Source organism: Superficieibacter sp. 1612_C1, assembly GCF_015234305.1.
Lineage (GTDB): Bacteria > Pseudomonadota > Gammaproteobacteria > Enterobacterales > Enterobacteriaceae > Superficieibacter.
Genome location: NZ_JADGMI010000003.1, coordinates 539,555 through 596,039, shown reverse-complemented (window position 1 = coordinate 596,039; position 56,485 = coordinate 539,555). Strand labels below are relative to the sequence as shown.

Sequence of the window (56,485 nt, the reverse complement as noted above, 5' to 3'; positions counted from 1 at the left end):
CGTCGATTTCGTTAACCACAGCAAACGCGTGTTCCCGATTGGCCGTCTGGATAAAGACTCGCAGGGGCTGATTTTCCTCACCAACCACGGCGACCTGGTGAATAAAATTCTGCGCGCCGGTAACGATCACGAGAAAGAGTATCTGGTGACGGTGGATAAGCCAGTTACCGACGAGTTTATTCGTGCAATGGGCGCGGGCGTGCCGATCCTCGGCACGGTGACGAAGAAGTGTAAGGTAAAAAAAGAAGCGCCGTTTGTGTTCCGTATTACCCTGATTCAGGGGCTGAACCGCCAGATCCGCCGCATGTGCGAACACTTTGGCTATGAAGTGACGAAGCTTGAGCGCACACGCATTATGAATGTCGGCCTGTCAGGCTTGCCGCTGGGTGAGTGGCGCGATCTGACCGATGATGAGCTGATCACTCTGTTCAAGTTGATTGAGAACTCATCTTCAGAAGCGAAACCGAAGGCAAAAGCGAAGCCGAAAACGGCGGGCATCAAGCGCCCGGTGGTGAAGATCGAAAAGTCCGCTGAGAAAGAGAAAGCGCGCCCGTCAGCAAACGGTAAACGCTTTACCTCGCCGGGACGCAAGAAGAAGGGACGTTAACGTCTGCCGCGCGTCGGCGTGCTCGCCGACCAGGAAAACGATGCTTCCGTATCGGGTTTATAAGCCTGCTTTTTCTTTGCCTGGCGGGCTTTTTTCGCTTCTGCTTCTCGCTGCACCATTAACTTATCGATGTACTCTTTCTTCACGCTATTGGTCTCTGCGTTGGTCAGCAGGCGGCCGTGCGCAATACGGGCGCGGTCGAGCAGCGTTTTCAGTTCGCGCTGTTCACGCTCAGTCATCTCTTTTTGGGTAATGCGGGGGAGTGCCATGTGGGTGCCCTCATTCAGCTAGAGAGTCCAGTGTACGGCAATAAAGAAAGGGCGGATAGCATTTACTCCGCCAGCCGCACCTTTCCGGCAAAATCCTGCTGAGTATAACCCGTTGTTTTAAAGCCTTTATCCGTGATGATGTTATCAATCTCTTTCAGGGTCGCGATGCACATCACACCGTCCTGGCCAAATTTGGTATGGTCGGCAAGGATCACCGATTTTTTGCTCATGGTAATCATCGCCTTAGCGACATAGGCTTCGTCAAAACTTTTCACCAGTACGCCATGCTGAGGGGAAATACCGCCAGCGCCGATAAAACAGATATCGGCATGGATAGCGTTAATTTGCTGGCAAACCGAAACACCAAGATTGGCACGAAAATGGTAATCATATTCACCGCCTAATACATAAACCCGGGCCTGAAGGTTATGTTCTTTTATTTTATCGGCGATTAAGGCGGAATTAGTAATCACCGAAAAGGCGATTGGTGGTAAGTGTTCGGCGAGAATAAGATTGGTAGTACAGGAATCAATAAACAGCGTATCCCGCTCGCTGACCATGCTGGCGGCCAGTTTAGCAATCGCCATTTTCTCTTCACGATGCGCATCAATGCGGGCGCTGAAAGCATCTTCCTGAACCACCTGCTTTTTGACCGCGCCGCCGTGAATTTTGGTAATTTGGCCTTCGGTCTCCAGCAGGGAGAGATCGCGGCGAATGGTCTCTGACGTGACGTTTAGCGTTTCCGATAATTTAATAACGGTCACTTCACCGAATTTGTTTACTTCATCAAGAATATGTTTTCTTCTTTTTATCGGGTTCATTATTGTCCGCCAGCGTCATGCTTTGCCGCATGGTAACTGGATGCGCAGGTCAACGCAACCACTCCAGCGCCCGGACGATACCCTCGTCATCATTGGTGTTGGTGACATAGTTGGCCTGCTGTTTTACTGACTCCGGCGCGTTACCCATCGCGATACCGATGTCGGCTGCGGCAAACATACTGACATCATTTTGCTGGTCGCCAATCGCCACAACCTGCATCGCAGGGAGTGATATTTGGCGGGTAAGTTGGCTGACCGCATAGCCTTTATTTATTTCCACGCGTTGAATATCAATATAATTACCACCGGTAATCGTGGCATTAAAACCAGACGGAAGATGGTTATTAATGTCGATATTAAGCTGATTTATTTTTGACTGCTCCGCCACAACGGTAATTTTATAAATATCAGAGCGCTCAAAAAGCGCACCGGGCGCGGCGGAGAGAAGCGGGAGCATAAATAATTCGGCCTCATAGGTCGTCCATGGCGCAACGGGCCGATCGTAACGGTGATAAATCGCCTCTGCGCTAAAGAAATGGTGCGCATAGCGGGAAAGGGAAATATGCCGGTCGATATCCCGCAAATCCATGCAGGAGAGCGCGGCCGAATGCGTAATACGTTGTTGTGTCATCTCCAGGATCTTTCCGCCGTTAAATCCGGCGCACCAGCTAAACAGCGCGTCAACATTTTGCTGTTGTAGCAAGCGCACCATTGAGGAGACCGGTCTGGCGGAACAGGCGGCAAGCTGACCGCCGCGCTGGTGAAATTGCACCAGCGCCTGACGTGTACGCGGACTAATTATCTTCTGCGACGTCAGTAACGTTCCGTCCAGATCGGTGACCAGCAACATATTTCCCATCCCTGAAAGACGAATTAATGGGTGATAAACGGTGTAACGGCCTGTTTAGCGGCGTTGCAAACCATATTGTCAATGGCTGTACCGACCACCAGAATATTGACGCCGGTATCTTTAAACGCTTTGGCATTGGCGACGTTAATGCCACCCTCTGCCAGCGTCGGCACGCTTACCGCGCCCACCAGCGCCTTAAGGCGATCTTTAATAGTCTGGGGGATATCACCCGCCGCTACGCCTTCATAGCTCATGCCGGTCATCAGGCCAATCATATCGACGCCAATGTCTTCCATCCGTTTCGCCACGCTGGCCACTTCTTCCGGCGTGCGTGCCGCAATGCCGAAGGTGTGCAGGTCGTCCGGATGACCGATATAGGCATCGACGGTCAGACCGTACTGGTGGGCGAGATCCACGATATCCTGCAAATCATCCCAGTCCGATTTATGGGTATGTAACCCATCGGCCCCGGCGCGGGCAATCTCCAGGATCTCCGTTTCGTTAAGCGGGACGGGCAGGGTTTCAGTAAAACCGCCTGCAATGCCGACGGTGATGAAGATATCGTCCGGGACGACATTACGCACGCCCTGTACCGCCTCGGCCATTTGACCGTTGGTGATTTCATGGCGGATCTGCTCCGCTGCATGCATATTGCTGACGCCTTTATGGCCGCGCGCCAGCGCCAGTGCCGGATGGTTCGGCTCCAGCAGCTTAACGCCTGCTTCGCAGACCGCCTTCGCCAGGCGAGCATCGTCGCCGGTGATCCCCGTACTGAGGATGGTTTGCCCGCCGTGCAGCGCGATGGCATCTTTCACTTTCTGTAACGCTTTGGCGCGTTTTTTATTCATATCGCCTTTAAACATGGTGTACCTCTGGTGTTGGTGCATGAACTTAGTGAGTTGCCGTAACGGATTCTTTCTGTACGACAGCCTTAAAACGGTTGGCAATAATGGTGGTGATACAGGTCAGCACCATGATGGTGAACATCACAATCGCCATCTGTAGCGCATTGCTGGACAGGAACGGTGAGGCGAACGCAGGAACATACGCCACGCCTTTGACGTTAAAGAAGCCCAGCATCATGCCGCCGAGGCCCGCCCAGACGATGGCGGAGCCGAAGACGATTTTGTTGGCGAACATGAACGGATAGGCGGATTCGACAAAGGTGCCGAAGCCCAGGTTGATGAGCAGGCCGGGCGTGGCGACCGCTGCTTCGCTTTTTTCACGTGGCGCGATGACGTTGGCAAGATTAATACCGGCAGCGACCATCACCAGGCCGACCATATCCACCGCGCCGAGGAAACTAACGCCGGATTTTTCCATCTCCAGTAGCACCAGCGGCAGGATCACCGCGTGATAGACGCCGCCGAGAATGGCAGGCCAGATAACCAGTCCTGCCAGCAATCCCGCCAGCACCGGGCTGAACGCCAGCGTACTTTCGATCGCCAGTTTGATGTAATTACCCGCACCCAGCGCCAGCGGACTCAGCAGATAGTGCATGATCAATCCGGCGGCAAGGCCCGAGATCCCGCCCGCCACGATGTTGACGGTGGTCATTGGGAAGCGCCAGTTGAGGCACAGTTCAAACAGCCAGCGGACAAAAATACCGGCCAGCAGACCGCCGATGATCCCGCCGATCAGGCCGCCTTCAACGGAGAGCACCCCGGCGACGACCCCGGAAACAATCGAGACTTCATCCAGCTCGGAAATCTGTTTTGCCGCGAGCACGGCGACGAGAACCGGCAGACCTTTCAGCAGGATTTCAAAGATATCGTTGAGTTTTTCCAGCCCCGGAATGTGGCTCAACGCCAGAACGATCGCCATGGCAATAAAGCCCGGCAGGGCAGGGATCATAATGCTGCGGATATTAAAGCGTTTCAGCAGGCTTTTCCCGGAACCACCCTGTGAAGGGGAGGCGCTGCCCAACTGCGGTTTGTACTTGATGCCCCAGTGTTTACACAGCGACGCCACGAAGGAGACGGCGCGGGTACGGCTGGTGGTGCCGGTCGTGCCCGATGTGGCGACCACGTTTGCACCTTTTGCCGCCACCAGCGCCATGGAGGTGCCACCGGTGCCGACAATCGGCGTTTTCATCTCAACGGCGGCGGCAAAGACCGCCTGGTTGGCACTCACCGGATCGGCGCTCATCACCACGATCCCGTCGATCTCGCCGTTGCGGATCATGTCAGCGATCCGCCGATCGCTTTCTACCACCGAGGCGTTCACTTCCGAGAGCTTACCCTGAAAGATTCGCTGTGGTTTTTGTTGGTTCTCTGTGGTTAATGCAAAAACGGACGCTGGCGTCGTCGGTTTTGCGACGTCCATTGATGCTTCCGCTGCAATAAACTGCACGGCGGCGACATTGACGCCTGCGGCTTCACACTGCTGGTAAATTTCCTGGAGCAGCTTTTCTGGCTCTGCGCCACCCAGGTTGTAGAGGTTGCCTCCACTGCTTCCAATAATCGCAATTTTTTTCATAGCGGCCTCGAAGATAGGGTAAGGGTTTTATCTGTGTTGTAGTGAAATCATAATCCCAATTAAAACAAAATAAATCAACATTGTGTAAGCGCTGAAAATCAATTACATAAAATCGTTTATTAATTAATTCATTGAATTTAAATGAATAATATGAATATTTGTTTTATGTGGTAATTTGTGGTTTTGTGACGAAGTTCAAAAGAAATGCGGCAAGAAATGGAGGGAGAACCCCTCCATCGTGGCAGGGTTAATGTTGCCTTACCGCTTTAGGCTTCTCATTAATCGGCTTACCTGACCAGTAGCCAGCCAGCAGCGAACCGGAAAGATTGTGCCAGACAGAGAACAGCGCGCCAGGAAGGGCGGCCAGCGGCGAGAAATAGATTTTACCGAGCGCGGCAGCGAGACCGGAGTTCTGCATCCCGACCTCTATCGCCAGCGTCCGGCAGGTGGATTCATCGAAGCCGAACAGCTTGCCGCCCCAGTACCCGCCAAGCAGACCGATAGCGTTATGCAGGATCACCGCGACAATAACGACCAGCCCGACCGAGGCAATATGGCTGGCGCTACCGGCAACCACGGCGCTAATAATCGCCAGAATACAGAGCATTGAAAAAGCGGGAAGGTAAGGTTCTACCGCCCGTACCACGCGCGGAAACAGGTGATGGACGATCAGACCGAGCGCGATTGGGATCACCACAATCTGTAAAATACTGACCAGCATTCCCATTACGTCTACCTGAATATGCGCGTCCACATACAGGCGGGTCAGCAGCGGCGTTGCCACCACGCCGACCAGCGTCGACACCGAGGAAATCGTGACGGACAGCGCCACGTCGCCTTTTGCCAGATAAATCATCACGTTCGACGCCGTACCGCTGGCGACACTACCCACCAGCACCATCCCGGCAGAAAGATCCGGCGGCATCTTAAACAGCATTGCCAGCAGCCATGCTGCCAGCGGCATCACCAGATAGTGCAAAAAAATGCCCGCCGCGACGGGCGCAGGGCGTGACAGCACCCGCTTAAAATCGGCGATGTTCAGATGCACACCCATGCCAAACATGATCAGCATTAGCAGCGTACTGACCCACGGGCCGATGGGGATGAACGTCGCGGGCGTGTAATACGCGATAACGGAGAGCAGCAGTGCCCATAGCGGGAACAGCCGGGTCAGTATAGAGAGCATCTTGTTTTCCTCAGGGATGTTGTGCGTTGTGTTTTTTTATAAAAAAGCCGGGATCGAGCCCGGCCATAGGTATTGTTTATCGTGTGGGGAGATTTTATTCAAACAAATTATGATGAAGAGGCTTCATGTGGATGAGAGTGTGGCCTGTTGACAGCAGCCAGTGCTTTACACATGAGGCTGAAATCATCCACAATATCGTTAAACGTCGCGCCACAGGAAAGGTCAAAAGACGATGCTTCACATAATTATGTTTTTATTATCGAAAAAAAGTACGGATTTGAAGAAATTCTGGCGTGAAGAAATCACTACTAAAAATAAACTCAGTCTTTTTCGCCTCTGGCTTGCTCATAAAGATCGTAATCGTCATTTTTTATTGTGGTGGCGTCTTGCCAGCCAAATGTATCTTCATGGCAACAAGCCGCAACGGCGCGTGGCCAAAAAAATAAACTGGTCACTACAGTGCCGGTATGCCTCTGACGTGGCATTAAAAGCTACTATCGGCCTTAATCCTAAGTTTGTTCACCTGACCGGGGTGGTTATTTCAGGGAAATCTATTATTGGCGATAACGCGGTTATCTATCAAAACGTGACGATTGGGTTGAGAAAAGAGGGCGATCCGGCTGCGGCGACGATAGGTAATAATGTGAATATTGGCGCGGGGGTATGCATTCTGGGGAAGGTGAATATTGGGCATAATGTGAATATCGGTGCGATGTCGCTGGTACTTTCTGATATTCCGGATAATGCTACTTATATTTGTAAAACAGAGCCAGTGATAATGATCCGAAGTAAAAAAGAGATATAGCCAGTAGAGTACCGGCTATAACTGGATTTACAGAATGAGATCGCTCACCTGTCGCTGCGCACACTTTCCCAGCTCAATCCAAAGCGCGCCAGATATTTACGCAGGCGATCGGCGTCATTCGGATTGCTTTTCTTCTGCCGCGAGACGGCAAACAGCATCCTTCCGGCCTCCGAGAGCGAGTTGCACTGGCGACAAACGCGGATCACCGTTTCCAGCTGGCTCTGCTCAAAAAGGTCGATCTCTTCGCTTATTGCCGGAAGGGAGAGCTGTGATGAGGGCTGCCAGCTTTGTTTCAGGCGTAGGATCTCTTCTTCAACCAGTTCCATGGTGATCCGTCCCTGTTCGGCAAGCGTAGCCATACGGGCGACGGACGAACCCAGTTCGCGGAAATTCCCTCGCCAGGCGGCCTGTGGCGAGCGGGCGAAACGGAGATAATGCTCGCGGGCCTCTTTATCAAAGCGGACCTGCATCTGACGGTCAGCCGCGAAACGTTGCAGTTCATACTCAACGTTGGGCGCAATATCTTCCCGCCGTTCCGCCAGGCCGGGCAGGGCAAAGGTCCACATATTAATACGGGAATAGAGATCTTCCCGGAAGCGGCCCTCAGCCACCCACGTCTGCATATCGCGATGTGTCCCGGCGATAAGCTGGAAGTCGCTATGAACTTCTTTATCTGAGCCGAACGGGAAAAACGTTTTTTCCTCTATCGCTTTCAGCAGCATGGCTTGTTCATCAAGGCCCAGTTCCGCAATCTCATCCAGAAACAGCACGCCGCCATCGGCTTCGCGCAGCAGGCCCGTTCGCGGCTGGAGCGCGCCGGTAAATGTCCCTTTTACATGACCAAACAGCGTCGACATCGCGTTATCACCCCGCAGCGTGGCACAGTTCACTGCCACCAGTTTACCCGCGACCAGATGGCGTGACTGGCGTAGCTGATAAATTCGTTTTGCGAGGAAGGACTTACCCGCACCCGTTGGGCCGGTGAGCAATATCGGCGCATCGGAACGTAAGGCCACTCGCTCAATCTGATCGATCATCCGGTTAAACGTCGCGTTGCGGGTATCAATCCCACTTTTCAGAAACGAGACAGATTGTTGTTGTTCGCGCTGAAAACGGCTGGTCAGCGTGCTGTAACGGCTGAGATCGAGGTCGATAATTGAATACGTTCCCGCCGCGCGATTGTCGTCCTCGCGATTTTTTAGTGGGCCAGTTTGCAGCAGGCTGGCGGGAAGATAGCGCGCTTCCGTCAGCAGGAACCAGCAAATCTGCGCGACGTGCGTGCCGGTAGTAATATGCACCAGATACTCTTCGTGCTCGGTATCAAAAGAGTAATGGCTGGCAAAATCGAGGAACGCCGCGTAAACCTCTTCAAAATCCCACGGATCGTCAATGGCGACGGTATGCGTACGTACCTCAGTTTGCGGGGAGACCTCCTGGATATCTCCCCGAAGCTGTTCCGTCATTCCCCGGTCTTTGGCCTGGTAGAGTAGCTCCAGGCGATCGACAGGCAGGTCGGGCTGCTGACATAGCCCCACCGTTGGCCGCCATTTCACCCAGCGATTAGCCCGTTTACCGCGTTTATCCAGTACCGTACCAATAACGCCAATCACCACCCGCCGCTTTTTCATTCTTATCCTTAAAGATAAATAACACTTCTAAAAGATAAGTTAAGCATAGCATCTGAACTCAGGTACTTAAACCATGTAAAAATAAAATTACTAAATATCAGATACTTAAAAATTTTATTCCACAAAATCGCATTCTGGCACGCTTCTGGCAAAAGTCTATCCGTCAGCACGCCGGGTTACGCAGGGGTTACCGCCCCGCCGGCGCTCCGGGAACGGCACGGGTCGTTATCCAGGGAGCGTTCCGCCAGCGGAAAGACATTTGCGAAAAGTCGGTTAACTCGGGTTCGATTCCCGTATTCGCCCAACAGGTGAACACTGGTTGTTTACATAGGCAGTACCCGGCAGTCCGCAGTCAGGATTGCCTCAGGTTGGGGCCGGTAATGATGCCGGGTCGTCGGCAAAATCGTCAGGTAACGGATGGCGCTTCCCCGTCGGCTTCGCAACTGCACCCGCCTCAGCATTGATAAACGCAGGGAGTATAAAATGAATAAAAAAATGAAAATTCGTAATGGTCAGTTAGGGTTACTGGCAAAAGAGGGTGATTACTATCAGATTCTGGAAGCGGGTGAGCACCGCTTGCCGTGGTTTACCACCCCGGACGTGACGCTGATTGCGCGTGATGGTAGCGAGGTTCCGGCTGATTTGGCGGACACGCTGCGTCGTTTCCATCCGGAGTGGGTAGACAAATATTGCCTGGTTGCAGATACCACAGAGAACGAAGCCGCCGCGCTCTATTCGCACGGCGTGCTGCTGGAGATTATTCCGCCCGCCTCCCGCCGTCTGTTCTGGCAGGATAGCGAGAACCTGCGGCTGGTAAGAATGGATACTCGCGATGTTCACGTCCCGACGGAAATTATGCAGGCGGTATTACAGCCTCGTGCTCGCGATAAGGCGGTGAAAGGACGCGACATTATCCTGACGGTCAACGTGCCTGCGTGGCATGCCGGCGTATTGAAAATCGATGGAGAAACCCAGGCGTTACTGCCGCCGGGCCTCACCGCGTACTGGAAAGTGAACCATCTGGTAGAAGCGGAAATCGTCGATTTGCGTCTTCAGGTACTGGAAGTGGCCGGTCAGGAAATTTTAACGCGGGATAAAGTGAATTTGCGCCTGAATCTGGCAGCGAACTGGAACTATAGCGATGTTTTGCAGGCGTTTAGCCAGTTGACGAAGCCGGTGGATCATCTCTACCGGGAATTACAATTCGCGCTGCGCGAAGCGGTAGGCACCCGCACGCTGGATGAACTGCTGGAAAATAAGCAGATTATCGATGACGTGGTGAGCGCGCAGGTGGCGGAACGCATGGCGTCCTTTGGTATGACCGTGGCCTCGCTGGGCGTGAAAGATATTGTGCTGCCGGGCGATATGAAAACCATTCTGACAAAGCTGGTTGAGGCGGAGAAATCGGCCCAGGCCAACGTTATCCGTCGACGGGAAGAGACGGCGGCGACCCGTTCGCTGTTGAACACGGCTAAAGTGATGGAGAGCAACCCGGTGGCGTTGCGTCTGAAGGAGCTGGAAACGCTGGAACGTGTGGCAGAACGCATCGATAAAATCTCGGTTTTCGGCGGCCTTGACCAGGTGCTGCACGGTCTGGTGAATATAAAAGGAGAGGCCTGATGAACGGTGTCAGTGAGGCAATGCAGGCCCGCGTAAGGCGGGTGCTGAGTGAAGTTGAGCAAAAATACGCGGTAAAAGTGCTGTACGCCTGCGAATCGGGCAGCCGTGGCTGGGGATTCGCCTCCCCGGACAGCGACTACGATGTGCGATTTTTATATGTTCATGCGCCCGAGTGGTATCTGCGCGTGGAGGCTGCGCGCGATGTTATCGAACTGCCGATAGATGATGAGCTGGACGTCTGCGGCTGGGAATGGCGTAAAGCGCTTGGCCTGTTGAAAAATGCTAACCCTACGCTTATCGAGTGGCTGGACTCACCCATCGTTTATCAGCAGGATGAGATGACGATATCGGTACTCAAATCGCTGGTCCCACAATGGTTCTCACCACTGCGCGCACGCTGGCACTATTACTCCATGGCGCGGAAAAATTTTCGCGGCTATTTGCAGGGGAATGAGGTACGGCTAAAAAAATACTTCTACGTGCTGCGTCCCTTGCTGGCGGTACGCTGGGTGGAAGCGGGGAAGGGCGTGCCGCCAATGCGTTTTGCTGAGCTGCTGGCGGGAAGCGATCTGGACGGCGCGTTACGTCAGGAGATTGATGAACTGGTGGAGCGTAAACAGCGCGCCGGGGAAGCCGAATATGGCCCGCGCCGCCCGCGACTGCATGCGTTTATTCGCGCGGAACTGGCCCGGGGAGAGATCCCGCCTGTGCTTCCGGATAGCCGGGAAGGCGATGTCGGAGAACTGGATCGTTTGTTGTTTCAGACGGTAATGCGCCGGGCATAAAGCCCGGCGTTATTTATGGATGGTATTGCCAGCTGCTGACCAGGGCATACAGGTGACTGGGCGAATAGCGCCAGCTTTCTTTTAACTGCAAGAATTCCGCACAAAACTCGCTGCAAAATAGCCGATCCTGACGTTGTGTATTGCAACATAGCAGGCCCAGCGCTCCCCGCCAGTCATAGCGCTTGCCGCAGTGTTGGCGAAAAAACGCCTCTACCTCCTGTAGGCTGACGTTAAGCGGCAGTTTATCCCACTTATCCGCCGGTAATGGCATCAGCTTGCCGCGTACTCCTCTGTCACGCAGAGATGACGAGTAACAAAGGTATTCATTCTCACCGCGAGCCACGGCCAGCTCGCAGTGGGAATAGATGCCGCGCGTTACTTTGCGCGTCACCCAGTCGGCGATTCTGGCGATCCCCCGGTGCTCAGCCCGGCCTTTGTAGCAGGCGAGCCAGACAACGGTTTCACTCATGGCTGCCAGCCTGTTGAATAGTCATACTCCATCACCGCCTGGATATCTTCCAGTGCCTCGACCGCCGCAATATGCTGCTGCGCGTTGGCGAACAGGCGCATATCGTGATCCATCGTGACGGACTCGAACTGCGCGGCAATGTCGTTAGTTAAGGCAATCAGACCGTTATTTTTGGTCTGCCACATTAACCCTTCCGGGATTTGTTTGGCCTGGCCCATCCTGGTCAGCGACAGTTGCTGGATACGGCTGTTGGCGTCACTGTGGAAATGGTTGCCGTCGATGATGATGTAGTCGGCGGTAACTTCATTACGGTGAGTTTTGATTTGCTGGATTTTACTTTTTTTTATTTCGACAAGAGCCAACAACATATGATTCTCATCAAATACCCACTCACCTTTTTCCAACTTGTAAAAATGACCTGGTGGTTGAGCAGTAATAAATGACTTAGTTTCGCTATTAATCCAAACGCATTTGTTGCTGTTTGCGTATTCTTGCCATTGCTGATCATTTAATTCAATTAAAGATCCTCTTTCTGGATAGTTGTAGAGATCGGTATCCATCCAGTCCAGAACAATGAATGATTCTGGATCATAATATGCATATTTTGCCATTTTAATTTACCATGAAATTCTTACAAAACCGGGAGAGCCATTTGTACCACTTGTTTTATCATAACCTTTAACAAAACTCTCATAAATTGATGACGTTATATAAATATAAGAGCCTCCACTACCCCCTGCTCCATAACCTGTTGCATTTGTTTGGGGAGTTAACGTTGCAATTGCACGATCTCCAGAGAGCCATTCAGTAGTGGCAATTGCAGGGCTTCCTCCGTTACCATACTGAGAATCTTCTCCCTCATCACCAGGATATAAACAACCAAAGGCAGCATTTTTTAATGTTCCATCAGGAAGACCATCAGGGAAATTATAAAATTTAACTGTAGGTTGATCTTCATGTACATGATAAATATTTGCACCACCTGAGCCACCTTTTGAAATTATATTTGAAAAAGATGAATCTCCTCCGTCAGCACTGTATTTTACCGTTATTGTTTTATCCATTAATGGATTATAGCTTGGTGTAGTATTTATAAAAGGTCCACCAGCACCTCCTGCACCTATCATAATAGGATATTTTTCACCAGGTTTGACTGTTATATTACGTACTATAATTTTACTTGATTTACCACCGCATGCTTCGTAATAATTAACTTGAGTAGAACCTTCTCCATGACCTCCACCGGCCCCACCTCCACCTCCGCCCATAACTTCAACAAACAATGTGGTGACACCTGCTGGCACTGTAAAAGTCCCATTTGTAGTAAAAAACTGTGTATGAGTATGATTCGCAGGTGCCGCCGCACTCGCCTTATCCATCGCCGCCTTTACCGCGCTCGGCGTGGCGGCCTCAGTGGTGCTGGTACTATCAGTTGAATTATTAAGCTTAACGATCCCTTTCTGCGTCAGCGTACTGTCTGGTACGCCAGTAATTTGACTCCAGGCGTGTGTATGGCTGGCAGGTGCTGCTTCATTCGCTTTATCCATCGCCGCTTTCACCGCACTCGGCGTGGCCGCTTCCGTCGTACTGGTGCTATCAGTGGCGTTATTAAGCTTAACAATCCCTTTCTGCGTCAGCGTACCGTCTGGTACGCCTGTAATCTGGTTCCATGTATGGGTATGGTTACGCGCTTCCACCATCGCCGCTTTTACCGCCTTTGGCGTGGCGGCTTTTGTCTCGTCATCGCTGTCGGTGGCGTTACTGAGCTGCGTAAACCCTTTTTGTGTCAGCGTAGCGTCTGGATGGTTGGTAGAATGCTCGTGTTCATCCAGCAGCGAATCAACATAGTCGCGCGTTGCAAGAACGATGCTGGGATCAACGGTCAGCGTTACTGCTGTAGTATTCGAGACCTCCATAATCAGCCGAATACAGACCTGCTTACCACAGCCGCCGGGTAACAGAGGCTTGTAAGACTCGGGGAATTTACCGATAGCGATCAGTTCACCGTCGGCATCGAATACACCCACTTCGCGTACATACCAGCCGCCGATATCTTCCGGTAACACCAGTTCAGCGATCAGCCAGTTCGGATTATTCGGCGCAACCTTCAGGGTATTCATATCGCCGCGCCAGACTTCGTGACGTAATTTTGTCTGGCTGGAGGTTGGCTCATAATATTGCCCGCCGCTATCGCCAACTGCCATCTTTTGCAGATGCAGTTGTTTTTTATCCGCCAGAGCACTGGCGATTTTCGCCATTCCCCTGTCGGTCAGGAGGGTATAAAACTCATTATCCATAATTACTCCGGGTAAATAGATGTAACTTCAAGGCTCCATTGCCCTGCACCGAAATAGATCGGTTTTGTTTGTTGAACTTCCAGAATCTGAAAAGGTAATACCGTCGTTATTTCACCACCATAAAGCGCGCTGCCTATTACAGGAATGGCACTTTGATTAATTATCCAGACGATTAACGCTTCCAGTTTTGAACGCACGTTTTTATATTCATGGATGAGATTAACAAGGTTATTAAAGAGATTCTCATCCATGCCCTGGTTGATCAGATCAATTTCAACTTTAAAAAAATACGCCTTCCCCCCATACTCAAACCACTCAGCAATAGTGCTTGGCAGCGATAATATTTCCAGTACGCGGCGGACGGCCCAGGGGGTGCCTTTATATTTGTGCAGTTCAATCGCCTGCTTAATCAGTTCGCGCTTTTCCTGCTCATCGCTGGCGAATAGCCAACCTTCCAGCCCCTGCACGTGGAACTGTTCCGCCAGCGACGGCAGGGCAGAGGCATCGACCAGATCCACCAGATAAACCAACAGCGCCGTCAGGTCGAGCCGGGCAAAACGTTCAGCGGCGATATTCGCCAGAATCGAAAAGCGTTCATCGCTGGCCAGCGGTGGCGGCAGGAGTAATTTATCCATCGCTGACTCCGGCAATCGTCACGTCGATAGCGGTACACTCCGCCCACTCATGCGCCTGCAATACCTTTTTGGTCGGCAACTCCAGCGCCACGTCGTAAACGCCATTCACCTGGAGCACTTTGATGATCTGGTTTGGCACGATGTCCTGGCCTAATCGGGTCTGGCGCTGTTGCGTCCACGTGCTGATAGCCTCGCGCGCGGCGGCAAGCGTGGTCTGCTGATCGGCGGTGGTAAACAGCGTCAGCCGGGCGCGGATTTGATAAGCCATACGCGGCGCGCGTTTTGCGCTCACCTTGTCGGTTAGCGGGCGCTTTTTCTCCTTGCTCACTTCCCGCTCGATCTGCTCAAGCAGTTCCGCGCCCGGCAGGCCGTTCAGGGTCAGCGGATAGATCTCCACGCAGCCTTCTTCCAGCCCTTCATCCGGCCCCAGTACCGCCACGTCGATAATCGACTGGCTGACGGAGAGCGTATGAAAGCGGTAGGCACCATAGCTGCCCGCGTTACTGAAACTTTCCGGTGCCAGCTGGATACGCTCGCGCAACGCATCGTCGCGCTCTTCGCCGCAGCCTCCGGTTGACGCGGTCAGGTTGGTGACGCTGATATCGTAGCTGCCGATGTTGTCCACCAGCGCGCTGATTTGCGCAGGCTGCCAGCCGTTGCCTGATTCACCGGTCGCCACGCATGTCGCGGTGACGGCCACGCTCAGGCTGCCGGAGGGGAGCCGCACATCCTCGTCGGTGGCGAACATGACGCTATCCGACGCGCTGGCGCGGGTTCCCTGCGGAATGAGAATGTTGCTTCTGCTGGCCGTCTCGACAGAAAACTGCAATGTCGTTTTTGCGGCCTGAGCGGGCAGACGGTGAACGCCCACCAGCTCGCCCAGATAATCCAGCATGGGCGCGCGGGAATACGCGACCAGGTTTTGCTTCGCCGCCTCCTGAATGGCGATGCGGACAAGGTTTTCTCGATAGGCAAACAGGTCGATGAGCAGTCGCTCCGCCTGCGCCGGGTAGAGTTTTTTACCGCTGGCGTCTTCGTATTGCGCAATCATCTCACGGGTGATTTGCGCCGGATCGCGGTCGATAAAATCGGGTTCGGCTATCGCCATAATACCTCCGTAGCGTTGATTACGCCGTCTGCGGCGCGCCATTGCACATGCAGCGTCAGATGTTCGCCGTTAATCATCGGCGTGACCTTCAGCAGGCGACAGCGGGGTTCCCACAGGCGGATCGCCTCCACCGACTCCCGAACCACGTGCGGAATAGCACGCTCGATGGGGTAATCGATATAGCGCCACAAATTGCTGCCAAAAAGCGGCCTGTGGGGATCGCTGCCACACGGCGTGCGCAGAATGATGTGTATTGCCTGATGAATATCATCCAGCCCACAGACGTATTCTTCAGGACGCTGCAAGGCGGGTTGCCAGTGCAGGGTTGAGGGTCGTGTTTTCGTGTTCATGAGGCTATTTTCGCCCGGCAAGGCGAACGGTGATATTAAAGTGCTTTAGGAAAGGGATTGATTAAAAAAGAAAACCCGCCGTTGCGGCGGGTGAAGGTTAATGGGAGTGATGGTTTGAGTTACCACCGCTATCAATGAGTTTGCCGCTGGCGCTGACGTTGCCCAGAACGTTGACGTTACCGGTGATGATGGCGCTATTTCCGCTGCCGCCGCTGCCTGCCATACCGCCCAGCCAGGTGAGTTTTTTCATTACCGTCACATCGCCGGTAAACGTACTGAGCGGGGCATCGACGGTGACCTCCAGCGCCTTGACGCCGGTGCGAGCCGATTCCACGCTGACATCCATCGCTTTCACGCCCACGGTGCTGGCTTCCACGCTGACGTCCATCGCCTTAACGCCCACGGTACTGGCTTCCACGCTGACATCCGTGGCCTTCACGCTCACCGTGTCAGAGGTCACGCACACCCGCTGCGCATTGACCTCTACCAGAGGTGAGGTCAGGCTGGTGCTGTCCTTCACCTCAATCACGATTTTTTCAATGCCGCCATTGATGGTAAGTTGATGCAGCTTACGGTCGTATTCAAAAGCCGCCCCATCGGAAAACTGTACATAACGTTTGTCGCGCGAGGCCAGCGGCGGCGTGTCGACGGTGGAATAGACCGCACCCAGCACCACGCCGTCCTCGCCGTTACTGTCGAGCAGCACTTCAACCTGCTCGCCTGGATCGGGTAGCCAGTAGTCTTTATTATCCTGCGAGTTGCGGTGCAGGATTGGCAGCCAGTTGCTTTTCAGGTTATCGCATTCCGGCAGAGTCACCCTGACGCGCACGGTCGCCTCATCAATATCGCTGATAATCCCTGTCTGGCGGGTAACGCTTTTCATATTAACTCCTTACTGGCTGGTGGCCGGTCCGCGTGAAATGTCGATTTCTGTGGTGTAGCCGCTGCGGGTAAATTTATGCATCGACTTGTCGATCAGCCACTGACCGGACAGAACGCCGAACCCACTCAGCTCGATTTTATTGCCCGCCGTCAGTTGTGGGCAGCCCATCATGGTGAGTGTGCCGGTCTGCTGATATTCGTTATGGCTGTCCAGTGCCGCCGTCGCTTTGGCCTGCGCTGCGCCAGCATCCGGGGCGCGGCTGTTGAGCTTCAGGGTGTCGGCACTGGTTGACGCACCGCGCGCTGAGGCTTTCTCCTTACTGTCATGGGTATAGATAACCAACTCTTTTTTCTGGCTATTCTGATGTTGCACGGTGGCATTTTTGTAGATACGGTTGATGGTATCTTTAAACGTATAATGCGTGACGTCCGTGCGTTTGAGCGTTCTCAACGGGGCCAGGCAGCGCAGCGTCGGCAGGTGGGCAAAGATCAGCTCCTTTGCCGTCACTTTCACGGTATACCCGTATTCGCTTGCCAGACGCCGGAGAAACGCCACGTCGGTTTCCGCGTACTGCGTCACTCTGTCAATCGTCAGCGGCGCGATTTGACCGACCAGCGTTAAGCCATGCTTTTGCGCGATGCGGCTGGCGATGGCGGAAAGCGTGGTTTTCTCAAATCCCTGACTGTTTTTGGTGCGCAACGCCTTGCTGACGGAGGTGGCGATCCCATCAATGTTGATTGTCGAGGGCGGGGCGGCGATATCAATTTTATCAATGGTATAAATCCCGCAGTTGAGGAGATCTTCGCCCTGATAGCCCAGATGCAGCGCCAGCGTATCGCCTTTTCCGGGATACCATTCGTTCAGCCAGCGGCCGGCGGTATCTTCCAGCGTAATGGCGATCACATCCGATTCGTTTTTGATACTGTCGCTGTAGCTGATGCTGGTGACGTACGGCGCAATGTCCCAGGTAATATCTTTATGCCCGTACCAGAGCGTAAAAATGGGTGTCAGAGTGGCGGTCACGCCGCCGGACACGGTTATCTCAGCCATGGCGGTAGCTCCTGGGTGGTTTGTGTGACGCTAATAACCGGGATGATTAACCGCACGCCTGACGGCAATAGCGGAATAATGGCAACGTGTGGATTGGCCGCAATAATGCGCTCATAGGCCAGCGCATCGCCATAATAGCGCCAGGCGAGATTATCCCAGCGCTCGCCGTCTGTCGTGACATGTTCAAGGTAGCGCATTACAGACTCCTCGTAATATCAGCGGCGGCAAGCTGACTCACGGCAGGCGAGGTTGGCCGTACCGTACTGCGTGCCTGATTCACCAGCGATGTCGCGCTGTCGTAGGTTTCCCCCGCCACGCTGTCGGTGATCGTCTCAAACAGCGATTCGGCGTGTTTGATAAGTGTGGTCGCGTCGCTGGCGCACTGACGGATACCCGGCAGGCTTTTCATCAGCTCCTGGACTTTTGCCGCCAGGGCCTTTGGCAGCGCCGCCAGCGTTTGCCAGTCCAGCGGCTGCTGAAAAAGCGCCTCAATCCCGTCGATGCTTTTCTTTAGCGAGGCGATGATTTTGCTGCATTTTTCCTTCAGCGCTTTGGCTTCTTTCACCAGCTCCTTCACCTTATTGATCGTCTTTTTGATGTCATCAATGGCATCGGCGATATCATCAAGCATCTCTTTGGCTTCGCGCATACCCTCCTCAACCATGCTCATCAGGTCATCGAACCAGCTGTCGTTGAGATTGGGAAAATCATCCAGCATCTCGTCAATATTCGGTTCCTGCGTGGTGATGGCAGGGGGCAACAGCGGGTTTTTTGGATCGCCGGTGTACTCCTGCAATGTCAGATTTCCGCTCTGGGCAATGACGTTGCCGTAAGGGTCGGTATGCTTGTGGGTGGCCGTCAGGTCAGTAATCACAAACCAGCCGCGATACTCACCGTTGCCAAACACCAGCGCCATCGCCTGATGCGCCGTCATCGCGCTGCGCAGGCGGTTCATCTCCGTCGCCGGCTGGCAAAACTGGCTGTGAAAGCTAAATTGCAGGGTGATTTTTTCCAGCTTATCGCCAATAAATTGCACGCCCGGTTTGCCTTCAATACGGGCATGACTGGCGTAGTCCACACCCGTCGAACTTTCAAAATTGTCCCAACAGGCGACGACTTTGAATTCAATGTCTCCTAATACCGCATACATCAGGCGTACTCCCGGCGCTGTTTTTGCACCATTATGTCGTTGACCATTCGCTCCAGTTCCCGTCGGCTCAGCGCCAGCACGTTGTGAACATCCCCAGCGGCATTCGCGCCGTTCCCTTGCACCGTGACCTGCGGAGAAAAATGAACCTGGACATTGCCCGGCGCACGCGGAGGTCGCGGCAAGGATGTCGCAGCTGATTTTTCCGGCATGGCGAGAGAGGTTGCTGGCGTTTTTGTTGCTGGCGGACTGACGGGATGTGACAGCAGCATTCCGGCCACGCCGGGCAGGGGAGCTGCGGCAACCGGTTTTTCTATACTGATGCCCAGCGTGCTTTTCGCCCAGTCAGGGATCTGGTTTTTTATCTGTGCAATCGCATCCTTCAGGAACGGCAGCGCGTTCAAAATACCGTCGATCAGGCTATTGAGCAGGTTGCTGCCGAATTCGCTAAAACTGGCGGGCAATTCAATGCCAAACCAGTCCATTACGCTGGCGAACGCGCGGTAAAAAACGCCCAGCGGCGACCAGTCATAAATCAGCCCTGTGATGCCCGCCAGACCGCCGTCGAACGCCGTTTTGATCCGCGCCCAGACGCCGGAAAAGAAAGCGCAAAGCGGTTCCCAGTAGCGATAAATCAGGTACGCCGCGCCCGCAATGGCGGTGATAGTTAAGCCGATGGGATTCATGAGCAGCGCCCGTCCCAGCCAGATAAATGCCTGGCCGACCCATTTCAACGCGCTGACCAGCTGTCCTCCCAGCAATGTTGCCAGCGTCTTCGCGCCGTTACCCAGCGATTTCAGGAACGTCAGTGCGTTGCTGACACCGCCGCCCAGCGCCAGGCTGGCTTTCACCTTCAGGAAAATATCGATCAGGTTAATGAACGGTGAGGCGATAAGGTTTGCCCCCAGCCTGAGGATATTCAGCGCACCGTTGAACAGCCAGATAGCGCCAGCTATTTTGGCTATTCCCTGTACCAGCGCCGGATTTTCCCGTAGCCAGGCGCTGAACTGGCGAACGAGCGGCGTGAGGGTTTGCGCCAGTTCACCCACGGCGGGCAGTAGTTGCAGGCCGACGGTGAGCCACAGATCGTTTAACGCCAGCTGTAACGCTTTGGTTTGTTCTTTTGATGATGCCATTCTGGCAGTGAAATCATCATCGATCAGGCTCTGACTCGTGGCCTGCATCGCGTCGGCCTTTAACTGGCGATACTCGTCCATACTCGCCAGCATCGGGGTGATAAATTCCAGCGCCTGCGCGTCGTCGAACATGGCATTCAGATTGAATTGCGTCGAGACGGCCTTAACCGCGTCGCCGCGGGCAGCGAGATCCTCAATCTTCATGGTTTGTTTTAACGCATCAAGGATATGCGGGTTCATTTTATCCAGTTGCATCTGCACGATATGCGTCATCGCTTCCGTGACGCCAACGCCGTTCTGCTGATGTTCCAGCAGGGAGCCCCGCAAATCCACGCCCTGACTGGCGAACCAGCTATCGGTCTTTTTCGAGAAGGTCGCTTGCAGAAAATGGTCGTAATGCTCTGCCGCCGCACCCGCGTTCGGCGCATTTTGCATGGCGATTTGCATTGTCGCTGCCAGCCCTGCAAGACCTTCTGTCCCGGTTGCCATCGTTTTAGAGGCAAAGCGAGTGATCCACTGCGTTTGTTCCGCCACAGAAACGCCGCTGTTTTTGCTGACGCTGGACAGCATATTCTGCGCGGATCGGAAGTCAGCAGGATCGATGTTTAGCTGGCTGCGGGTCGCGATGGCCGCCTGCGCCCAGCTCTCTGCGCTATCGCGGGTGGCGGTGGCGGCTTTGGCGATATCAGGCATATAACGGCTAAGATCCTGTAATGAGGTGATACCGCCTTCCATCATTGAGGACGCCGCGTCTTGCAAAGCCTGTTGATCCTGATTGAAATCCATACTCCAGTCGCGAAGACTCAAACTTAAGGTATCCCGCGTCCTGTCATCCATGCCGCCTTTACGCGCCATATCGACCATCTTGTCCTGCAAATCGTAAGGCAAGGCCCAGTCAGGGGCGTCAATAGTCAGGAGTTTGCCGAATTGCCCGGCGAAACGTTGCGATTTTTCCAGCAATTCGACGCGCTGCTTACCGTTCTCTTCCCGGCGAAGGGCGGAGTCGGTAAGTTGTTGCGTCAGTTGGGTCATTTTACGTTGCTCGGTACTGAGCGATTGCAGCGTGTTGGCATTGAGCGAGCCGTAACGGGCTATTGCCTGCGTCAACGTCTCATTACGCGCCTGAAGCTGAGTAATAATATCGTTGGCCAAAATGATTTCTCATATAAGTTGATGGCCCGGTAACAGGCTTGCCGGAAAGAGACAGGAGTAGAGTAAACCGGGCACAGGTCAGGAAACCCGCAGGTATTACTCCTGCGAGTCGTATTCGTGTTTAATTTGTGCGCTGGCTTCATCCAGCCAGCCGGTGAAATCGTCGACCGTCAGCGCGTCTATTTCACTGGGCGGAAAGCGAAACCATCTCGCCAGTAGCGCCATCGCCTGCCACAGCTGCTGCGGATCCTGTAGCCACGCTAAGCATGGCCTGAAATCGTTTCTGCAATGCCTGATAGTCCAGCAGATCCATCTCCGCCAGATCTTCCGGCACCAGCCCGGTCATTGCCGCCATTAACGGCTCATCCCACTCTTCCGGCTTGTCGCTGGTGCGGCGCGCGGCGCGCATATCTTTAACCTTCAGGCGGCGCAGGGTGAGTTTTTCAATACGCTCACCGGCTCCGGAGGTAAACGGGAACTGCAAGGTATATTTTTCTGTCATGATATTTATCCTGAGTTAGTGGAATTCGGGGCCGTAGCCCCGAAATATTAGCCGCCGATGTTATTGCGGTAGGCGCTTAATTGATCCGTGCCATTTACGCGGAAAATATTCGCCAGATAATCCAGTTCAAGAAGCGTTTCACCCTCTATCACCTGTTTAATATACGTGCAGCTAAAACCGCTGCTGATATCCGGATTTTCGTTCTGTTTAAACGTACCCAGGGGGTTCTTTTTAAACATCACCGTCATATGAGTAACCAGCGCCAGCTGATCGGCTTTCCCCTGCGAGTTATAGCAGTCGATACTGGAGCGGCACTGTAATGCCACCGCTTTCCACGGGTTCGCCGTTTTACGCATCACGTCCGGATAAAACGCGTTCCACTTAATTTCACCCTCCAGTTTGTCAAAACCGGCAGGCAGTTCGATTTTGCCAACCATCCCCAGCGCTTTATGCTCCTGCATAATCATGCTGATATCCGGTAATTTAATTTCGCTCGCGCGACCTAAAAGATTATTACCGTCGAGATAAATATTGGCGTTGGTAATACGGTTAATTTGAATTTTTCCGGCCATTAGCTATTGCTCTCCAGAGAGACTAAATATTCAGAGGTAATTTCAGTTTCAAACGTCAGGCGTTCCAGCGGCGGTGGCGGCGTGAATTTGTAGCTCAACAGCAGGTGTCCGGCCGCCAGTTCAGTCTGCGGATTACGTGCCGGGTCGTACCAGCATTCAAAGCCCAGCAGTGCGCCGTCGGCAATCAGCTTGCGGCCCCAGGTATTCACCGATTCGGTGAGCGCGTCGATCAGCGCCTGATTAATGGGCATATCCATATACTGCTGGCTGAAATAACGAATCGATTCGTTAATCACGTCGCCGGTACGGCGCACGTTTTCAAAGTTGCGCATATGGGTGACGGTCGGCCAGGCGGCGGTGCGGTTGCCCCACAGACGCAGGCCGGAGCCATAGCTGTTGAAGACGGTGGTAATACCGTTTTCGTTAAGCTGATTCACTTCGCTTTGCGGATCGTCGATCATCGCCGACAGCGAACGCTCGGTGCCGGTAATGCCCTGAATTTCCTGGTTGGAGTTGCTCCACCAGAAGCCTTTTTCCATATCGATTTTGGCGCGCAGCCCGGCAGCGCGGGAGGAGAGCGGCTCCAGCACGTCGGCATTGGTGGCGCTGTCATACACTTTGACGTGCGGATAACACAGCCGGGCGCGGTCGGAGCTGGTGTTGAAGTTGATAGCGCCTGCCGGACCGCGGCCTGCCAGCACCTGCTGGAAGGTGGTGCCGATAGGTGCATCAATGTAGGTGACGGCACCCAGTTTTTCCGCCTGGGCGATAAGCTCGGCGGAGACCGATTTCTGGGTGCAAAAGACCGGCGCAATCAGGATCTTGGGGTAAAAACCATACTGGTTCCAGGTATCCTGCAACAGTTTCATGCCGGTGCGATCGCCTGCCGTGTTTACCGCGCCAATGATGTCGGCAGCGGTGACTTTAGTCGGATCGGCATAGGTATAATTTACATACGCCTTCGTGCCGGGTTTCAGGTTAACGCCCATGACAGTGATATTACCGGTCAACATATCAACAGTGTAATCCGTGTCTTTGATATAAGGGCTTGCTGCATTGGTAATCCGGCCAATACTCATGGTTTGCAGCGCGCCATGCTTCAACTGAATCCGACCATTATCATCGACCGTGACGGACTCGTTGGTAATAGTCGTTTTATGGGTTTTCGGATCCAGCACGTTAACCACCACTACCGTACCCGCGCCATGATCGTAAATGGCTTTCAGCGCCTGGGGAATGGTGTAATTCGCCAGCGCTGGACCAAACTGCGCCGCATCGCTTTCCGATAAACAGAGCGTCGGCTGGTTGGCAGGGCCGCACGGTGCGGTGCCGATCAGCGCAATCACCGCCGATTTCACCGCTTTAATCGGACGCGGGCCGGTTTCAATTTCAATGGTTTCGACGCCGTGCAGATAATTAGCTGCCATGAACAATTTCCTCTTCGTTTGTTTCTGCTTCTTCCGTGACAACCGGTGCCAGATGACGACGTGCAATCATCGTCATCACCCACTCATTGTCTTCAGGGAGTTCCACTTCGCTCTCGGGCCAAAGTAAGATTTCCTGACCGTCAGCAAGCGTGACGCCGCTTGCCGGGCCGCTGTAGATATATTTCATTGCATTTCCTCGTAGTTAACCTGTGTGAGCACGGGCAAATCTTTGCCTTCCTGACAGGGGATAAAAACCGTTCTGATGGCCAGCTCCAGCGTGTAACGCCAGAATCCGTTTGATGCACCGTCGCACGTCTCGCCAACCAGCCACAGCGGGCATTCGCCCTCCGCAAGCGCAAGTCCGCCCAGCGCCTGTCGCACCCGATCCAGCGGGTTCAGCGGGCTATGCGCCTCTGGCGTAATAACCGTCGCCAGAATGTGCAGCGTTTGTATCTGCACCCCGACATCGGTGGATTGCGGCGGGGTGAAATCCGAACCGGGGTAGCTCAGTACGACCGTGTCTCGCGGCTCGTCCGGCGCAAATGTCGGCGGGCAGAACGGCATAAACTGAGTTGCCAGTTCAGGTAATGCCTGCTGCAATTGCGTAACGATGGCATTAATAACGGCGGGTGTTTCCATCTGTGGTTCTCCTTAATATGCGGATGATATAACCAGGTCAGCCGCCTTAATTCGCAGGTATTATCACGCTGAGGAGAAGTGAATTCTTTTAATGCAGGTTAGGAAAACTATTTAAAGATAATAAAAAATCCCTGCGGTAAAACCGGCAGGGATTTGACGGGTTATAACGGTGCGCTACGCTGTAATAGCTCAATTTTATTATATAGCGCATCCAGCTTGGCTTCGATAACGGCCTGGCCGCGGAGATAATCATCTCTTCTGACATAATGCAGCGGTAATTCTCCCCGAAATTCCAGAAATTCCCTTTCCAGCTTGGCCCAGCCTGTCTCTGACTCGCGCCTCGCTAATTCCAGCGCTTCGAACCGTTCATTCAACCTTTTTTCTATTTGTGAAAGCAACAGTTTTCCGGCACCAAACATCAGCCCGACGAAAGAGAGTAATAGTGAAATGATTTCCCAGAAATCAACGGTGAGTTCCATTTTTCTCCTTCTATAATGGCGTACAACTGGATGTTCCCCACTGCAAATATTGTGGGGCATGTTGATAAAGAATTTTTTTCGGATAATCTCGATTTTCGCGCCAGTTATTTTTACTGCGTCCGGCATTGACGCGTTCCACCTGATCGAACCAGATAAGTGCATTAAGGCCCTTTGTCGTGGCCAGTTTCTTATCGCGATTAACCCAACCCTGGCCGCCGTTATAAGCACTTAACGTGAAGGCCATTCGCTGACAGTCATCCTGCGCGGCGGTGTTTTGCCAAAGATAGCGATCGTACTGAACCAGTGCCCGTATCGCCCAGCCCGGATTCATCGGCGTATTTTCCCGTAACTGGGGGTAACGCTCACTCATCCAGCGTGCGGTGGCCGGCATAAATTGCGCCATCCCCTGAGCGCCGACCGGAGAACGCGCGTCGGGACGCCAGCCTGATTCCTGTTGAAATTGCCCGGCAAAATCGGCAACGGGGGCGTTCAGCCCCCATATCTCCCGTGCGGTGCGGATAAGCTCGCTTCGCCAGGCCTGCGCGGCCCTGGGTGGCTGTGCGGCGCAGGCGGGCAGCACCCATAACGTACATAATACGCACAGCCCTTTACGCCGCATCACTATAGCCCCATAGCGACGGCAAGACACACCGCTGCGACGATGATGGCCCGGCGGATCATGGCGGCGGCGCAGCACAGCGACTCTTCCCACGGGCAGAACGAGTCCGGACGCGCCCACGGGAACAGGCTGCGATCGAGCCAGTAGCCCAGCACTGCCGACAGCGAGACCAGACTGAGTTTATAAATGACCACCGGCATCTGCGGCGCGGATATCCAGCCAATAAGGACAAACAATATAACGGCGGCGATCAGCCAGCCGGACAGACGAGGGAACGTGAGTTTCTGCATAGAGACCTCCTGATAATAGAGGCATGAGTATCGCGTGTTGCCATAGATGAAGAGCGGAAATAACTTTAATAAATAACTTTAAAAAATGTATTAGCGAATAACGTAACCAAAAAACCGGGTGTTAATTAATAAAAAGCCCAGCCGTTGCGCCAGCGGGGCCGCCGATGTGGCCGATCGGGACATCGCCGCCACGGCGCACAAGGCAGAGAGGTGAGCTACGCCTGCCTTTTTCACCTAACCCTTTAATTATGCTGTCTATTTATAGAGGGCACGGAAATGCCTTTGCGAGTTTAAAAAAGTGTGGGCGCGGGTTGCATGGCAAAAAATTTTCAGATAAAAGACTGTATATGCATACAGTATGGTGTAAAATGCCCTTATCGGTGAAGGGCTGTTGCGCAGGTGAATATAAATATTAATTATCAATCAAATGGCAATGTTTATAATTTACCTGAATAGCTCGCGCCGACCACTGAAAATATATATTCATTTTAATGATGTTTTGACCGGTGGCGTAAGGCACCTGTTTCTGTACTGTTCATGCAACAGAAGTAGTGGATTAAACGTGGTGCAAGCAATATGGAGATTAAATATGATGCATAAATCACAAGATATAGGGCGGCTGCCAGAAATTATCAGCGATCTGGCTTTTCATGCCGCGCAGGTGCTTATTGAAAGCATGAATATAGACAGCGCATCGGCAAAAAACGTCGGTCATGCCATTGCGGACAGAATGATGCGCAACTGGGGCGGGCAAAGCATTTACTTCCCGAAAGGGGTTTCTGGCAAAGCGTCCGACAGGGATTACCAAATCTACAGTGAATGCAATGGTCGTAACTATGCGGAACTGGCGAAGAAGTATAATTTGACGTTGCAGTGGATCTACAAAATCGTGAAGCGGGTCCACACGGAAAAGCAGCAGAAGCAGCGTATGCTCTGAACCGGGCATGGCGTATAGCACTTGCTATACGCCAGCGGGCGCTTACTCAAACAAATTATAATGCAGCTTCTGCACCACCTGCTCGGCTTCCGCGCCCGGCACCAGGAAGCACAGATTGTGGCTGGATGCGCCGTAACAAATCATACGGATGTTAAACGGCTCGAGCACGCCAAATACCTCTTTACCGACGCCGCAGGCTTTGGACAGATCGTTGCCAATCAGTGCCACCAGCGCCAGGTTCTCTTCTACTTCCACGCGACACAGCGACGAGAGCTCCGTCAGCAACGCCTGCGTCAGTAGCGTATCGCCAGTCGAGGTGGAGCCGGTGGTATCCAGGGTCAGCGCGACGCTGACTTCTGAGGTGGTGATCAAATCCACCGAAATGTTATGCCGCGCCAGAATGCCAAACAGTTCGGCGAGGAAACCGTGTGAATGCAGCATATTCAGGCTGTGCAGCGTTAACAGCGTCTGTTTACGTCTTAGCGCCAGGGCGCGGAACAGCGGCGGGTTTTGCGTTTGATTGCAGACCAGCGTGCCGCCGGCTTTAGGGTCTTTGCTGGAGCCAACAAAGACCGGAATATCGCTGCGCACGGCGGGCAGCAGCGTCGCCGGATGCAACACTTTTGCGCCGAAGGTCGCCATTTCTGCCGCTTCTTCAAAGGCAATCTCATCAATACGCCTTGCGGCGGGGACCACGCGTGGATCGGTGGTGTAGATGCCCGGCACATCGGTCCAGATATCGACGCGCGTCGCATGCAGCGCCTCGCCCAGCAGGGCAGCGGTATAGTCGCTGCCACCGCGGCCGAGGGTGGTGGTGCGGCCTTTGGTTTCGCTGCCGATAAATCCCTGAGTGATGGTCAGCCCTTCCTGAAGCCGCGGCGCAAGGAGCTGCGCGGTCAGCTCAGCCAGCGTCACGACGTCCGGCTCGGCGCGGCCAAAACGATCGTTAGTGCGCATCACTTTGCGTACGTCAAACCACTGCGCCTGAATGCGACGCTCGCGAAGGATCTCAACGAACAGCAGGGTGGACATCAGTTCACCGTGGCTGACCAGTTCGTCAGTGAGCGCCGGCGAGGTCGCCAGCGATGCCGCCTCCGCCAGGGTGGTAATGTTCTCCAGCAGACGCTCGATCTCTTCGCGAATAATATTCGGCTGCGTCAGACGCTCAAGGATATCAAACTGAATTTTGCGCAGGGCATCGAGTTTAACGAAGCGTTCCCCGGCCTCCAGTCCCTCAGCCAGAGACACCAGCAGATTAGTCACGCCCGCAGAGGCGGAAAGCACCACCAGACGAACGCTGGGATCGGCAAGTACCACATCCGCACTATGGTTCATGGCGTCAAAATTAGCCACGCTGGTGCCGCCGAATTTGGCGACAACGAGCGGGGAAACAGCAGTAGTCATAACAACCTCGCGTCAGGGAATGAAAAAGCGACCTTGGCACAAGGGCAGAACGATCACCGGTCCATGTGCAAATACCTTATTCATAAATAAAAGGTGTGCCGGGTGATGTCAACGCCGGGGTTATGCGGATTTTTCATGCAGCCCCACCCATCAGAAAAATCACTAATAAAGGCTATACTTTCCCTGTCCTTTTTGACCGTTCTTGCCCCTGAGCCTGGGCAATGGCATAAAAACCATCACAATTTTCCGCGACTGGCGCTACAATCGACCGCAGTTACAATTCTCATCTCAGAAGAGTATTGCTCATGAAAAACATTAATCCGACGCAGACTTCTGCCTGGCAGGCATTACAGAAACACTACGATGAAATGAAGGACGTGACGATCGCGGATCTGTTCGCGAAAGACGCCGATCGTTTCAGCAAATTCTCCGCCACGTTCAACGACTTGATGCTGGTGGACTTCTCCAAAAACCGCATCACCGAAGAGACGCTGGCAAAACTTCAGGATCTGGCGAAAGAGACCGATCTGGCCGGTGCCATCAAATCCATGTTCTCCGGCGAGAAAATCAACCGCACCGAAGACCGCGCCGTGCTGCACGTCGCGCTGCGTAACCGCAGCAACACGCCGATTATCGTTGACGGCAAAGATGTGATGCCGGAAGTCAACGCGGTGCTGGAGAAGATGAAAACCTTCTCTGAAGCGATTATCTCCGGTGAGTGGAAAGGTTATACCGGCAAACCCATTACTGACGTGGTAAACATCGGTATCGGCGGCTCCGACCTCGGTCCGTTCATGGTGACTGAAGCGCTGCGCCCGTACAAAAATCATCTGAATATGCACTTTGTTTCTAACGTCGATGGGACTCACATCGCTGAAGTGCTGAAAAAAGTGAACCCGGAAAGCACCCTGTTCCTGGTGGCCTCTAAAACCTTCACGACGCAGGAAACCATGACCAACGCCCACAGCGCGCGCGACTGGTTCCTGAAAACCGCAGGCGATGAAAAACACGTGGCGAAACACTTTGCCGCGCTCTCCACTAACGCGAAAGCCGTCGGTGAGTTCGGTATCGATACCGCCAATATGTTCGAGTTCTGGGACTGGGTGGGTGGTCGCTACTCCCTGTGGTCGGCGATTGGTCTGTCGATCATTCTCTCTGTGGGCTACGACAACTTTGTTGAGCTGCTGTCCGGCGCGCACGCGATGGACAAACACTTCTCCACGACCGCCCCGGAGCAGAACCTGCCGGTACTGCTGGCGCTGATCGGCATCTGGTACAACAATTTCTTCGGCGCAGAAACCGAAGCGATCCTGCCGTATGACCAGTATATGCACCGTTTTGCCGCCTACTTCCAGCAGGGCAACATGGAATCCAACGGTAAGTACGTTGACCGTAACGGCAATGCCGTCGATTACCAGACCGGCCCGATCATCTGGGGTGAGCCTGGCACCAACGGTCAGCACGCGTTCTACCAGCTGATCCACCAGGGCACCAAAATGGTTCCGTGCGACTTTATCGCCCCGGCCATCACCCACAACCCGTTGTCCGACCATCATCCGAAACTGCTGTCTAACTTCTTCGCCCAGACCGAAGCGCTGGCGTTTGGTAAATCCCGCGAGGTTGTCGAGCAGGAGTACGCCGACCAGGGTAAAGATCCGCAGACCCTGGAGCACGTAGTACCGTTCAAGGTGTTCGAAGGCAATCGCCCAACTAACTCCATCCTGCTGCGCGAAATCAACCCGTTCAGCCTCGGTGCGCTGATTGCGCTCTACGAGCACAAAATCTTTACGCAGGGCGTGATCCTGAACATTTTCACCTTCGACCAGTGGGGCGTAGAACTGGGTAAACAGCTGGCCAACCGCATCCTGCCGGAGCTGAAAGAAGATAAGGCCGTCGACAGCCACGACAGTTCGACCAATGGCTTAATTAACCGCTATAAAGCCTGGCGCGGTTAATAAATACCAACGAAAAATACCGGCAAATTGCCGGTATTTTTTTATCGGATAATTCTTCTTGCAGGCTCCTTTCCCGCTTCCTTATTTGTGAGCATAATCTGAAAAGTATTTATGTATCCGCCATCACACTCTGTTCTTTTAGGATTATCCGTATATTTGTTATTTTAGATCTCTTTGATTTATAATGGTTTTATATTTAAATAATATTCTTTTCTCTGATTTCACTTAAATCTAACCCCTATTTCTTCACGATAACTCCTCAATTCGGGTTGTGTATACTCGAATCCGCCTGGATATTTCAGGCACCTCCATTCATTCAATGAAGGGAAATTGATATGCGTAAAATCCTGTATGGCATTCTTGCCATAACCGCCTGCGCGGCAGCGACCGCGTATGCAGCACCGGTTCAGGTCGGTGAGGCCGCAGGTTCGGCGGCGACGTCTGTCTCTGTGGGGAGTTCCACCACAAGCAGCGTCAGCCCCGTAAGCTCGGCCGTGGGTGTCGCTCTGGCGGCAACGGGTGGTGGTGATGGTTCCAATACCGGGACTACAACCACCACGACCACCAGTACCCGCTAACACCGGGTACATTAACCATAACCACACTTCGGTGTGGTTATTTTGCCCCTCCGGAGAGAAGAGTCGTGAAGCGACCAGCGCTCATTATGATTTGCCTGCTACTCCAGGCCTGTTCATCGACCACAAAAGGGTTGGGAGACTCGTTGTGGAACAGCCTGTTTGGTACACCTGGGGTCCACCTCACGGACGATGATATTCAAAACATGCCTTATGCCAGCCAGTACGTGCAGCTCAATAATGGCCCGCAGCTGTTTGTGGTGCTCGCTTTCGCCGAAAACGGGCAGCAGAAATGGGTGACGCAGGATCAGGCCACGCTGGTGACCCAGCACGGGCGTATTGTTAAAACCCTGCTTGGCGGCGATAACCTGCTGGAAATGAACAATCTGGCCGCCGACCCGCTGGCGAAGCCGAACCAGATCGTTGACGGGGCCAGCTGGACCCGAACGATGGGCTGGACTGAATACCAACAGGTACGCTACGCCACCGCTCGTTCCGTCTTTCACTGGCAGGGCACCGACAGCGTTGTGGTTGGCGGTGAAAGTACGTCTGTACGCGTTCTCGATGAAGAGGTGGAAACCGATCAGGCCCGCTGGCACAACCAATATTGGGTAGACAGCGAAGGGCAAATTCGTCAGTCGATACAGTATCTTGGCGCGGATTTCTTCCCGGTTAAAACCACATTAATCAAGGCGGCGAAACCATGAAAAAACATGTGATTGCGTCGCTGATGATGAGCCTTGTGTCCTCCCTGGCGATGGCGGCAGGTACGGTACAGGTTTACTCCCCGCCGGGTGCACAACCGAAAACGCTGAGTGGCGCAGAACGTCTTATCGATCTTGTCGGGCAACCGCAGCTGGCGAATAGCTGGTGGCCGGGCGCGGTGATCGGCGAGCGTCAGGCCACCGCTGTAGCACAGCAGCAGCATCAGGCGTTACTGGCGCGTCTGGCGACGATGGCGAGTGAAGAGAGCGGTGACGACAGGGCTGCTATTGACGCGCTGCGCCAGCAGCTGATGGCAGTAAAAGTGACCGGCAGACAGCGGATTAACCTCGACCCGGATACCGTGCGCGTCAGCAACAGCGGTAATCCGCGGCTGGAAGGCGAGTACAGCCTGTGGGCGGGGCCGCGTCCCACGTCGGTAACCCTTTTTGGCCTGGTAAGCCAGCCGGGGAAAAAACCGTTTACGCCTGGTCGTGATGTGGCCAGCTACCTGGACGGCATCAATGTGCTGAGCGGCGCTGACCGCAGCTACGCGTGGGTTATCTATCCTGACGGGCGTACGCAAAAAGTGCCGGTGGCGTACTGGAATCATCGTCACGTAGAGCCGATGCCGGGCAGCACGATATTTGTCGGCTTTGACGATTCGTTATGGAGTCAGACGCCGGATGAACTCAATGCGGATATTGTTCGCTCCCTGACGCAGCGGGTACCTGAATAATGAAAAAAACCTGGCTATATAGTTTGCTGGCGTTGAGCGTCAGCGCGGCCTGCCACGCAGAAACCTATCCGGCCCCGATTGGCCCATCGCAATCCGACTTTGGCGGCGTAGGGCTGTTACAGACGCCGACCGCCCGTATGGCGCGGGAAGGGGAGCTGAGCCTTAACTACCGTGATAACGATCAGTATCGCTACTACTCCGCCTCAGTACAGCTATTCCCGTGGCTGGAAACCACGCTGCGCTATACCGACGTGCGTACAAAGCCCTACAGCACCGTTGAGTCCTTCTCCGGCGATCAGACCTATAAAGACAAAGCCTTCGACGTCAAGCTGCGCCTGTGGGAAGAGAGCTACTGGCTACCGCAGGTCTCCGCTGGCGCGCGTGATATCGGCGGGACCGGACTGTTCGACGCTGAATATCTGGTTGCCAATAAAGCCTGGGGGCCGTTCGACTTCTCGCTGGGGCTCGGCTGGGGCTACCTCGGCACCAGCGGCAACGTCAGCAACCCGTTCTGCTCGGTGAGCGACAAATACTGCCATCGCGACAACAGCTACAAGCAGGCGGGATCGATGGATACCGGCGAAATGTTTCGCGGTCCGGCCTCCCTGTTTGGCGGGGTAGAGTACCAGACGCCGTGGCAACCACTGCGCCTGAAGCTGGAATACGAAGGCAATAACTATCAGCAGGATTATGCTGGTCGGCTGGATCAGAAAAGTAAGTTTAACGTCGGGGCCATCTACCGCGCGACCGACTGGGCCGACGTTAACGTCAGCTACGAGCGCGGTAATACGTTGATGTTCGGCGTTACGTTGCGCACCAACTTCAACGACTTGCGTCCGAAGTACAACGACAACGCCCGTCCGCAGTATCAGCCGGAGCCGCAGGACGCCATCCTGCAACATTCGGTGGTAGCGAATCAGCTTACCCTGCTGAAATACAACGCCGGTCTGACCGATCCGCAAATTCAGGTGAAAGGCGATACGCTGTACGTTACTGGCGAGCAGGTGAAATATCGCGACTCGCAGGAAGGCATTGAACGCGCTAACCGGATCATCATGAACGATCTGCCGGACGGCATTCGTACCATCCGGGTGACTGAAAACCGTCTCAATATGCCGCAGGTGACAACGCAAACCGATGTCGCCAGCCTGAAGCGTCATCTGGAAGGCGAGCCGCTGGGGCAGGAAACGCCGCTGGCGCAACAGCGCGTCACGCCGATTGTGCCGGAGAATACCGAGCAGGGCTGGTACTTCGACAAATCGCGCTTTGATTTCCACCTCGACCCGGTACTTAACCAGTCCTTTGGCGGCCCGGAAAGCTTTTACATGTATCAGCTCGGGGTAATGGGCACTGCCGATCTGTGGCTCACCGATCACCTGTTAACCACCGGTAGCGTGTTTGCCAATGTGGCGAATAACTACGACAAGTTTAACTACACCAATCCGCCGAGCGACTCAAAGCTGCCGCGCGTGCGTACTCACGTTCGTGAATACGTTGAAAACGATGTGTATGTGAATAATTTACAGGCCAACTACTTCCAGTACCTGGGTAATAATTTCTATGGTCAGGTATACGGTGGCTACCTTGAAACTATGTACGGCGGCGCGGGTGGCGAGGTGCTGTATCGTCCGGTGGACAGCAACTGGGCGGTCGGTCTGGATGCCAACTACGTCAAGCAGCGTGACTGGCGCAGCGCGCAGGATATGATGAAATTCACCGATTACAGCGTTAAAACCGGCCATCTGACCGCCTACTGGACGCCACCGTTTGCCCAGGATGTGCTGGTCAAAGCGAGCGTCGGGCAGTATCTTGCCGGCGATAAAGGCGGCACGCTGGACATCGCCAAACGCTTCGATAGCGGCGTGGTGGTCGGCGGTTACGCCACCATCACCAACGTTTCAGCGGATGAGTACGGGGAGGGGGATTTCACCAAAGGCGTGTATGTTTCGGTGCCGCTGGATCTGTTCTCATCCGGCCCAACCCGCAGCCGTGCAGCGATTGGCTGGACGCCGCTGACGCGTGACGGTGGGCAGATGCTGGGACGCAAGTTTGATCTGTACGGCATGACCAGCGATAAGAGCGTGAATTTCCGCTGAGTCTGTTGCGAATAACCTGGCCGCGGTGCTGCAATGCCCGGTGGCGGCTTCGCCTTACCGGGCCTACAACAGGGTGCTTTCCAGTCGTAGGCCCGGTAAGCACAGCGCCACCGGGCAGCAAGGTACACAGCCAGCGTCAGAGCATTTCCCCCATCGTAGGCCTGGTAAGCGTAGCGCCACCGGGCAGGTTTACCCACTGAAATAACGTCGTCCTCCCGCACGCCTTTACGTTGCCTGAACAAAACCAAGATAAAAAATGTAGATCTGGATCACACTTTTGCGCTATACCTGAGCCTGGTATTTTTAGCAAAAGGTGCTGCTATGTCATCGCTACCCCGCCCGGCCGTGGAGTTTATCTCCACCATTCTCCAGACCGTCCTTAATCTGGGGCTGTTAAGCCTCGGCCTGATTCTGGTTGTCTTCCTCGGCAAAGAGACGGTGCATCTGGCGGAAGTGCTCTTTGCACCGGAGCAAACCAGCAAGTATGAGCTGGTCGAGGGGCTGGTGGTTTATTTCCTCTACTTCGAATTTATCGCGCTGATCGTCAAGTATTTCCAGTCCGGCTTTCACTTTCCGCTGCGCTATTTCGTCTACATTGGCATCACGGCGATTGTCCGGCTGATCATCGTCGATCATACCTCGCCCCTTGATGTACTGGTCTACTCCGGTGCGATCTTGCTGCTGGTGATCACGCTGTGGTTATGTAATACCAAAAGGCTTAAACGCGAATAAAAAAAGCGCTCCGAAGAGCGCCAACAAAGGTCACAAGTAAAGATCATTGAAAAGTTGAGGGTGTTGCAGTGGCTTCGAACGATGAAACTTAACCTTTCACACCGCCTGCCGTCAGGCCGTTGACCAGCCAGCGCTGAGCCAGCAGGAACACGGCGGTAATCGGAATGGCGGAAAGTACCGCTGCGGCAGCAAAGTCGCCCCAAAGATAGTTTTGCGGGTTGAGATACTGTTGCATTCCGACCGCCAGCGTATAGCTGTTCACATCACGCAGCAGCAGCGAGGCCACCGGCACTTCGGTGATGGCGGCGATAAACGACAGAATAAACACCACCGCCAGAATCGGCACCGACAGCGGCAGCAGCACCAGACGGAACGCCTGCCACGGTGTTGCGCCATCCAGCGATGCCGCTTCTTCCAGCGAGCTATCGATCGTTTCGAAATAGCCTTTAATCGTCCATACATGCAGCGCGATACCGCCGAGATAGGCGAAGATCACCCCACCATGCGTGTTCAGGCCGATAAACGGAATGTATTGCCCCAGGCGATCAAATAAGGCATACAGTGCCACCAACGACAGCACCGCCGGGAACATCTGGAAAATCAGCATCCCTTTCAGCAGCGTTGCCTTGCCCGGAAAACGCATGCGGGCGAATGCATAGGCGCAGGTGGTGGACAGCGCCACGATGCCAATTGCCGTAATACCCGCGATTTTTATCGAGTTCCACAGCCACAGCAGCACCGGGAAGGGCGGCGGTGTCACGCGGCCATCCGCATGTTCCACGCTGAAGCCGAGCGCCAGCCGCCAGTGCTCCCAGGAGATGCTCTCCGGGATCAGACTGCCGGTTGCGAAGTTACCTTCACGCAGCGAGATGGCGATGACCATCAGCAACGGAAACATAATTGCTGCGATAAACACCAGCAGCAGCAGGTGCGTCACGAATAAACGTAATTTTTGCGATTTGGGTTGGACCATGGCCATTATCGTTATCTCCCTTAATCAAACTTCATGCGCGTGGCTTTCAGATTCACAATCGCCAGTGCCCCGACCAGCAGGAAGATCAACGTGGCGATAGCGGCCGCCAGGCCGAAGTCCTGACCGCCGCCACCTTCAAAGGCGATGCGGTAGGTGTAGCTCACCAACAAATCGGTATAGCCCGCTGGCGTCGTGGTGCCGAGGCGATCCGGGCCGCCGTTGGTCAACAGCTGGATCAGCACGAAGTTGTTAAAGTTAAACGCAAAGCTGGCGATCATCAGCGGCGTCAGCGGTTTGATCAGCAGCGGCAGCGTGATTTTAAAGAAGTTCTGGAACGGCCCCGCGCCGTCCATTGCCGACGCTTCGTATAAATCGTCCGGGATGGCTTTCAGCAGGCCCATGCACAGGATCATCATGTAGGGATAACCCAGCCAGGTATTGACGATGACGATCATCGCGCGGGCGGTTGTTGGATCGCTGAACCAGGCCGGTTTGATGCCGAACAGCGCGCTGAGCATCATGTTGATTTCGCCGAAGCTCTGGTTAAACAGCCCCTTGAATATCAGAATCGAGATAAACGACGGTACCGCGTAGGGCAGGATCAGCAGCAGGCGGTAGACCGCTTTTCCTTTCAGCGACTCCCACTGTACCAGGCAGGCCAGCACCATGCCCACCGCGACGGTCAGTATCACCGTGAGTACCGAGAAGACCACCGTCCAGACGAAAATGGCGAAGAACGGTTTCTGAATGCCTTCGTCGGTAAAGACGCGCATAAAGTTATCCCAGCCGATAGTGACGGTGTAGCCGGGGCTTAATTTCTCATCGCCCCAGTTACCGTCGGCGTTAAGCGCCTGGTAGTAGCCGATATCGTTATTAGGACGGTATTTAACGCCGCTCTGATTGTTCGTCAGCGTCCCGTCGCTGGCCTCGGTATACAGCGGTCGCGTGCCGGAGAACTGGCGCAGCGAGCTCATAACCACATTCGTTTCATCAGGCAGCACGGCGGTAAGCTGGGTCAGCGCCTGGCGATTCTGGGTGATCACGCGCAGATTAGCCCGCTCAGCCGTTGGCAGGGCCGCCACTTCCTTCAGGGCGATTTTCTGCTCGCCGCCAAAAGTGAAGGCGTCGGAGAGATAATTTTTTCCGGTTTCGCCGTCGGTCAGCGCAAGTTGCCATTTAGTCTCCGCCGGATACAGTCCGAAGTTATAGGTTTTACCCGCCTGATAAGAGCGGTCCATCAGCACTTGCTGCGCGCGCTCCTGGGTCAACTGGTTGGTGCTGCTGTAGTTGGTAAAGGCGATGGCGATGGTGCAGACCAGCGGGAACAGGACAAACAGCCCCATCCCGGCCATCCCAGGATAAACATAGCGCCACGCGTACGTTTTACGATTAGCGAAAATATACAGGCCAGCCGCGCTTAAAATCAGCGTCATAATGGCGAACAGGTACTCCCCCTGGGCGTACATTAAAACAACAAGGTATCCCACCAGCAGCGCCAGCAATCCAATCACTGACCATTTCAGCGTCTCGCTTTGCCACCAGTGTTTCTTTTTAACGACATCCATGGGGATCGTCCTCTACAACAATAATTCGTCCTGGCATAGATGCCTTATCAGGCCCACAACGTCTGTAGACCTGATAAGGACACAACAGCCTTACTTCGTAATACGACCCTGAGCATCTTTCAGCGCGGCATCCACCGTCTGACGACCGCTGGCCGCATTGATCACCGCCGTGCGAACCGCGTACCAGAAGGCCGCCATCTGCGGAACGTTCGGCATGATTTCGCCTTTCTGAGCGTTATCCATAGTGGCGGCAATGCGCGGATCTTTCGCCAACTTATCCTGGAAGGATTTCAGCGCCACGGCACCCAGCGGCTTGTCCTTGTTCACTTCATCCAGACCCTGATCGGTCAGCAGGTAGTTTTCCAGGAACTCTTTCGCCAGCTCTTTGTTCGGGCTGGCGGCGTTGATGCCCGCGCTCAGTACGCCAACGAACGGTTTAGACGGCTTGCCTTTGAAGGTCGGCAGCAGCGCGACGCCGTAGTTCACTTTGCTCTTATCAATGTTGGACCACGCCCACGGACCGTTAATGGTCATTGCCGTTTCGCCTTTATTGAAGGCGGCTTCAGCGATGGAGTAATCCGTATCGGCGTTCATATGTTTGTTTTTAATCAGATCGACCAGGAAATTCAGACCCGCTTTCGCGCCCGCGCTGTCCACGCCGACGTCTTTCACATTGTATTTGCCATCAGCAAATTTGAACGCATAGCCGCCGTCAGCAGCGATAAGCGGCCAGGTGAAGTACGGTTCCTGGAGGTTAAACATCAGCGCGCTCTTACCTTTCGCTTTCAGCGTCTTATCCAGCGCCGGGATCTCTTCCCAGGTTTTCGGCGGATTCGGTACGAGGTCTTTGTTATAAATCAGCGACAGCGCTTCTACCGCAATCGGGTAGGCGATCAGCTTGCCGTTATAGCGTACGGCGTCCCAGGTGAAAGGATAGAGTTTGTCCTGGAACGCTTTGTCTGGCGTAACCTCTGCCAGCAGACCGGACTGAGCGTAGCCCCCGAAGCGGTCGTGCGCCCAGAAGATGATGTCCGGGCCGTCACCAGTGGCGGCAACCTGCGGATATTTCTCTTCCAGTTTATCCGGATGTTCAACGGTCACTTTAATGCCGGTATCTTTTTCAAACTTCTTACCCACTTCAGCAAGGCCGTTATAGCCTTTATCGCCGTTGATCCAGATAACCAGTTTGCCTTCTTCGATTTTGGCGAAAGCTGAGGCGGAAAGCATCATCGTCGTCAGTGCGGAGAGTGCGAAGATGCGTGCGCCAGTTTTGATATTCATATATCCCGTCCTTATGGTCGTTACTCGTGGATACGCTCAGGTGGCTTGACGATGCTCAGTCTCCGGGTTTGACAAGCCCTTTCCATCCTCCCCACCTCTACGCCCCACCGCTCCGTTCTGTGATCTCCATTGCATAAATTTGAGTTATGCGTCCCAGCGCACATAAAAGCGCGCCGATTTTTGTCGCCCACATCACGAAAATAGCCGCCGCGCCGCATGCCCGGTCTCAGAAGCGAGCTCCTCATCCTCCCAACTCCTCCCCCATAAAAAAGAGAGGGGGTGGAGGATTTGCTGTGTGAATGTTTGGCCCATAGTCAGCCCATCTTGAATGTTTCTGTTGATGACAGGTTGTAACGAAGGGAGAGGGCATGGCGAGCGTACAGCTACGGAATGTAACGAAAGCCTGGGGCGACGTGGTGGTATCAAAAGATATCAACCTCGAGATCCATGAAGGTGAATTCGTGGTCTTTGTCGGACCGTCAGGCTGTGGGAAATCAACGCTGCTGCGCATGATTGCCGGGCTGGAAACCATCACCAGCGGTGATTTGTTCATTGGTGAAACCCGCATGAATGATGTCCCGCCGGCCGAACGCGGCGTGGGCATGGTGTTTCAGTCCTATGCGCTCTATCCCCATCTCTCCGTTGCCGAAAATATGTCGTTTGGCCTCAAGCTGGCGGGTGCCAAAAAAGAGGTGATGAAGCAGAGCGTTAATCAGGTGGCGGAAGTGCTCCAGCTTGCGCATTTGCTGGAGCGTAAGCCGAAAGCGCTGTCCGGCGGGCAGCGTCAGCGCGTGGCGATTGGCCGCACGCTGGTGGCAGAGCCGCGCGTATTCCTGCTGGATGAACCGCTCTCAAACCTTGATGCCGCGCTGCGCGTGCAGATGCGTATTGAGATTTCCCGCCTGCATAAGCGTCTGGGCCGCACGATGATTTACGTCACTCACGATCAGGTCGAAGCGATGACGCTGGCCGACAAAATCGTGGTGCTGGACGCCGGTCGCGTGGCGCAGGTGGGCAAGCCGCTGGAGCTGTATCACTACCCGGCAGATCGTTTCGTCGCGGGCTTTATTGGTTCGCCGAAAATGAACTTCTTGCCGGTGAAGGTTACGGCGACCGCTATCGATCAGGTGCAGGTTGAACTGCCTAACCGTCAGCATGTCTGGCTGCCGGTCGATAGTGCCAATGTTCAGGTGGGCGCAAATATGTCGCTCGGTATTCGCCCTGAGCATCTGCTGCCCAGCGACATCGCCGATGTCACCCTGGAAGGCGTGGTTCAGGTCGTCGAACAGTTAGGACACGAAACACAGATCCATATTCAAATCCCCGCCATCCGTCAGAACCTGGTGTACCGCCAGAATGACGTGGTGTTGGTAGAAGAGGGTGCCACATTCGCTATCGGCCTGCCGCCAGAGCGCTGCCATCTGTTCCGTGAGGATGGCACTGCATGTCGTCGGTTGCATCAAGAGCCGGGCGTTTAAGCATTCCCATTAAATACGCAAAGTCTGTAAAGAACGATGCGTAATAAAAGAAAAGCAATGATCTCAGGAGATAGAATAATGACTACTCTGCGCAAACTTCCACTGGCGATCGCCATTACCGCGGGCATTCTCTCTGCTCACGCTGGTGCCGTCGATTTTAAAGGTTATGCTCGTTCCGGTATCGGCTGGACCGGCAGCGGCGGTGAACAACAGTGTTTCCAGGCAACCGGTGCACAAAGTAAATACCGTCTCGGTAACGAATGTGAAACCTATGCGGAACTGAAACTGGGTCAGGAAGTGTGGAAAGAGGGCGATAAGAGCTTCTATTTCGACACTAACGTAGCCTACTCCGTCGCACAACAGAATGACTGGGAAGCTACCGATCCGGCCTTCCGCGAAGCCAACGTGCAGGGTAAAAACCTGATCGATGCGCTGCCAGGTTCTACTATCTGGGCCGGTAAGCGTTTCTATCAGCGTCATGACGTTCACATGATCGACTTCTACTACTGGGATATTTCAGGTCCTGGTGCCGGTATTGAAAACATCGATCTGAACGGTATCGGTAAACTCTCTTTTGCCGCCACGCGTTCACAGGAAGCAGGTGGTTCCACCTCCTTCAGCAGCAATCATATTTATGACGCCACCAAAGATACCGCCAACGACGTGTATGACGTGCGTTTAGCCGGTCTGGAAACCAACCCGGACGGCATGCTGGAATTTGGTGTGGATTATGGCCGTGCTAACACCACTGATGATTATCAGCTTGCTGACGGCGCATCAAAAGATGGCTGGATGTTCACCGCTGAACACACCCAGAGCATGCTGAAAGGCTACAACAAATTTGTTCTGCAATACGCGACCGACGCAATGACCGCGCAGGGCAAAGGTATTCCGCAGGGCTCCTGGACCGATGATGACATCGCAACTGACCGTAACGTCAACAACGACGGTTCCCTGTGGCGTGTGATTGACCACGGTGCGATTACCCTCGCCGATAAATGGGACCTGATGTACGTCGGTATGTACCAGAGAGTCGATCGTGATGACGATCGTGGTACCGACTGGTACACCGTGGGCGTGCGTCCGATGTACAAATGGACACCGATCATGAGCACCCTGCTGGAAGTCGGTTACGACAACGTGAAATCGCAGGAAACCGGCGATCATAACAACCAGTACAAAATTACCCTCGCGCAACAATGGCAGGCTGGCGACAGCATCTGGTCTCGCCCGGCACTGCGTCTGTTCGCGACCTATGCGAAGTGGGATGAAAACTGGGGTTATGCCAAAAACAGCAGCGGCGACATCGGTCGCTCAGCGATCAGCGACTCCACCGGCAACGGCCAGTTCTCCAACAGCCGCGGCGACGACGATGAGTTCAGCTTCGGCGCGCAGATGGAAATCTGGTGGTAATACCGCATTAATCTGACATAAAGAGGGGCGTAAGCCCCTCAACGTCTTAAGGGTTGGCGCGCTATTGCCTGGCCACCGCTACACCCGGGTACTTTGAGGTGATAACAATGAAAATGAACAAAAGTCTCGTTGCACTCTGCCTGACGGCGGGGTTACTGGCAGCGGCTCCGGCAGTTAGCCTGGCTGAGGTCAACTACGTACCGCAAAACACCGCTGCCGCCCCGGCTATTCCCGCCGCGGCATTACAGCAGCTCACATGGACACCGGTCGATCAGTCAAAACAGCAAACCTCGGCTATTGCGTCCGTCGGGCAACGTCTTGACGTTGCAGGCATTACCGGCCCGGTTGTTGCGTATAGCGTACCGGCGAATATCGGTGAGCTGACCTTAACGCTGACCAGTGAAGTGAACAAACAAAGCAGCGTCTACGCGCCGAACGTGCTGATCCTCGATCAGAACCTGACGCCGTCGGCGTTTTTCCCCAGCAGCTATTTTACCTATCAGGAACCGGGTGTGATGAGCGCTGACCGTCTTGAAGGGGTGATGCGTCTGACGCCTGCGCTGGGGCAACAGAAAATCTACGTGCTGGTCTTTACCACTGAAAAAGATCTCCAGCAAACCACCACGCTGCTGGATCCGGCCAAAGCTTACGCCAAAGGCATCGGCAACGCGGTACCGGATATTCCCGATCCTGTCGCCCGTCATACCACCGATGGCATCGTGAAATTGAAAGTGAAAACCAATAGCAGTTCCAGCGTGCTGGTCGGCCCGCTGTTTGGTTCATCAAATCAGGGATCGGTGACCGTCGGTAATACGGCAGCACCTGCCTATAGCGCAACGGCCGCTGCGCCGGTCGCCGCGCCAGCTGCGAAAAGCGAGCCGGTTCTGAATGATACCGAAGCTTACTTTAATCAGGCCATTAAACAGGCTGTTGATAAAGGCGATGTCGATAAGGCATTGAAATTACTTAACGAAGCAGAGCGTCTGGGGTCAACTTCAGCGCGTTCCACCTTTATCAGCAGTGTAAAAGGCAAGGGGTGATTGTTGCCCCACAATGCTGATGTTTAGGCTTAGCCTTTCGGTGCGTCCTTCGGGGCGCACTTTTTTTACTGGCATCACCGTGTTACATATCTGTTGCGCTTTTGCATCTAACCCGCCCCCCATCACACTTTTCTGCGTTACAATGCTTTCAGGCTATGTACCGGAGAAACAGGCATGTCACATCCTGCGCTAACGCAATTGCGTGCGCTGCGCTATCTTGATCATATCCCCCCGCTAAAATCCGCACTGCGAGAGTGGTTATTGCTGGAAGACTCGATGACCAAACGGTTTGAACAGCAGGGGAAAACGGTCAGCATCATCTTACTCCGCGAAGGGTTTGTTGGCCGGGAAGAGATTGCTGAAGAACGGGCGCTGTTGCCGGATGAACCGCGCTACTGGCTACGGGAAATTATTCTTTGTGCAGACGACGTACCCTGGCTGGTGGGCCGCACCGTTGTGCCGGAATCAACGTTAAACGGTCCTGAACTGGCGCTGCAAAAACTGGGTAAAACGCCGCTGGGCCGTTATCTGTTTACCTCCTCAACCCTGACCCGTGATTTTATTGAGATCGGGATGAGCGACGAGTTGTGGGGACGGCGCTCGCGGCTGCGGCTTAACGGAAAACCCTTGTTGCTCACCGAATTATTTTTACCGGCATCACCGATTTACCAGAAGGAAGAGAAAAATGGAGTGGAGTCTGACGCAGAATAAGCTGTTGGCATATCACCGCCTGATGCGTACCGACAAACCCATTGGCGCGCTACTGTTACTGTGGCCGACGCTATGGGCGCTATGGGTGGCGGCGCAGGGTCTGCCGCCGCTGTGGATACTGGCCGTTTTTGTCGCTGGCGTCTGGCTGATGCGCGCGGCGGGCTGCGTGATAAATGATTATGCCGATCGCAAAATTGACGGCCATGTAAAGCGCACCGCCAACCGACCGCTGCCGAGCGGGGCCGTCAGCGGCAAAGAGGCGCGAACGCTGTTTGGCGTGCTGGTGCTATGTTCCTTCCTGCTGGTGCTAACCCTCAACCGGATGACCATTCTGTTATCCGTTGCCGCCCTCCTGCTGGCGTGGGTGTATCCCTTTATGAAGCGCTATACCCATCTGCCACAGGTGGTACTGGGCGCTGCGTTCGGCTGGTCAATTCCCATGGCGTTCGCTGCCGTCAGCGAAACCCTGCCGCTGAGCTGCTGGCTGATGTTTACAGGCAATATCCTCTGGGCGGTGGCCTATGATACGCTCTATGCGATGGTGGATCGGGATGACGACCTGAAGATCGGCGTGAAGTCGACAGCGATCCTCTTCGGGCGCTACGATCGGCTGATTGTTGGACTCTTACAGGTGGCAGTGCTGGCGCTGATGATGGCTATTGGCTGGCTGAACGGGCTGGGCGGCGTGTTTTATGCGTCGGTCGTCGTGGCGGGCGCGCTGTTTGTCTACCAGCAGAAGCTGATTATTCACCGCGAGCGCGATGCCTGCTTTAAGGCGTTTATGAATAATAACTACGTTGGGCTGGCGCTTTTTGTCGGGCTGGCGGTAAGTTACTGGGGATAGTTAAATTTACGCACAGAAAAGAGGAATGCCAATCCAGATTAATCATGCATTCTACTTATTAATTTCGTCACTTTTTGCCGCCCTGTCTGATGGTTGTATTGTCAGAGAGGGCGTTTTTTTAAATAGGTATTTGTATTTATAATATTAAAAATAAAACATAATTATTATTTTCAGAATAAAATAATAATTTAAAAGTTATTATGTAATAACCAAATTAATTGTCAAGCTCAGCGCGTTTTCTTTATGAAAAAATTCACCATATCTATTATATATTGTGAATAATATGTAATCAAAAATACCATAAGATAAACAAATGTTTTTTGTATTCCTGGTGAGTTGTATTATTAATTATATAAATCAGCTAGTTACTCCTGATCCGCGCTGCGATAATCTGCCACGCCATCATTTTTTTTGATAAAAAATCAGCACCCAAGCTGCTGGCGTAATTTTAATCATCACTAAAACATATTAAATTATAAATACTAACTTACCTTTTATTTTTTCTAATGTGATCCTGTCAAAAAGGTGTGATAAATTATGCGCACTTTATACGAATCAATATTAATTGTAACTTTCTGATGCACCTTAAACGTCGGATTTACGTTGATTATTCGTATAAGGAATCAAACTTTATGATAAAGGATTATTCAATGTTCAAGAAAACACTGTTAGCTGTTGCTGCAACTTCTCTTCTCTCTGCCGCCGCTTTCAGCGCATCTGCCGCTGATCAGGGCCATGGTAAAATTACATTCACGGGTACTGTTATTTCTGCACCTTGCTCTATTCCAGCAGAAGATGTGAATAAGACCGTTGATTTAGGTGAAGTAGGGACCTCGGCTCTGAATGGCGGTAAAAACTCCCTGCCAGTCGCTGTTGATATCCATCTGCAGGACTGCGTTCTGACCAGCGGCACAGGTACTGAAGCGACCACTATCACCAAAGCTAAAGTCACCTTCACCTCTGCAAATGCCGATGCAACGACTAACCTGCTGAAAAACACTGCCGAAGGCAACTACGGCGGCGCGAGCAACGTTGGCGTTCGTCTGTTGACCGAAGGTAACGATGACGTGGTTATGGGAACTGAAGTGCCGGTGGATCTGGTTGCCGAGAACTCCTATCAGGTTCTGAAGTTCAAAGCGCGTATGGAACGTGTCGCAACTGGAACAGATGCAACGGCAGGTAACGTAGCCACTGACGTTAACTACGTACTGGCTTACGATTAATAACGTGTCAGTAAATTATTATTTAATTCAAGCCAGTGAAAAAAACACTGGCTTTTAGGCTTTTTCATTAAAAAAGGATTTGATGAATAGCATGTTAAAAACCCATCTTAAGGCGTTATTCATTTTAATAAAACAGTCTTTATGTCCGGTAATATTTACTGCGGCAACGATTACGCCTGCCTGGGCGACTGAGTTCAATACGGATATGATCGATGCAGAAGATAAAACAAACATCGACCTCAGTCAGTTTGAAAAGAAGGGGTTTATTTCTCCCGGCAAATATATTGCAAACGTAGACATCAACAAGCGAAAATTTCCGAACGCATGGTCATTTGAGTGGATTAAAACAGAGGATGAAAGCGGCTCGCGAGTTTGTCTGACGAAAGACGATCTAGCGGCATTCGGCTTTGCGGATGATTTTATCCAGACGTTACGCCCCATCAATCCACAAGGGTGTCTGGACATTGCCAGTAAGCCTGAATTAGTCGTCAGACTCAATAAAGCGGACATGGTTGTCAGCATCATTGCCCCTCAGGCGTGGATGAAATACCAGGCGACTAACTGGACGCCGCCAGAGTTCTGGGATGATGGTATTGCGGGATTTATACTGGATTACAACGTTTATGCCAGCCAGTATGACCCGGATGACGGTACAAAGAGCCAGGACCTCAGTTCCTATGGAACGCTCGGCTTTAACCTCGGCGCATGGCGTTTACGCTCGGATTATCAGTACGACAAATCATATGAAGATGGTCATTCCACCGGCAGCAATAGCAGTATGGACCGTACTTATCTGTTTCGCCCGATTCCGTCAATCGCCTCCAGATTGACGTTGGGACAGTACGATCTGAACTCAGATTTATATGATACGTTCCATTTTACCGGGGCTTCGCTGGAGAGCGACGACGACATGTTGCCGCCAGATTTGCAGGGATACGCCCCGCAAATTACCGGTATCGCGCAGACTAACGCCAAAGTAACGGTTACCCAGAATGGGCGAATGGTTTATCAGACTACCGTTACGCCGGGACCGTTTAACATTACCGACATTGGTGAGACGTTTCAGGGCCAGCTTGATGTGACGGTGGAAGAAGAGGACGGACGTAAAAACACGTTCCAGGTCGGCTCATCGTCTATTCCCTTCCTGACGCGTAAAGGGCAGGTTCGTTACAAAGCCTCTACCGGTAAACCTACCTCCGTCGGCCACACCGATGTTAACAACCCGATGTTCTGGACCGGCGAATTTTCCTGGGGATGGCTGGGAAATACGTCGCTCTATGGTGGCGCATTATTGACCGCTGATGATTACCAGGCGGCAACCGCAGGCGTTGGTTTTAACCTCAACAGTTTTGGTTCGCTCTCTTTTGACGTCACGCGCGCGCAGGCGACGCTGCGCGGAAAAAATAATGAGGATAATGAGAAACAGCGCGGCTATAGCTATCGCATCAACTATGCTAAGCGGTTTGAAGAAACCGGTAGCCAGGTAACATTTGCAGGCTATCGTTTCTCGGACAAAGAATATGTCACCATGAGCGAGTATCTGACGGCGCGAAGCGGTGATGATTCGACCAGTAACCAGAAAGAGAACTATGTTCTTTCTTTTAACCAGTATATTGAATCACTGGCGCTTAACGCTTATCTCAGCCTGACGCGTAATACCTACTGGGACGATTCCGCCAGCACCAGTTACACCGTATCGGTCAGCCGCAACATCGATATTGGCCGCTTTAAAGGTATTTCTTCTTCCTTGTCGGTTGGACGTTCGACATGGGATAACAAAGAAGAAACGCAATACTATCTGTCGTTTACCATCCCGCTTGAGCAAAGCCGCAGCATCTCCTGGTATATGCAGAAAAATGGCAGCGATAACCTGTCCCAGACGCTGTCTTACTACGACTCATCAGACAGAAACAACACCTGGAATATTTCGGCATCCGGGGATGAGGATGATTTCCGTAATGCCGAACCTGCCATTCGTGGCAGTTACCAGCATTATTCACCCTATGGCCGTCTGAGCGTCAATGGCAGCGTACAGCCTAATGCTTATAACTCGTTTACCGCAGGCTGGAATGGATCGCTCACCGCGACACGTTACGGTATGGCGCTTCATGATAATAGCAACGGTAACGATGCCCGCATGATGGTTGATGCCGATGGTATCGCTGGCGTGCCGCTGAGTGACAAACGTACCGTGACGAATGCGATGGGGATTGCTGTCACCAACTCGGTCAGCGACTACACCACCTCCACCATCCGCGTTGACAGCGATCAACTGCCTGACGGCGTGGATATTAATAATTCGGTCATTAATACCACGCTCACTGAAGGCGCAATTGGTTATGCGAAGCTGAACGCCACTAAAGGTTATCAGATCCTTGGCATCATCAGGCTTGCTGATGGTCGTTATCCACCGCTGGGCGTAACCGTTGTGGATGTTGACAGTGGTAAGGATGTTGGTCTGGTCGCAGAAGATGGCTATGTGTATCTCAGTGGGCTTCAGGAGAACAGCAAATTACGTCTCCAATGGGGCAATAATGTTTGCCAGATTATTCCCCCTAACCAAAGCAATGCGGACGGTAAAGCCATTATTTTACCCTGCAAAAAAGTAAACTAATTCAGGATGAATCAATAAAGATGAAATCAACATTTATTTTGAAAGGGCTTTTTTTGAGTTTACTCAGCGCTTGCTCCGTTGCGCAGGCTACCGTATCGCCTGACAGAACGCGTATCATCTTTAATGAAGGTGATAAAAGCGTCACTATCAAATTAACCAATCAGAGCAAAGCGCTGCCTTATCTGGCGCAATCATGGATTGAAGATAAAAATGGTCAAAAAACGCGTGAATTTATCACGCCACTACCGCCTCTTCAGCGGCTTGAAGCGGGAGAACAAACTCAGGTCCGCCTGATGGGTCAACCGTCGTTGATGCAGCTTCCTGCGGACAGGGAGTCGCTCTTTTACTATAACGTGCGTGAAATTCCCCCGCGTACTCAACAAAAAAATGTGATGCAACTGGCGATGCAGAGCCGTTTGAAACTGTTCTGGCGTCCTAAAGCGATTGCATTGAAAGAAGGGCAGGCAGTGCCCATGGATAAGGTAGATGTTTCGCGTACTGCCACGGGCGTGACGATTAAAAACGGTACGCCTTATCATGTGACGGTCGGTTACATCGGTATTGATGGCAAAACATTGTTACCGGGAGCAAATGGTTTTATGGTTGCTCCTTTTGATCAGACCAGTTCGGATATCAAAAATTTACCGGCAAAATTTCAGATTGGCTATATCGGTGATTACGGCGGTTTAAACATGTTCAGTGTGAGTTGCACGTCAGTACAACCGGTTTGTCACAGTGAATTCATGCAGAAGGGACAATAATGAAAAAGATTATCATGCTCCTGTGCGCCTGGCTTTTATTGGCTTCATCATCAGCATGGGCGGTAAACTGTTATGAGAATAGTAAAGGCGGACGGGTAACCATCGATAATAAGTTACCCAGCTTTACTGTCCCTTCAAATGCGATCATTGGCAGCAAAATATGGGAAAGCTCGGATATCAACGTGACAGTCTATTGCGATGATGCAGCAGGCTGGACAGAAAACAACCAAACCGAAGATATTTATGCCTGGATTTTGCTTTCAGACAAGAACAGTAGTGAGGTATTAGATAACCCTTATTTCACCTTTGGCGTCACCTATAATGGTGCTGACCACGAAGGCATCAATGATGGTATTGATACCGGAGCCTGTCTTGATAAATTCAAGCAGTTGTATGATGGAATTTGGTACAACCCTATTTGTAATGGCAGTACCTTGCAGAAAAATATTACTTTCCCGGCGCGCTTTCGTTTATACGTCAAACTGAAAGCGATTCCCACCGATCCTGATGCAGTCTACAACTTCGGCACAGTTAACGTATTACAGTTTGACGGGGAAGGGGGCGCTAACCTTAATAAAAATGCCAAGAACCTGAAGTACAATATTACGAATCTTGATAATATTCACTTCCTCGATTGTGGTGTTGATATTAAAATTTTCCCTGAAAACCAGATTGTCGATTTTGGCCAGGTGAATAACGTGGACGTGTGGTCGCAAAAAGCCGCCTTTTCTGTTTCCACGATACGAGATGTCACTGCCGCCTGCTCGGAGCAGTTTGATGTCACCATGAGCTTCAACACCGACGATCTCTATGACACCAGACATGTGGATATGGGTAATGGTTTGTTGATGCAAATACACGATGAGACTACAGAAGAAGATCTCCTGATGAACACGTACTATGCCTTTACCACTTATTATCCGGGGCAAGAGGCCAGTACCGTGACGCATAATTATATAGCCAGGCTCAGCAAAAATCCGGGCAGAGATATAGAGGTGGGACCGTTTAGTAAAGATCTTATCCTGAAGATTAACTATCAATAGTTGTCGAACTTTCCAGAGCCAGCCACAGAATGTGACTGGCTTTTTTTGACCTTTGTAAAACGCATTGTTAATAGCGGCAGCGTTATTTGAGCAAAAATACGTTTTGTCCGTGAAGGGATTGCCGCATGATCTGCCCTCTTCCTGAGGGCAGATCATATCGCGACCGGTTTACTCGCCCTGTGCAGCGCTCTCAATCGTCAGACGCACATCTGACGTAATCAACTCTGCCAGCATCTGATAAACCTTCATGGTTTCTGCCGGTTCCGCATCCCCGGTATCGCTGATATAGCCCTCATCACGCAGCGTCAGCACCAGAGAACTAAAGACTGCTTTATCGAAGAACTCCGGTGCGTTGATACCGTGCAGCACGGATAAACGCTGCGCCACGGTACGACTCTCTTTCTCCAGCGTGCCACGGTTGATCGACGGATTAGCACTGAGCAGCCAGAAGGTAATCGCATAGCGCTGTAGCGTTTCACGCGCGCCTGCCGCCAGCAGTTGCAGCGTCCGGGCACGGGCCGGGTTGATACGGAACTCCGCTTCTTCGGAGGTAATCAGCCCCTGGCGCGCCATCTCTGCCGTCAGCGCGTCAATCACGCCTGCCACTTCGCTGGTATCCCAGCGCAGGAACAGTTCGGCTTTCAGCATCGGATAAAGTAATTCCACATGATGCAGCAGGGCGTCGCGCGAAATCTGCCGATGCTGAGTCACAATGGCGGCAATCAGCGACGGCAACATCAGCATATGCGTGATGTTATTGCGATAGTAAGTCATCAGAACCGCCTGCTCGCGCGGCAGGACGATGATATCGCCGATGGTGTCTTTCTCGACCAGGAACTTATTCATCTGCAATGCATGCTCAATAAGTTCGTTAGCCGTGGCGACAGGCGCGGTAGAGTCCGGCGCATACGGCACATTACGTAACAGATCGAGATAGCAATCCAGTTGTTGCGTCAGTTGCTCACGCGTCAGGGAGCGCTGACGGGAAGCCAGCAACGCGGTACAGCACAGGTTCATGGCGTTAGCCGCCCCTGCATTGTTAATGCGCACCATCAGATCGGCGGCGATGCGGTTAACGGTCGGCGTTAGCCAGGCCGGGCGCACCGCTTCAATCGGATCGATGGATTCACGCCACTCAGGCACATGGTGATTAAGGTAGGTCATCAGCGGCATCGGCTCGCCGAAGTTGACGTAGCCCTGACCGAGATTACGCAGCTTGCTCAAACCGCGCATCATTTGCAGCAGGTTTTCTTTCTCTTTCGTCGCGCCACGCAGCTCTTTGGCGTAAGTGCCCACTTCCATCACATGCTCATAGCCGATATAAATCGGCACCAGAGTGATTGGGCGCGTCCCGCCACGGAGCATCGCCTGAATCGTCATCGACAGGGTGCCGGTTTTTGGATCCAGCAGGCGGCCAGTACGTGAGCGGCCACCCTCGACAAAATACTCAACGGAATAGCCGCGGCTAAACAGCTCACCGAGATATTCACGGAACACCGTCGAATAGAGCTTGTTACCCTTAAAGGTACGGCGAATGAAGAACGCGCCCAGGCGGCGGAAAATCGGCCCGGCAGGCCAGAAGTTCAGATTGATACCCGCAGCAATGTGCGGCGGCACCAGCCCCTGATGATAGAGCACGTAGGAGAGCAGCATATAGTCCATATGGCTGCGGTGACAGGGCACGTAGACAATCTCATGACCGTCATGCGCCAACTGCCGCACGCGCTCGGCGTTATGCACGTTAATCCCCTGATACAGACGGTTCCAGGTGAAGCCCAGAATACGGTCGGTCAGGCGGATCATCTCGTAAGAGAAGTTAGCGGCAATCTCCTCCATCAGCGCAATCGCATTCTGCTGCGCTTTTTCATGAGAGATTTTTTTGCTGCGTGCTTCGTCTTCTACCGCGCGGGCAATGGCTTTGGACGCCAGAAGCTTATTAAACAGATCCTGACGGGCAGGCAGACGTGGCCCAACGGCCGCCAGACGCTGGCGGGCAAAGTGCATACGCGCAACGCGCGCCAGCTTTTGCGCAATGATCTTATCCGTTCCATGCTCGTCTGCCATACGCCGCAGAGAGACCGAAGGGGAGAAGCGGACAAAACTGTCGCGCCCCAGCCAGGACACGGCGAAAAACTTTTGTATGCCATTGAGCATGCGCAGCGGCGGATTAACCTCGCCCTTCTCACGCCCTGGCGAACGGCCAAACATCACCGATACCGGCACCATCTGCACGTCCAGACCCGGATTGCTGCGATGCAGATCCAGATAGTCGTGGAAGAGTTTGATAGACTCTTCTTTCGGCGTGTAGTAGGTAAACACACGCGGTCCGCCGTGAATAAAGACGTAACGCGGCAGCAGGGTGCCGTCGACCTCCAGCGGCTCCAGAGGATCGGGGAGATCGTGCGCCAGGCACTGCGTGCGCAGCGTCAGCAAATCCGCTTTTGAGTTATAAGGCAATACGTACATAATCGGGCGGGAGGTATCCAGACCCAATTCCTGTGCGGGTTCCGCCGGAATAGACTTGCTCTTTACCAGCACGCTTAATGGTAAATTCAGTAATTTGTAGTAAATTCGTGGCCAGCCGGACATAAACGATGTGAAGCCTCTGGTTAATCATGCAAATGCGCTGCAAGGATATCAGAAAGTGAACCGATTTTCTGAGCTTACGCAGGACGCGCGCTATATCATTGACGCTAATAATGTAAAAAGGTTCTTTTAATGGCCAATAATACCACCGGATTGACCCGGATTATCAACGCAGCGGGTTATTCCTGGAAAGGATTTCGTGCGGCATGGATTAACGAAGCCGCTTTTCGGCAGGAAGGCGTGGCCGCCATTGTGGCTATCATTATCGCCTGCTGGCTGGATGTGGACCCCATCACGCGTGTCCTGCTGATAGGCTCGGTACTGCTGGTGATGATTGTGGAAATTTTAAACAGTGCGATTGAAGCTGTCGTGGACCGTATCGGCACGGAACGGCACGAACTGTCGGGCCGCGCCAAGGATATGGGATCGGCGGCGGTACTGCTGGCGATAGTCGTCGCGCTTATCACCTGGACCACTTTATTGTGGTCGCATTTCCGCTGAAGGTCGCAAAAGTAGAAAAGTCTCTTATTTTTCGTGCCATTGGTGGTTCCAAAATCGCCGTTAGCTGTATATACTCACAGCATAACTGTATATACACCCAGGGGGCGGAATGAAAGCGTTAACGGCCAGGCAGCAAGAGGTGTTCGATCTCATTCGGGATCACATCAGCCAGACAGGCATGCCACCGACGCGTGCGGAAATTGCGCAACGTTTGGGGTTCCGTTCCCCAAACGCGGCTGAAGAACACCTTAAAGCGCTGGCGCGTAAAGGGGTGATTGAGATTGTTACCGGCGCATCGCGTGGTATTCGTCTGCTAATTCAGGAAGAAGAAGGCATTCCGCTTATCGGTCGCGTGGCTGCCGGTGAGCCGCTGCTGGCGCAGCAGCATATTGAAAGCCACTATCAGGTTGACCCGTCACTGTTTAAACCCAACGCCGATTTTCTGCTGCGCGTTAGCGGGATGTCGATGAAAGACATCGGTATTATGGACGGCGATTTGCTGGCAGTGCATAAAACGCAGGACGTGCGTAACGGTCAGGTTGTCGTCGCGCGTATTGACGAAGAAGTAACCGTGAAGCGCCTGAAAAAACAGGGCAACGTCGTTGAACTACTGCCTGAAAATAACGAGTTTTCACCTATCGTGGTCGACCTGCGTAAGCAAAACTTCTCTATTGAAGGACTGGCTGTTGGCGTGATCCGCAACGGCGAGTGGCTGTAACCTCGTTCTGATTTCTGCGGTGCTGTTGGTGCCGCAGGATCTCCTCTTTACCCTCTAATACCATCTCAGCCTTATGGCGCTTCACAGGGTTAAATATTCTTAATTCCCCGCAGGGTACAGGATCCTCATCTACACTTATTCTTACGTTCAGCAGAAAACACAGCTTATCTGGACGACAGAATTCGAATGATTTGTACCCCAACAATGAGGACATAATTATGAATAAAGACGAAGTCGGCGGTAACTGGAAACAGTTCAAAGGTAAAGCGAAAGAACAATGGGGCAAACTGACCGATGACGATATGACCGTCATCGAAGGTAAACGTGACCAGCTGGTGGGTAAAATCCAGGAGCGTTATGGTTATCAGAAAGATCAGGCGGAAACCGAAGTGAAAGACTGGGAAACCCGTCACGATTACCGCTGGTAGTAGTGCACTCAGCTAACCCCTGAGAAGTCCTGCCCGAAGGTACATGGAGGTACCACCCCAAAAGAAGCCGTGCTGCAATCAGCGCGGCTTTTTCTTGCTCTGAATACTGTGATCGTGATGACATTCGCCGGGATGACGACAGGCTTCAACCTCGGCGCACTCTGCGCACAGGCCGTGTGCTTCGATCACATTGTGACGTAAAGCAAACCCCATCCGCGCTGCCAGCGCATGCATGATATCTTCCACGCCGTCGGCACCTTCCTCTTTTACGACGCCGCAGCGGTCGCAGATAAACATCGCCGACGTGTGGGAGTGATCGAAAAGATGGCACAGCACGTAGCTGTTGGTCGATTCCACCTTATGCACGAAACCCTGCTCGAGCAAGAACTCCAGCGCACGATATACCGTCGGCGGCTTGGCCTGCGGTTCTTTGTCGCGCAGCAGGTCGAGCAGATCGTAGGCGCTAATTGCGCCCTGTTGCAGGCTCATTAACCGCAACACTTCAAGGCGCTGCGGAGTCAGGCGCACATTGCGTTGCACGCACAGCTTTTCAGCTTGCGCTAACATCTCCTGCGAAGTGGTCTTGTCCATAGCGTCCTCTGGTGGGGGTGGGCAGAAGCCTATTTTATCATGTTCTGTTGAAAGTCAGAAATGGAGGCTGCTGCGTTCAGAAAACGGAGTGCGAACATGTGAGCATCGTTTGAAAGAAAAAATTTTTGTGAGTACAATGGATGTACAAAGCAGGAGGGTTTTATGGATACCAGAATTAACACCCGAATTTCTGAAGAACTAAAAAGCGACGTCACGCATGTTTTGAACGGTTGCGGCTTAACGGTTAGCGCCGCTATCCGTCTGTTTCTGGAAAAAGTTGTTCAGACTCAGGGATTGCCTTTTGATGTAACTCGTCGCCCCTCGGCGAAAACAGCCGCTGCACTACGTGAGACACAGGATATTCTCAGCAAACGTAGCGCCCGTTTTGATTCCGTGGATGCCATGCTAAAAGGACTTAATGGCGATGGTGAACAAGAGAAGTAAAATACCGCGAGCGGTTGAATACACGAAAGCCTTCATGAAGTCATGGGAACGTTATAATCGCTCCGGCCGCTATAACATGAACGATGTAGTAACCGTTATGCAGTTGATTTTCGCCAATAAATTGCTTCCAGCTGAGTACCTTGACCATGAGTTAAAAGGTAACTGGATGGGGACGAGAGAGCTTCACGTTGGCGGTGACTTCTTACTTCTATACAATATCGATGAAAAGCAAAATGTAGTTGTATTTGTTGATTTAGGTACTCATAGCGAGCTATTTGGTTGAGACGTATCTCAGGCGAAAAGATAACCCGGCGATGATATTGGATTGGGCTTTTTACCTGTTTGAGATCGCCAGAAGCCTCGTTCACAGACGTAAATTACACACAAGCAGCAATGGCAGATGCTCAAATCCACAATACCTAAAAAGTTTAAAATGTATCAAAATAAAGAGCCTGAAAACAACGAGATATCTGATAATACAGCGGCTTTCCCCGCCCACCGTTTCTCCATCGCGCCGATGCTCGACTGGACGGACAGGCACTGCCGTTATTTCCTGCGTCTGCTTTCCCGCCACACGCTGCTGTACACGGAAATGGTCACGACAGGCGCGATTATTCACGGTAAAGGCGATTATCTGGCCTATAGCGAAGAAGAACAACCAGTCGCGCTCCAGCTTGGCGGCAGCGATCCGGCGGCGCTTGCGCAGTGTGCGAAACTGGCAGAAGCGCGTGGCTATGATGAAATCAACCTGAACGTGGGTTGTCCTTCAGACCGCGTGCAAAACGGTATGTTTGGTGCCTGCCTGATGGGTAACGCCGCGCTGGTCGCGGATTGTATTAAGGCGATGCGCGATGTGGTTTCCATTCCGGTGACGGTGAAAACGCGTATTGGTATCGACGAGCAGGACAGCTATGAGTTCCTGTGCCAGTTTATTGATACCGTTTCCGGCAAGGGCGAATGCGAGATGTTTATCATTCATGCGCGCAAAGCCTGGCTTTCCGGGCTGAGTCCGAAAGAAAACCGCGAAATCCCGCCGCTGGATTATCCGCGCGTTTACCAGCTGAAGCGCGATTTCCCGCACTTAACCATGGCGATCAACGGCGGTATTAAATCGCTGGAAGAAGCCAAAGCGCACCTTCAGCATATGGATGGCGTGATGGTCGGGCGTGAGGCGTACCAGAACCCGGGGATTCTGGCGTCGGTGGATCGCGAAATCTTTAATACCACCGGCGCAGATGCCGATCCGGTGGCGATAGTCCGCGCCATGTACCCGTACATTGAACGCGAACTTAGTCAGGGAACCTACCTCGGGCATATCTCACGGCAT

Annotated in this window: 59 protein-coding genes (2 of these 59 cut by a window edge); 26 read left to right on the top strand and 33 right to left on the bottom strand. The window is 53.1% G+C overall.

The genetic code is table 11. The annotated features are described in order from the left end of the window. Window positions 1-607: the 3' portion of a 23S rRNA pseudouridine(2604) synthase RluF gene (gene rluF, locus INT84_RS14030; protein WP_194207267.1), read on the top strand. Its footprint begins 269 nt before the window's first position; the window shows 607 of its 876 coding nt (coding positions 270-876); its start codon lies off the left edge, out of view; the stop codon is at window positions 605-607. Here the strand turns inward: rluF and INT84_RS14025 are convergent. The 6 genes from INT84_RS14025 to panS form a co-directional block, all read right to left on the bottom strand. Next, window positions 604-876: a DUF3811 domain-containing protein gene (locus INT84_RS14025; RefSeq protein ID WP_194207266.1), complete on the bottom strand. Its 273-nt coding sequence runs from the start codon at window positions 874-876 to the stop codon at window positions 604-606. The genes rluF and INT84_RS14025 overlap by 4 nt on opposite strands. A 62-nt stretch (window positions 877-938) precedes the next feature. Next, window positions 939-1,697 carry a DeoR/GlpR family DNA-binding transcription regulator gene (locus INT84_RS14020; RefSeq protein WP_176918734.1) on the bottom strand — a complete coding sequence of 253 codons (759 nt, stop codon included), beginning with the start codon at window positions 1,695-1,697 and terminating at the stop codon, window positions 939-941. 49 nt (window positions 1,698-1,746) lie between these two features. Continuing rightward, window positions 1,747-2,547 carry a Cof-type HAD-IIB family hydrolase gene (locus tag INT84_RS14015; RefSeq protein ID WP_228066228.1) on the bottom strand — a complete coding sequence of 267 codons (801 nt, stop codon included), beginning with the start codon at window positions 2,545-2,547 and terminating at the stop codon, window positions 1,747-1,749. A 23-nt stretch (window positions 2,548-2,570) separates the two neighbouring features. After that, window positions 2,571-3,410 carry a histidine biosynthesis protein gene (locus INT84_RS14010; RefSeq protein ID WP_194207265.1) on the bottom strand — a complete coding sequence of 280 codons (840 nt, stop codon included), beginning with the start codon at window positions 3,408-3,410 and terminating at the stop codon, window positions 2,571-2,573. A gap of 28 nt (window positions 3,411-3,438) precedes the next feature. Further along, window positions 3,439-5,025, bottom strand: a complete 1,587-nt coding sequence (locus INT84_RS14005; protein WP_194207264.1) for a PTS sugar transporter — start codon at window positions 5,023-5,025, stop codon at window positions 3,439-3,441. Window positions 5,026-5,272: 247 nt separating this feature from the next. Further along, window positions 5,273-6,211 carry a ketopantoate/pantoate/pantothenate transporter PanS gene (gene panS, locus INT84_RS14000; protein WP_194207263.1) on the bottom strand — a complete coding sequence of 313 codons (939 nt, stop codon included), beginning with the start codon at window positions 6,209-6,211 and terminating at the stop codon, window positions 5,273-5,275. A gap of 232 nt (window positions 6,212-6,443) precedes the next feature. Here panS and INT84_RS13995 point away from each other — a divergent pair, with 232 nt between their 5' ends. After that, window positions 6,444-7,016, top strand: a complete 573-nt coding sequence (locus INT84_RS13995) for a serine acetyltransferase (RefSeq protein ID WP_194207262.1) — start codon at window positions 6,444-6,446, stop codon at window positions 7,014-7,016. 44 nt (window positions 7,017-7,060) lie between these two features. Here INT84_RS13995 and rtcR read toward each other — a convergent pair whose 3' ends face one another. Next, window positions 7,061-8,644, bottom strand: coding sequence for an RNA repair transcriptional activator RtcR (rtcR, locus tag INT84_RS13990; RefSeq protein WP_194207261.1), 1,584 nt, complete (start codon window positions 8,642-8,644; stop codon window positions 7,061-7,063). Between the two features lie 483 nt (window positions 8,645-9,127). Between rtcR and INT84_RS13985 the strand changes: the two genes are divergently transcribed. Together INT84_RS13985 and INT84_RS13980 are read left to right on the top strand one after the other, a co-directional pair. Then, a complete protein-coding gene (locus tag INT84_RS13985; RefSeq protein ID WP_194207260.1) occupies window positions 9,128-10,264 on the top strand; it encodes a slipin family protein in 1,137 nt (378 codons plus the stop codon). Next, complete coding sequence (locus INT84_RS13980; protein WP_194207259.1) at window positions 10,264-11,049, top strand: nucleotidyltransferase domain-containing protein; 786 nt, start codon at window positions 10,264-10,266, stop codon at window positions 11,047-11,049. Before INT84_RS13985 ends, INT84_RS13980 begins: the two co-directional genes overlap by 1 nt. Before the next feature lie 13 nt (window positions 11,050-11,062). On the opposite strand, the gene INT84_RS13975 is transcribed toward INT84_RS13980, so the two are convergent. From INT84_RS13975 to INT84_RS13880, 20 genes are all read right to left on the bottom strand, one after another. Next, window positions 11,063-11,518, bottom strand: a complete 456-nt coding sequence (locus INT84_RS13975) for a hypothetical protein (RefSeq protein WP_194207258.1) — start codon at window positions 11,516-11,518, stop codon at window positions 11,063-11,065. After that, window positions 11,515-12,129 (bottom strand): DUF4376 domain-containing protein, encoded by a 615-nt coding sequence (locus tag INT84_RS13970; protein ID WP_194207257.1) that lies wholly within the window; start codon window positions 12,127-12,129, stop codon window positions 11,515-11,517. Before INT84_RS13970 ends, INT84_RS13975 begins: the two co-directional genes overlap by 4 nt. Window positions 12,130-12,135: 6 nt before the next feature. Beyond that, on the bottom strand, window positions 12,136-13,815 hold the full coding sequence (locus INT84_RS13965; protein WP_194207256.1) for a phage tail protein: 1,680 nt from the start codon (window positions 13,813-13,815) through the stop codon (window positions 12,136-12,138). Window positions 13,816-13,817: 2 nt separating this feature from the next. Next, the gene (locus INT84_RS13960) at window positions 13,818-14,450 is read right to left on the bottom strand and encodes a phage tail protein I (protein WP_194207255.1); all 633 of its coding nucleotides are present in this window, start codon (window positions 14,448-14,450) and stop codon (window positions 13,818-13,820) included. Further along, window positions 14,443-15,558, bottom strand: coding sequence for a baseplate J/gp47 family protein (locus INT84_RS13955; protein WP_194207254.1), 1,116 nt, complete (start codon window positions 15,556-15,558; stop codon window positions 14,443-14,445). The genes INT84_RS13960 and INT84_RS13955 overlap by 8 nt, the downstream gene beginning before the upstream one ends. After that, on the bottom strand, window positions 15,549-15,908 hold the full coding sequence (locus INT84_RS13950; RefSeq protein ID WP_194207253.1) for a GPW/gp25 family protein: 360 nt from the start codon (window positions 15,906-15,908) through the stop codon (window positions 15,549-15,551). Before INT84_RS13950 ends, INT84_RS13955 begins: the two co-directional genes overlap by 10 nt. A 97-nt stretch (window positions 15,909-16,005) precedes the next feature. Continuing rightward, window positions 16,006-16,791 (bottom strand): phage baseplate assembly protein V, encoded by a 786-nt coding sequence (locus tag INT84_RS13945; protein WP_194207252.1) that lies wholly within the window; start codon window positions 16,789-16,791, stop codon window positions 16,006-16,008. A 9-nt stretch (window positions 16,792-16,800) separates the two neighbouring features. Then, window positions 16,801-17,841: a phage late control D family protein gene (locus INT84_RS13940; RefSeq protein WP_194207251.1), complete on the bottom strand. Its 1,041-nt coding sequence runs from the start codon at window positions 17,839-17,841 to the stop codon at window positions 16,801-16,803. Continuing rightward, a complete protein-coding gene (locus INT84_RS13935; protein WP_176918718.1) occupies window positions 17,829-18,038 on the bottom strand; it encodes a tail protein X in 210 nt (69 codons plus the stop codon). The genes INT84_RS13940 and INT84_RS13935 overlap by 13 nt, the downstream gene beginning before the upstream one ends. Next, a complete protein-coding gene (locus tag INT84_RS13930) occupies window positions 18,038-18,991 on the bottom strand; it encodes a phage tail protein (RefSeq protein ID WP_194207250.1) in 954 nt (317 codons plus the stop codon). The genes INT84_RS13935 and INT84_RS13930 overlap by 1 nt, the downstream gene beginning before the upstream one ends. Continuing rightward, a complete protein-coding gene (locus INT84_RS13925) occupies window positions 18,991-21,276 on the bottom strand; it encodes a phage tail tape measure protein (RefSeq protein WP_194207249.1) in 2,286 nt (761 codons plus the stop codon). The genes INT84_RS13930 and INT84_RS13925 overlap by 1 nt, the downstream gene beginning before the upstream one ends. Window positions 21,277-21,372: 96 nt before the next feature. Beyond that, the gene (locus tag INT84_RS24440; protein ID WP_176918715.1) at window positions 21,373-21,501 is read right to left on the bottom strand and encodes a GpE family phage tail protein; all 129 of its coding nucleotides are present in this window, start codon (window positions 21,499-21,501) and stop codon (window positions 21,373-21,375) included. Next, window positions 21,461-21,778, bottom strand: a complete 318-nt coding sequence (locus tag INT84_RS13915; protein WP_194207248.1) for a phage tail assembly protein — start codon at window positions 21,776-21,778, stop codon at window positions 21,461-21,463. The genes INT84_RS24440 and INT84_RS13915 overlap by 41 nt, the downstream gene beginning before the upstream one ends. Before the next feature lie 47 nt (window positions 21,779-21,825). Next, window positions 21,826-22,350: a phage major tail tube protein gene (locus tag INT84_RS13910; RefSeq protein WP_194207247.1), complete on the bottom strand. Its 525-nt coding sequence runs from the start codon at window positions 22,348-22,350 to the stop codon at window positions 21,826-21,828. Then, window positions 22,350-23,777, bottom strand: coding sequence for a phage tail sheath subtilisin-like domain-containing protein (locus INT84_RS13905; protein ID WP_194207246.1), 1,428 nt, complete (start codon window positions 23,775-23,777; stop codon window positions 22,350-22,352). The genes INT84_RS13910 and INT84_RS13905 overlap by 1 nt, the downstream gene beginning before the upstream one ends. Further along, window positions 23,767-23,964: a hypothetical protein gene (locus INT84_RS13900; RefSeq protein WP_194207245.1), complete on the bottom strand. Its 198-nt coding sequence runs from the start codon at window positions 23,962-23,964 to the stop codon at window positions 23,767-23,769. Before INT84_RS13900 ends, INT84_RS13905 begins: the two co-directional genes overlap by 11 nt. Continuing rightward, on the bottom strand, window positions 23,961-24,416 hold the full coding sequence (locus tag INT84_RS13895; protein WP_194207244.1) for a Gp37 family protein: 456 nt from the start codon (window positions 24,414-24,416) through the stop codon (window positions 23,961-23,963). The genes INT84_RS13900 and INT84_RS13895 overlap by 4 nt, the downstream gene beginning before the upstream one ends. Window positions 24,417-24,577: 161 nt before the next feature. Beyond that, entirely contained in the window at window positions 24,578-24,895 is a 318-nt protein-coding gene (locus tag INT84_RS13890; protein ID WP_176918709.1) for a hypothetical protein, read from the bottom strand. A 10-nt stretch (window positions 24,896-24,905) separates the two neighbouring features. Further along, the gene (locus INT84_RS13885; protein ID WP_194207298.1) at window positions 24,906-25,514 is read right to left on the bottom strand and encodes a transglycosylase SLT domain-containing protein; all 609 of its coding nucleotides are present in this window, start codon (window positions 25,512-25,514) and stop codon (window positions 24,906-24,908) included. Window positions 25,515-25,516: 2 nt separating this feature from the next. Beyond that, window positions 25,517-25,804 carry a putative holin gene (locus INT84_RS13880; RefSeq protein WP_194207243.1) on the bottom strand — a complete coding sequence of 96 codons (288 nt, stop codon included), beginning with the start codon at window positions 25,802-25,804 and terminating at the stop codon, window positions 25,517-25,519. A 589-nt stretch (window positions 25,805-26,393) separates the two neighbouring features. On the opposite strand from INT84_RS13880, the gene INT84_RS13875 reads away from it, so the two are divergent. Beyond that, window positions 26,394-26,741 (top strand): Mor transcription activator family protein, encoded by a 348-nt coding sequence (locus tag INT84_RS13875; protein ID WP_176918707.1) that lies wholly within the window; start codon window positions 26,394-26,396, stop codon window positions 26,739-26,741. A 42-nt stretch (window positions 26,742-26,783) separates the two neighbouring features. On the opposite strand, the gene lysC is transcribed toward INT84_RS13875, so the two are convergent. Beyond that, entirely contained in the window at window positions 26,784-28,145 is a 1,362-nt protein-coding gene (gene lysC / locus INT84_RS13870) for a lysine-sensitive aspartokinase 3 (protein WP_176918706.1), read from the bottom strand. A gap of 305 nt (window positions 28,146-28,450) precedes the next feature. Here lysC and pgi point away from each other — a divergent pair, with 305 nt between their 5' ends. The 6 genes from pgi (at window position 28,451) to psiE (ending at window position 34,944) form a co-directional block, all read left to right on the top strand. After that, a complete protein-coding gene (gene pgi / locus INT84_RS13865) occupies window positions 28,451-30,100 on the top strand; it encodes a glucose-6-phosphate isomerase (RefSeq protein ID WP_194207242.1) in 1,650 nt (549 codons plus the stop codon). A 335-nt stretch (window positions 30,101-30,435) separates the two neighbouring features. Further along, a complete protein-coding gene (yjbE, locus tag INT84_RS13860) occupies window positions 30,436-30,678 on the top strand; it encodes an exopolysaccharide production protein YjbE (protein WP_176918704.1) in 243 nt (80 codons plus the stop codon). Window positions 30,679-30,743: 65 nt separating this feature from the next. Then, window positions 30,744-31,382 (top strand): YjbF family lipoprotein, encoded by a 639-nt coding sequence (locus tag INT84_RS13855; protein ID WP_194207241.1) that lies wholly within the window; start codon window positions 30,744-30,746, stop codon window positions 31,380-31,382. Further along, window positions 31,379-32,116, top strand: a complete 738-nt coding sequence (locus tag INT84_RS13850) for a capsule biosynthesis GfcC D2 domain-containing protein (RefSeq protein WP_194207240.1) — start codon at window positions 31,379-31,381, stop codon at window positions 32,114-32,116. The genes INT84_RS13855 and INT84_RS13850 overlap by 4 nt, the downstream gene beginning before the upstream one ends. Then, the gene (locus INT84_RS13845) at window positions 32,116-34,212 is read left to right on the top strand and encodes a YjbH domain-containing protein (protein WP_194207239.1); all 2,097 of its coding nucleotides are present in this window, start codon (window positions 32,116-32,118) and stop codon (window positions 34,210-34,212) included. The genes INT84_RS13850 and INT84_RS13845 overlap by 1 nt, the downstream gene beginning before the upstream one ends. Before the next feature lie 321 nt (window positions 34,213-34,533). After that, the gene (gene psiE, locus INT84_RS13840) at window positions 34,534-34,944 is read left to right on the top strand and encodes a phosphate-starvation-inducible protein PsiE (protein ID WP_103677341.1); all 411 of its coding nucleotides are present in this window, start codon (window positions 34,534-34,536) and stop codon (window positions 34,942-34,944) included. Window positions 34,945-35,032: 88 nt separating this feature from the next. Here the strand turns inward: psiE and malG are convergent, their stop codons facing one another. From malG to malE, 3 genes are all read right to left on the bottom strand, one after another. Further along, complete coding sequence (gene malG / locus INT84_RS13835) at window positions 35,033-35,923, bottom strand: maltose ABC transporter permease MalG (RefSeq protein WP_176920910.1); 891 nt, start codon at window positions 35,921-35,923, stop codon at window positions 35,033-35,035. Window positions 35,924-35,937: 14 nt separating this feature from the next. Then, window positions 35,938-37,482: a maltose ABC transporter permease MalF gene (malF, locus tag INT84_RS13830; protein WP_194207238.1), complete on the bottom strand. Its 1,545-nt coding sequence runs from the start codon at window positions 37,480-37,482 to the stop codon at window positions 35,938-35,940. A gap of 90 nt (window positions 37,483-37,572) precedes the next feature. Then, the gene (gene malE / locus INT84_RS13825) at window positions 37,573-38,763 is read right to left on the bottom strand and encodes a maltose/maltodextrin ABC transporter substrate-binding protein MalE (RefSeq protein ID WP_194207237.1); all 1,191 of its coding nucleotides are present in this window, start codon (window positions 38,761-38,763) and stop codon (window positions 37,573-37,575) included. 368 nt (window positions 38,764-39,131) lie between these two features. Between malE and malK the strand changes: the two genes are divergently transcribed. The 9 genes from malK to INT84_RS13780 all read left to right on the top strand — a co-directional run bounded on the left by malK (window position 39,132) and on the right by INT84_RS13780 (window position 49,890). Then, window positions 39,132-40,241 (top strand): maltose/maltodextrin ABC transporter ATP-binding protein MalK, encoded by a 1,110-nt coding sequence (gene malK, locus INT84_RS13820; protein WP_176920907.1) that lies wholly within the window; start codon window positions 39,132-39,134, stop codon window positions 40,239-40,241. A gap of 75 nt (window positions 40,242-40,316) precedes the next feature. Then, window positions 40,317-41,654: a maltoporin gene (locus INT84_RS13815; protein WP_194207297.1), complete on the top strand. Its 1,338-nt coding sequence runs from the start codon at window positions 40,317-40,319 to the stop codon at window positions 41,652-41,654. Between the two features lie 107 nt (window positions 41,655-41,761). Then, window positions 41,762-42,694 carry a maltose operon protein MalM gene (gene malM, locus INT84_RS13810; RefSeq protein WP_176920906.1) on the top strand — a complete coding sequence of 311 codons (933 nt, stop codon included), beginning with the start codon at window positions 41,762-41,764 and terminating at the stop codon, window positions 42,692-42,694. Window positions 42,695-42,868: 174 nt separating this feature from the next. Beyond that, the gene (gene ubiC / locus INT84_RS13805; RefSeq protein ID WP_194207236.1) at window positions 42,869-43,405 is read left to right on the top strand and encodes a chorismate lyase; all 537 of its coding nucleotides are present in this window, start codon (window positions 42,869-42,871) and stop codon (window positions 43,403-43,405) included. After that, the gene (gene ubiA / locus INT84_RS13800; RefSeq protein WP_194207235.1) at window positions 43,380-44,249 is read left to right on the top strand and encodes a 4-hydroxybenzoate octaprenyltransferase; all 870 of its coding nucleotides are present in this window, start codon (window positions 43,380-43,382) and stop codon (window positions 44,247-44,249) included. The genes ubiC and ubiA overlap by 26 nt, the downstream gene beginning before the upstream one ends. Window positions 44,250-44,899: 650 nt before the next feature. Further along, window positions 44,900-45,472, top strand: a complete 573-nt coding sequence (locus INT84_RS13795; RefSeq protein WP_194207234.1) for a fimbrial-like protein — start codon at window positions 44,900-44,902, stop codon at window positions 45,470-45,472. 82 nt (window positions 45,473-45,554) lie between these two features. Continuing rightward, window positions 45,555-48,086, top strand: coding sequence for a fimbria/pilus outer membrane usher protein (locus tag INT84_RS13790; RefSeq protein ID WP_194207233.1), 2,532 nt, complete (start codon window positions 45,555-45,557; stop codon window positions 48,084-48,086). Window positions 48,087-48,106: 20 nt separating this feature from the next. After that, window positions 48,107-48,847, top strand: a complete 741-nt coding sequence (locus INT84_RS13785) for a molecular chaperone (RefSeq protein WP_194207232.1) — start codon at window positions 48,107-48,109, stop codon at window positions 48,845-48,847. Then, a complete protein-coding gene (locus INT84_RS13780; RefSeq protein ID WP_194207231.1) occupies window positions 48,847-49,890 on the top strand; it encodes a pilus assembly protein in 1,044 nt (347 codons plus the stop codon). The genes INT84_RS13785 and INT84_RS13780 overlap by 1 nt, the downstream gene beginning before the upstream one ends. Window positions 49,891-50,058: 168 nt before the next feature. On the opposite strand, the gene plsB is transcribed toward INT84_RS13780, so the two are convergent. Next, window positions 50,059-52,479, bottom strand: a complete 2,421-nt coding sequence (plsB, locus tag INT84_RS13775; RefSeq protein WP_194207230.1) for a glycerol-3-phosphate 1-O-acyltransferase PlsB — start codon at window positions 52,477-52,479, stop codon at window positions 50,059-50,061. A gap of 129 nt (window positions 52,480-52,608) precedes the next feature. On the opposite strand from plsB, the gene INT84_RS13770 reads away from it, so the two are divergent. The 3 genes from INT84_RS13770 to INT84_RS13760 all read left to right on the top strand — a co-directional run bounded on the left by INT84_RS13770 (window position 52,609) and on the right by INT84_RS13760 (window position 54,123). After that, the gene (locus INT84_RS13770) at window positions 52,609-52,977 is read left to right on the top strand and encodes a diacylglycerol kinase (protein ID WP_194207229.1); all 369 of its coding nucleotides are present in this window, start codon (window positions 52,609-52,611) and stop codon (window positions 52,975-52,977) included. Between the two features lie 109 nt (window positions 52,978-53,086). Continuing rightward, a complete protein-coding gene (gene lexA, locus INT84_RS13765) occupies window positions 53,087-53,695 on the top strand; it encodes a transcriptional repressor LexA (RefSeq protein WP_176920901.1) in 609 nt (202 codons plus the stop codon). Window positions 53,696-53,913: 218 nt separating this feature from the next. Then, window positions 53,914-54,123: a CsbD family protein gene (locus INT84_RS13760; RefSeq protein WP_176920900.1), complete on the top strand. Its 210-nt coding sequence runs from the start codon at window positions 53,914-53,916 to the stop codon at window positions 54,121-54,123. 78 nt (window positions 54,124-54,201) lie between these two features. On the opposite strand, the gene zur is transcribed toward INT84_RS13760, so the two are convergent. Beyond that, window positions 54,202-54,714: a zinc uptake transcriptional repressor Zur gene (gene zur / locus INT84_RS13755; protein WP_176920899.1), complete on the bottom strand. Its 513-nt coding sequence runs from the start codon at window positions 54,712-54,714 to the stop codon at window positions 54,202-54,204. 162 nt (window positions 54,715-54,876) lie between these two features. Here zur and INT84_RS13750 point away from each other — a divergent pair, with 162 nt between their 5' ends. The 3 genes from INT84_RS13750 to dusA form a co-directional block, all read left to right on the top strand. Further along, on the top strand, window positions 54,877-55,158 hold the full coding sequence (locus INT84_RS13750) for a type II toxin-antitoxin system RelB/DinJ family antitoxin (RefSeq protein ID WP_194207228.1): 282 nt from the start codon (window positions 54,877-54,879) through the stop codon (window positions 55,156-55,158). Continuing rightward, window positions 55,133-55,441, top strand: coding sequence for a type II toxin-antitoxin system YafQ family toxin (locus INT84_RS13745; protein WP_194207227.1), 309 nt, complete (start codon window positions 55,133-55,135; stop codon window positions 55,439-55,441). Before INT84_RS13750 ends, INT84_RS13745 begins: the two co-directional genes overlap by 26 nt. A gap of 150 nt (window positions 55,442-55,591) precedes the next feature. Then, window positions 55,592-56,485, top strand: partial view of a tRNA dihydrouridine(20/20a) synthase DusA gene (dusA, locus tag INT84_RS13740; RefSeq protein ID WP_194207226.1) — the 5' portion only. Its footprint extends 132 nt past the window's final position; only the first 894 of its 1,026 coding nucleotides appear in the window; the start codon lies at window positions 55,592-55,594; its stop codon lies beyond the right edge, outside the window.

Excerpts from the sequence above, each read along its gene's own strand:
- INT84_RS14010 (WP_194207265.1), bottom strand. The coding sequence starts at position 3,410 with ATGTTTAAAGGCGATATGAATAAAAAACGCGCCAAAGCGTTACAGAAA.
- malM (WP_176920906.1), top strand. The coding sequence starts at position 41,762 with ATGAAAATGAACAAAAGTCTCGTTGCACTCTGCCTGACGGCGGGGTTA.
- INT84_RS13900 (WP_194207245.1), bottom strand. The coding sequence starts at position 23,964 with ATGAAATATATCTACAGCGGCCCGGCAAGCGGCGTCACGCTTGCTGAC.
- INT84_RS14005 (WP_194207264.1), bottom strand. The coding sequence starts at position 5,025 with ATGAAAAAAATTGCGATTATTGGAAGCAGTGGAGGCAACCTCTACAAC.
- INT84_RS13770 (WP_194207229.1), top strand. The coding sequence starts at position 52,609 with ATGGCCAATAATACCACCGGATTGACCCGGATTATCAACGCAGCGGGT.
- lysC (WP_176918706.1), bottom strand. The coding sequence starts at position 28,145 with ATGACTACTGCTGTTTCCCCGCTCGTTGTCGCCAAATTCGGCGGCACC.
- INT84_RS13780 (WP_194207231.1), top strand. The coding sequence starts at position 48,847 with ATGAAAAAGATTATCATGCTCCTGTGCGCCTGGCTTTTATTGGCTTCA.
- INT84_RS13975 (WP_194207258.1), bottom strand. The coding sequence starts at position 11,518 with ATGAGTGAAACCGTTGTCTGGCTCGCCTGCTACAAAGGCCGGGCTGAG.
- INT84_RS24440 (WP_176918715.1), bottom strand. The coding sequence starts at position 21,501 with ATGGCGCTACTGGCGAGATGGTTTCGCTTTCCGCCCAGTGAAATAGAC.
- INT84_RS13795 (WP_194207234.1), top strand. The coding sequence starts at position 44,900 with ATGTTCAAGAAAACACTGTTAGCTGTTGCTGCAACTTCTCTTCTCTCT.
- INT84_RS13945 (WP_194207252.1), bottom strand. The coding sequence starts at position 16,791 with ATGAAAAGCGTTACCCGCCAGACAGGGATTATCAGCGATATTGATGAG.
- INT84_RS13960 (WP_194207255.1), bottom strand. The coding sequence starts at position 14,450 with ATGGATAAATTACTCCTGCCGCCACCGCTGGCCAGCGATGAACGCTTT.
- INT84_RS14020 (WP_176918734.1), bottom strand. The coding sequence starts at position 1,697 with ATGAACCCGATAAAAAGAAGAAAACATATTCTTGATGAAGTAAACAAA.
- INT84_RS13985 (WP_194207260.1), top strand. The coding sequence starts at position 9,128 with ATGAATAAAAAAATGAAAATTCGTAATGGTCAGTTAGGGTTACTGGCA.
- plsB (WP_194207230.1), bottom strand. The coding sequence starts at position 52,479 with ATGTCCGGCTGGCCACGAATTTACTACAAATTACTGAATTTACCATTA.
- INT84_RS13980 (WP_194207259.1), top strand. The coding sequence starts at position 10,264 with ATGAACGGTGTCAGTGAGGCAATGCAGGCCCGCGTAAGGCGGGTGCTG.
- INT84_RS13935 (WP_176918718.1), bottom strand. The coding sequence starts at position 18,038 with ATGCGCTACCTTGAACATGTCACGACAGACGGCGAGCGCTGGGATAAT.
- lexA (WP_176920901.1), top strand. The coding sequence starts at position 53,087 with ATGAAAGCGTTAACGGCCAGGCAGCAAGAGGTGTTCGATCTCATTCGG.
- INT84_RS13915 (WP_194207248.1), bottom strand. The coding sequence starts at position 21,778 with ATGACAGAAAAATATACCTTGCAGTTCCCGTTTACCTCCGGAGCCGGT.
- INT84_RS13965 (WP_194207256.1), bottom strand. The coding sequence starts at position 13,815 with ATGGATAATGAGTTTTATACCCTCCTGACCGACAGGGGAATGGCGAAA.
- malG (WP_176920910.1), bottom strand. The coding sequence starts at position 35,923 with ATGGCCATGGTCCAACCCAAATCGCAAAAATTACGTTTATTCGTGACG.
- INT84_RS13995 (WP_194207262.1), top strand. The coding sequence starts at position 6,444 with ATGCTTCACATAATTATGTTTTTATTATCGAAAAAAAGTACGGATTTG.
- INT84_RS13850 (WP_194207240.1), top strand. The coding sequence starts at position 31,379 with ATGAAAAAACATGTGATTGCGTCGCTGATGATGAGCCTTGTGTCCTCC.
- INT84_RS13745 (WP_194207227.1), top strand. The coding sequence starts at position 55,133 with ATGGCGATGGTGAACAAGAGAAGTAAAATACCGCGAGCGGTTGAATAC.
- INT84_RS13940 (WP_194207251.1), bottom strand. The coding sequence starts at position 17,841 with ATGGCTGAGATAACCGTGTCCGGCGGCGTGACCGCCACTCTGACACCC.
- psiE (WP_103677341.1), top strand. The coding sequence starts at position 34,534 with ATGTCATCGCTACCCCGCCCGGCCGTGGAGTTTATCTCCACCATTCTC.
- INT84_RS13880 (WP_194207243.1), bottom strand. The coding sequence starts at position 25,804 with ATGCAGAAACTCACGTTCCCTCGTCTGTCCGGCTGGCTGATCGCCGCC.
- INT84_RS13760 (WP_176920900.1), top strand. The coding sequence starts at position 53,914 with ATGAATAAAGACGAAGTCGGCGGTAACTGGAAACAGTTCAAAGGTAAA.
- yjbE (WP_176918704.1), top strand. The coding sequence starts at position 30,436 with ATGCGTAAAATCCTGTATGGCATTCTTGCCATAACCGCCTGCGCGGCA.
- rtcR (WP_194207261.1), bottom strand. The coding sequence starts at position 8,644 with ATGAAAAAGCGGCGGGTGGTGATTGGCGTTATTGGTACGGTACTGGAT.
- INT84_RS13790 (WP_194207233.1), top strand. The coding sequence starts at position 45,555 with ATGAATAGCATGTTAAAAACCCATCTTAAGGCGTTATTCATTTTAATA.
- zur (WP_176920899.1), bottom strand. The coding sequence starts at position 54,714 with ATGGACAAGACCACTTCGCAGGAGATGTTAGCGCAAGCTGAAAAGCTG.
- ubiC (WP_194207236.1), top strand. The coding sequence starts at position 42,869 with ATGTCACATCCTGCGCTAACGCAATTGCGTGCGCTGCGCTATCTTGAT.
- INT84_RS13750 (WP_194207228.1), top strand. The coding sequence starts at position 54,877 with ATGGATACCAGAATTAACACCCGAATTTCTGAAGAACTAAAAAGCGAC.
- INT84_RS13885 (WP_194207298.1), bottom strand. The coding sequence starts at position 25,514 with ATGCGGCGTAAAGGGCTGTGCGTATTATGTACGTTATGGGTGCTGCCC.
- pgi (WP_194207242.1), top strand. The coding sequence starts at position 28,451 with ATGAAAAACATTAATCCGACGCAGACTTCTGCCTGGCAGGCATTACAG.
- INT84_RS13890 (WP_176918709.1), bottom strand. The coding sequence starts at position 24,895 with ATGGAACTCACCGTTGATTTCTGGGAAATCATTTCACTATTACTCTCT.
- INT84_RS13955 (WP_194207254.1), bottom strand. The coding sequence starts at position 15,558 with ATGGCGATAGCCGAACCCGATTTTATCGACCGCGATCCGGCGCAAATC.
- INT84_RS13970 (WP_194207257.1), bottom strand. The coding sequence starts at position 12,129 with ATGGCAAAATATGCATATTATGATCCAGAATCATTCATTGTTCTGGAC.
- malF (WP_194207238.1), bottom strand. The coding sequence starts at position 37,482 with ATGGATGTCGTTAAAAAGAAACACTGGTGGCAAAGCGAGACGCTGAAA.
- INT84_RS13930 (WP_194207250.1), bottom strand. The coding sequence starts at position 18,991 with ATGTATGCGGTATTAGGAGACATTGAATTCAAAGTCGTCGCCTGTTGG.
- malK (WP_176920907.1), top strand. The coding sequence starts at position 39,132 with ATGGCGAGCGTACAGCTACGGAATGTAACGAAAGCCTGGGGCGACGTG.
- INT84_RS13910 (WP_194207247.1), bottom strand. The coding sequence starts at position 22,350 with ATGGCCGGAAAAATTCAAATTAACCGTATTACCAACGCCAATATTTAT.
- ubiA (WP_194207235.1), top strand. The coding sequence starts at position 43,380 with ATGGAGTGGAGTCTGACGCAGAATAAGCTGTTGGCATATCACCGCCTG.
- INT84_RS14015 (WP_228066228.1), bottom strand. The coding sequence starts at position 2,547 with ATGTTGCTGGTCACCGATCTGGACGGAACGTTACTGACGTCGCAGAAG.
- INT84_RS14025 (WP_194207266.1), bottom strand. The coding sequence starts at position 876 with ATGGCACTCCCCCGCATTACCCAAAAAGAGATGACTGAGCGTGAACAG.
- malE (WP_194207237.1), bottom strand. The coding sequence starts at position 38,763 with ATGAATATCAAAACTGGCGCACGCATCTTCGCACTCTCCGCACTGACG.
- INT84_RS13845 (WP_194207239.1), top strand. The coding sequence starts at position 32,116 with ATGAAAAAAACCTGGCTATATAGTTTGCTGGCGTTGAGCGTCAGCGCG.
- INT84_RS13785 (WP_194207232.1), top strand. The coding sequence starts at position 48,107 with ATGAAATCAACATTTATTTTGAAAGGGCTTTTTTTGAGTTTACTCAGC.
- INT84_RS13895 (WP_194207244.1), bottom strand. The coding sequence starts at position 24,416 with ATGGAAACACCCGCCGTTATTAATGCCATCGTTACGCAATTGCAGCAG.
- panS (WP_194207263.1), bottom strand. The coding sequence starts at position 6,211 with ATGCTCTCTATACTGACCCGGCTGTTCCCGCTATGGGCACTGCTGCTC.
- INT84_RS13905 (WP_194207246.1), bottom strand. The coding sequence starts at position 23,777 with ATGGCAGCTAATTATCTGCACGGCGTCGAAACCATTGAAATTGAAACC.
- INT84_RS13950 (WP_194207253.1), bottom strand. The coding sequence starts at position 15,908 with ATGAACACGAAAACACGACCCTCAACCCTGCACTGGCAACCCGCCTTG.
- INT84_RS13875 (WP_176918707.1), top strand. The coding sequence starts at position 26,394 with ATGATGCATAAATCACAAGATATAGGGCGGCTGCCAGAAATTATCAGC.